The organism is Roseateles agri (assembly GCF_034043675.1).
In the GTDB taxonomy this organism is placed as follows: Bacteria; Pseudomonadota; Gammaproteobacteria; order Burkholderiales; family Burkholderiaceae_C; genus KK5.
Window position 1 is genome coordinate 507,229 of the sequence record NZ_JAXCLA010000002.1, and the last position, 57,671, is coordinate 564,899.

37 protein-coding genes (2 of these 37 only partly in view) are annotated in these 57,671 nt (G+C 68.7%); 12 read left to right on the top strand and 25 right to left on the bottom strand.

All coding sequences use genetic code 11. The features are described from left to right. On the bottom strand, positions 1–668 hold the 5' portion of the coding sequence (locus SNE35_RS06485; protein ID WP_320422046.1) for a type 1 glutamine amidotransferase domain-containing protein. Its footprint begins 13 nt before the window's first position; the window shows 668 of its 681 coding nt (coding positions 1–668); its start codon is at positions 666–668; the stop codon falls past the left edge of the window. 151 nt (positions 669–819) lie between these two features. Here SNE35_RS06485 and SNE35_RS06490 point away from each other — a divergent pair, with 151 nt between their 5' ends. After that, positions 820–1,731 carry a LysR family transcriptional regulator gene (locus SNE35_RS06490; protein ID WP_320422047.1) on the top strand — a complete coding sequence of 304 codons (912 nt, stop codon included), beginning with the start codon at positions 820–822 and terminating at the stop codon, positions 1,729–1,731. Positions 1,732–1,740: 9 nt separating this feature from the next. Here the strand turns inward: SNE35_RS06490 and SNE35_RS06495 are convergent, their stop codons facing one another. Then, positions 1,741–4,497: an alpha/beta hydrolase domain-containing protein gene (locus SNE35_RS06495; protein WP_320422048.1), complete on the bottom strand. Its 2,757-nt coding sequence runs from the start codon at positions 4,495–4,497 to the stop codon at positions 1,741–1,743. A 594-nt stretch (positions 4,498–5,091) separates the two neighbouring features. On the opposite strand from SNE35_RS06495, the gene SNE35_RS06500 reads away from it, so the two are divergent. After that, positions 5,092–8,466, top strand: a complete 3,375-nt coding sequence (locus SNE35_RS06500) for a response regulator (protein WP_320422049.1) — start codon at positions 5,092–5,094, stop codon at positions 8,464–8,466. Positions 8,467–8,486: 20 nt separating this feature from the next. After that, on the top strand, positions 8,487–9,242 hold the full coding sequence (locus SNE35_RS06505; RefSeq protein WP_320422050.1) for a substrate-binding periplasmic protein: 756 nt from the start codon (positions 8,487–8,489) through the stop codon (positions 9,240–9,242). 15 nt (positions 9,243–9,257) lie between these two features. Here SNE35_RS06505 and SNE35_RS06510 read toward each other — a convergent pair whose 3' ends face one another. From SNE35_RS06510 to SNE35_RS06535, 6 genes are read right to left on the bottom strand one after another with little or no spacing between them, the layout of a single operon-like run. Further along, positions 9,258–10,448 carry a CaiB/BaiF CoA transferase family protein gene (locus SNE35_RS06510; protein WP_431312721.1) on the bottom strand — a complete coding sequence of 397 codons (1,191 nt, stop codon included), beginning with the start codon at positions 10,446–10,448 and terminating at the stop codon, positions 9,258–9,260. A 5-nt stretch (positions 10,449–10,453) separates the two neighbouring features. After that, positions 10,454–12,295, bottom strand: coding sequence for a glycoside hydrolase family 127 protein (locus SNE35_RS06515; RefSeq protein WP_320422052.1), 1,842 nt, complete (start codon positions 12,293–12,295; stop codon positions 10,454–10,456). Then, positions 12,295–14,874: a ThuA domain-containing protein gene (locus SNE35_RS06520; RefSeq protein ID WP_320422053.1), complete on the bottom strand. Its 2,580-nt coding sequence runs from the start codon at positions 14,872–14,874 to the stop codon at positions 12,295–12,297. The genes SNE35_RS06515 and SNE35_RS06520 overlap by 1 nt, the downstream gene beginning before the upstream one ends. Further along, positions 14,871–17,039, bottom strand: a complete 2,169-nt coding sequence (locus tag SNE35_RS06525) for a formylglycine-generating enzyme family protein (RefSeq protein ID WP_320422054.1) — start codon at positions 17,037–17,039, stop codon at positions 14,871–14,873. Before SNE35_RS06525 ends, SNE35_RS06520 begins: the two co-directional genes overlap by 4 nt. Positions 17,040–17,093: 54 nt before the next feature. Then, positions 17,094–18,047, bottom strand: a complete 954-nt coding sequence (locus SNE35_RS06530; RefSeq protein WP_320422055.1) for a ribokinase — start codon at positions 18,045–18,047, stop codon at positions 17,094–17,096. A gap of 34 nt (positions 18,048–18,081) precedes the next feature. Further along, on the bottom strand, positions 18,082–20,241 hold the full coding sequence (locus tag SNE35_RS06535) for a TonB-dependent receptor (RefSeq protein WP_320422056.1): 2,160 nt from the start codon (positions 20,239–20,241) through the stop codon (positions 18,082–18,084). A gap of 237 nt (positions 20,242–20,478) precedes the next feature. Here SNE35_RS06535 and SNE35_RS06540 point away from each other — a divergent pair, with 237 nt between their 5' ends. Continuing rightward, positions 20,479–21,684 carry a GGDEF domain-containing protein gene (locus SNE35_RS06540; protein ID WP_320422057.1) on the top strand — a complete coding sequence of 402 codons (1,206 nt, stop codon included), beginning with the start codon at positions 20,479–20,481 and terminating at the stop codon, positions 21,682–21,684. 18 nt (positions 21,685–21,702) lie between these two features. On the opposite strand, the gene SNE35_RS06545 is transcribed toward SNE35_RS06540, so the two are convergent. Genes SNE35_RS06545 through SNE35_RS06565 form a run of 5 tightly spaced genes read right to left on the bottom strand, consistent with a single transcriptional unit; the run spans position 21,703 to position 28,009 of the window. Beyond that, entirely contained in the window at positions 21,703–22,605 is a 903-nt protein-coding gene (locus SNE35_RS06545) for an alpha/beta hydrolase (protein WP_320422058.1), read from the bottom strand. Beyond that, positions 22,592–23,482: a LysR family transcriptional regulator gene (locus SNE35_RS06550; protein WP_320422059.1), complete on the bottom strand. Its 891-nt coding sequence runs from the start codon at positions 23,480–23,482 to the stop codon at positions 22,592–22,594. Before SNE35_RS06550 ends, SNE35_RS06545 begins: the two co-directional genes overlap by 14 nt. Positions 23,483–23,504: 22 nt before the next feature. Continuing rightward, a complete protein-coding gene (locus tag SNE35_RS06555; protein WP_320422060.1) occupies positions 23,505–25,880 on the bottom strand; it encodes a sodium:solute symporter family protein in 2,376 nt (791 codons plus the stop codon). A 2-nt stretch (positions 25,881–25,882) separates the two neighbouring features. Then, on the bottom strand, positions 25,883–26,746 hold the full coding sequence (locus tag SNE35_RS06560) for an HpcH/HpaI aldolase/citrate lyase family protein (protein ID WP_320422061.1): 864 nt from the start codon (positions 26,744–26,746) through the stop codon (positions 25,883–25,885). 27 nt (positions 26,747–26,773) lie between these two features. Continuing rightward, positions 26,774–28,009, bottom strand: a complete 1,236-nt coding sequence (locus SNE35_RS06565; protein ID WP_320422062.1) for a GGDEF domain-containing protein — start codon at positions 28,007–28,009, stop codon at positions 26,774–26,776. 199 nt (positions 28,010–28,208) lie between these two features. On the opposite strand from SNE35_RS06565, the gene SNE35_RS06570 reads away from it, so the two are divergent. Together SNE35_RS06570 and SNE35_RS06575 are read left to right on the top strand one after the other, a co-directional pair. Continuing rightward, complete coding sequence (locus tag SNE35_RS06570; protein WP_320422063.1) at positions 28,209–29,150, top strand: hypothetical protein; 942 nt, start codon at positions 28,209–28,211, stop codon at positions 29,148–29,150. A 3-nt stretch (positions 29,151–29,153) separates the two neighbouring features. Further along, positions 29,154–29,936, top strand: a complete 783-nt coding sequence (locus tag SNE35_RS06575) for a D-alanyl-D-alanine carboxypeptidase family protein (RefSeq protein ID WP_320422064.1) — start codon at positions 29,154–29,156, stop codon at positions 29,934–29,936. On the opposite strand, the gene SNE35_RS06580 is transcribed toward SNE35_RS06575, so the two are convergent. The 3 genes from SNE35_RS06580 to dctP all read right to left on the bottom strand — a co-directional run bounded on the left by SNE35_RS06580 (position 29,933) and on the right by dctP (position 32,837). Further along, positions 29,933–31,258 carry a TRAP transporter large permease gene (locus tag SNE35_RS06580; protein WP_320422065.1) on the bottom strand — a complete coding sequence of 442 codons (1,326 nt, stop codon included), beginning with the start codon at positions 31,256–31,258 and terminating at the stop codon, positions 29,933–29,935. The genes SNE35_RS06575 and SNE35_RS06580 overlap by 4 nt on opposite strands. Next, the gene (locus SNE35_RS06585; protein WP_320422371.1) at positions 31,255–31,746 is read right to left on the bottom strand and encodes a TRAP transporter small permease; all 492 of its coding nucleotides are present in this window, start codon (positions 31,744–31,746) and stop codon (positions 31,255–31,257) included. The genes SNE35_RS06580 and SNE35_RS06585 overlap by 4 nt, the downstream gene beginning before the upstream one ends. Positions 31,747–31,814: 68 nt before the next feature. After that, a complete protein-coding gene (dctP, locus tag SNE35_RS06590; RefSeq protein ID WP_320422066.1) occupies positions 31,815–32,837 on the bottom strand; it encodes a TRAP transporter substrate-binding protein DctP in 1,023 nt (340 codons plus the stop codon). A 192-nt stretch (positions 32,838–33,029) separates the two neighbouring features. On the opposite strand from dctP, the gene dctA reads away from it, so the two are divergent. Continuing rightward, the gene (dctA, locus tag SNE35_RS06595; RefSeq protein WP_320422067.1) at positions 33,030–34,349 is read left to right on the top strand and encodes a C4-dicarboxylate transporter DctA; all 1,320 of its coding nucleotides are present in this window, start codon (positions 33,030–33,032) and stop codon (positions 34,347–34,349) included. Here dctA and SNE35_RS06600 read toward each other — a convergent pair. The 5 genes from SNE35_RS06600 to SNE35_RS06620 all read right to left on the bottom strand — a co-directional run bounded on the left by SNE35_RS06600 (position 34,342) and on the right by SNE35_RS06620 (position 43,932). Further along, positions 34,342–35,244: a transglutaminase family protein gene (locus SNE35_RS06600; protein WP_320422068.1), complete on the bottom strand. Its 903-nt coding sequence runs from the start codon at positions 35,242–35,244 to the stop codon at positions 34,342–34,344. The genes dctA and SNE35_RS06600 overlap by 8 nt on opposite strands. A gap of 135 nt (positions 35,245–35,379) precedes the next feature. Beyond that, the gene (locus tag SNE35_RS06605; RefSeq protein WP_320422069.1) at positions 35,380–38,037 is read right to left on the bottom strand and encodes a circularly permuted type 2 ATP-grasp protein; all 2,658 of its coding nucleotides are present in this window, start codon (positions 38,035–38,037) and stop codon (positions 35,380–35,382) included. Between the two features lie 49 nt (positions 38,038–38,086). Continuing rightward, positions 38,087–41,443, bottom strand: coding sequence for a transglutaminase family protein (locus SNE35_RS06610; RefSeq protein ID WP_320422070.1), 3,357 nt, complete (start codon positions 41,441–41,443; stop codon positions 38,087–38,089). Positions 41,444–41,456: 13 nt separating this feature from the next. Continuing rightward, positions 41,457–42,461, bottom strand: coding sequence for an alpha-E domain-containing protein (locus SNE35_RS06615; protein WP_320422071.1), 1,005 nt, complete (start codon positions 42,459–42,461; stop codon positions 41,457–41,459). A 22-nt stretch (positions 42,462–42,483) separates the two neighbouring features. Continuing rightward, complete coding sequence (locus SNE35_RS06620; protein ID WP_320422072.1) at positions 42,484–43,932, bottom strand: circularly permuted type 2 ATP-grasp protein; 1,449 nt, start codon at positions 43,930–43,932, stop codon at positions 42,484–42,486. A gap of 359 nt (positions 43,933–44,291) precedes the next feature. Here SNE35_RS06620 and SNE35_RS06625 point away from each other — a divergent pair, with 359 nt between their 5' ends. Further along, positions 44,292–46,643: a response regulator gene (locus SNE35_RS06625; protein ID WP_320422073.1), complete on the top strand. Its 2,352-nt coding sequence runs from the start codon at positions 44,292–44,294 to the stop codon at positions 46,641–46,643. A 1-nt stretch (position 46,644) separates the two neighbouring features. Here SNE35_RS06625 and SNE35_RS06630 read toward each other — a convergent pair whose 3' ends face one another. The 3 genes from SNE35_RS06630 to SNE35_RS06640 are packed head-to-tail and all read right to left on the bottom strand — an operon-like array spanning position 46,645 to position 49,343. Beyond that, on the bottom strand, positions 46,645–47,148 hold the full coding sequence (locus tag SNE35_RS06630; protein ID WP_320422074.1) for a GFA family protein: 504 nt from the start codon (positions 47,146–47,148) through the stop codon (positions 46,645–46,647). A 48-nt stretch (positions 47,149–47,196) separates the two neighbouring features. Continuing rightward, positions 47,197–48,102, bottom strand: coding sequence for a carbonic anhydrase (locus tag SNE35_RS06635; RefSeq protein WP_320422075.1), 906 nt, complete (start codon positions 48,100–48,102; stop codon positions 47,197–47,199). A 32-nt stretch (positions 48,103–48,134) separates the two neighbouring features. Next, positions 48,135–49,343, bottom strand: a complete 1,209-nt coding sequence (locus SNE35_RS06640) for a multidrug effflux MFS transporter (RefSeq protein ID WP_320422076.1) — start codon at positions 49,341–49,343, stop codon at positions 48,135–48,137. 192 nt (positions 49,344–49,535) lie between these two features. Between SNE35_RS06640 and SNE35_RS06645 the strand changes: the two genes are divergently transcribed. Next, entirely contained in the window at positions 49,536–50,519 is a 984-nt protein-coding gene (locus tag SNE35_RS06645; protein ID WP_320422077.1) for a Gfo/Idh/MocA family protein, read from the top strand. Here the strand turns inward: SNE35_RS06645 and SNE35_RS06650 are convergent. Further along, complete coding sequence (locus tag SNE35_RS06650; RefSeq protein ID WP_431312716.1) at positions 50,516–54,418, bottom strand: DUF3683 domain-containing protein; 3,903 nt, start codon at positions 54,416–54,418, stop codon at positions 50,516–50,518. The genes SNE35_RS06645 and SNE35_RS06650 overlap by 4 nt on opposite strands. Positions 54,419–54,650: 232 nt before the next feature. Between SNE35_RS06650 and ugpB the strand changes: the two genes are divergently transcribed. The 3 genes in view from ugpB to ugpE are tightly spaced (at most 5 nt apart) and all read left to right on the top strand, a layout consistent with a single transcriptional unit that may run on beyond the window. Next, positions 54,651–55,958 (top strand): sn-glycerol-3-phosphate ABC transporter substrate-binding protein UgpB, encoded by a 1,308-nt coding sequence (ugpB, locus tag SNE35_RS06655; protein WP_320422078.1) that lies wholly within the window; start codon positions 54,651–54,653, stop codon positions 55,956–55,958. Continuing rightward, entirely contained in the window at positions 55,955–56,845 is an 891-nt protein-coding gene (ugpA, locus tag SNE35_RS06660) for a sn-glycerol-3-phosphate ABC transporter permease UgpA (protein WP_320422079.1), read from the top strand. The genes ugpB and ugpA overlap by 4 nt, the downstream gene beginning before the upstream one ends. Positions 56,846–56,850: 5 nt before the next feature. Then, positions 56,851–57,671: the 5' portion of a sn-glycerol-3-phosphate ABC transporter permease UgpE gene (ugpE, locus tag SNE35_RS06665; protein ID WP_320422080.1), read on the top strand. It continues 31 nt past the right edge of the window; only the first 821 of its 852 coding nucleotides appear in the window; it begins with the start codon at positions 56,851–56,853; its stop codon lies off the right edge, out of view.

Consider the following 57,671-nt stretch of genomic DNA (forward strand, 5'->3'; position numbering starts at 1 on the left):
TCGTTCAGCGCGGCCACCACGGCTTCGGCCATCGGGCCGCCGGAGGCCGGGTTCTGGCCGGTGATCAGGCGGCCGTCGACGACCACCTTGGCCTGCCACACGTCGGTGGACGAATACTCGGCACCGGCGGCGCGCAGCGCGTCTTCCAGCAGGAAAGGCACGTCGGCCTTGGCGTAGCCCTCTTCCTCAGCGTTCGAGAAGGAGGTGAGCTTGCGGCCCTGGATCAGCGGCGTGCCGTCGTCGAGGTTCACGCCCAGCAGCGCGACCGGGCCATGGCAGACGGCCGAGACGATCTTGCCGCCGTTCCAGGCGCGCAGCACGGCGGCCTTGACGTCAGGGTCGGTCGCGATGTCCACCATCGGGCCGAGGCCGCCGGGGAAGAAGATCGCGTCGTAGTCCAGCACGTCCACCTCGGACAGCTTGCGGCTGTGGGCCATGCGGCGGATCGCGGCGCTCTTGCTGAAGGCCACTTGCGAGGGGTCGTTCGCGTCGTAGCCGTCGAAGGGCGGGTTGCCGCCCAGCGGCGAGGCGAACTCGACGGCGATGCCGGCTTCGTCGAACACCTCGTACGGGTGGGCGACCTCGGGATAGAAGTAGCCGGTGGCGCGGTGGTTCGGGCCGATCTCGGCGGCGTTTGTCAAAACAAACAGTACATGCTTGACGCTCATGATGAAATCTCCTTCGGGTTGGGTTGCGGTCCGCCTATCGAAGTTCACTGCGAATTGATCTGCGGTGAAGTGAACTTTAGGGAGCGGGACTCCATCCCGGTAGCCAGCGCGAGCTTGACGCATTGGCTCGTAGGATTTGACAATCGAGTGCATGGACATCAACGCCAGCATCCTCGACGACCTGCGTGCGATGGCGATCTTTGCCGCCGTCGTGCGGCAGGGCAGCTTCGCCGCCGCGGCCCGCTCGCTGGGGCTGACGCGCGCCGTCGTCAGCCATCACATCCGCGCGCTGGAGACCAAGCTGGGCGTGCCGCTGGCCCAGCGCAGCACGCGCAGCTTCAGCCTCACGCCGGCCGGCCAGGCCTTCCGCGTCCACTGCGAACGGCTGCTGGACGAGGCGGTGGACGGCATCCGCAGCATGGAGCTGATCCGCGCGGAGCCGCGCGGCGAGGTACGGCTGACCTGCTCGCACCACTTCGGCACCAAGCGCATCCTGCCGGCGCTGGTGGCCTTCCGGCGGCGCTACCCGGCCGTGCGGCTGCACGTGGCCATGTCGGATTCGAACGTGGACATCGTCCAGCACGGCGTGGAGCTGGCCGTGCGGGCCGGCCCGCTGGCCGATTCATCGCTGGTGGCGCGGCGCCTGCTGCTGGAGCCGACCTTGCTCTGCGCCGCGCCGGCCTACCTGCGCCAGCGCGGGGCGCCGGCCTCGGTGGACGAGCTGGCCGCGCACCGCTGGATCGTCTATCCGCCCAGCCAGAAGTCGGCCACGGTGCTGGCCCATGGCGCGAAGGTGGAGATCCCGGTGCAGGGCGACATCGTCACCGACAGCGCCGCCTCGCGCCTGGCCTTCGTGCTGGCCGGCGACGGCATCGCGCGGCTGCCGGCCTACGATGCGGCCTCGCTGATCGCCTCGGGCGAACTGGTGCGGGTGCTGCCGGAGGTGGAAACGGCGCCGCTGGAGATCTTCCTCGTGCACTCCAAGCGCATCGGCCCGAGCGCGCGGCTGCTGCGCGACTACCTGCTGGATGACGCGGCGAGCGAGGATCTCGCTGCCGCGTGATTCAGTTCGTCAATGCACCTGCGCGGCCATCGTGCAGACGAAGTTGCCGAGCGCCGTGTCCGAGGCGGTCGGCGTGAAACCCGTCGTCAACACGTTGGAAGCCGAGGCGCTGCTGACCAGCGAGGTCTTGGCCGACGCACGCAGGAAGCGCTGGTTCACGGCCTTGGTGGCCGCGGCCGTCACGGCGCAGACGAAGCCCGCGTGCGTGCCGTAGCGCTCCTCCAGCGAGGGCCGCGGATCGCTGTTGGCCACCCGCGTCGCCTTGGTCGCCGCGAACGGCCAGTAGGACCCCGAGAGCGTGCACTGCTGGCCCGCGTAGATGCCGGACTTCGTGATGTTCCAGCCCGAGTAGGTGCCCAGCGGCGCCTGCAGGTTGACCGACGGCACGCCCACCTGCTCGTTGCCGTCGGTGTTCACGCGCGGCACGAGCGTGGGCAGCACGGCCTTCACCGTCGGCGGCTGGATGCTCATGATGCCGGACTGGTTCGAGTAGTCGACGCCGGGCCCGAAGTCATAGGACATCGCCGGCCAGAGCTTGTCGCCGCCGTACGGGTAGCCCGGGATGTTCGGGAAGCCGACGCTGGCCTGCGTCGCCTCCACCAGTTGGCCCTGGCTCAGCTTCGGATAGACGCTGGGCGGCATCGCCGTGCCGTTCATGATGAAGTCGATGAAGTCGTCCTGCAGCGCGTTGTAGGTGTCCGAGGACGGGTTCGGGTTGGACGGGTAGATGCAGCTGCCCGACACGCTCGGGGCGGCGTTGTAGGTGAAGCCGCCGCCACCGCCGCCGTGGGTCACGCCCGGGCTGTAGTAGCGGTAGACGTTCGGGGGCAGCGGGATGTCTTCCTGGGCCGTGTAGCCGACCAGGTCGGGCGACATCTTCTCGGCGTACATCTCCAGCGAGCCGAAGGTCTCCATCACGGCCGGGCAGGTGTTGGTGGCGTTGCAGCGGGTGAGGATGCCCTTGGCCGGCAGGTTGCGCGCGCGGTCCGGGTAGTCCGCCCACCAGACCGGCGCTTCGTCACCCATCATGTAGAGGTTGGTGATCACGTCCGGCAGCGCGAAGCGCGTGTTCATGAACAGCATCCGGCCGTCGATCTGCGCCCAGGCGCCGTCCACGACCTTGTTGCCCGACTCGTCCTGGTTGAAGCCGTAGAAGATCGAGCCGCGGATGAAGGAGGCCGACTGCGAGGAGCCCACGCTGATGGCCTTGGTGATGCGGTTCGCCACCGGGTTGGCCGTACCGGTCGAATCGGCCGCACTGTGGCGGAAGAACGAGATCGCGTCCCGCGCCGCCGCGTAGCCCACGCCCAGCACCAGCGGGTTCACCGCGGTGAAGACCATCTCGTAGAGCAGGTTGGAATTGAAGCCGTTCCTCAGGCACACGCGGGTCGGGTCCGGCGTGCCGGGAAACGGCACGGTGCGGCAATCGGCCCAGGCCCAGTCGACACCCAGGGTCAGCGGCGTCTTCGGGCCGTCCACGCCGGTCGTCGTCTGCGAGGCCAGGCTCCACAGCGTGGACTGGGTCGGGTCCGTCATGCTGTTGGGCTTGTAGGGCACGGCGGTGTTGTAGATCACCATCTGCGCCGTCGAGCCGGTAGCGTTGGCGATGTGGCCGTAGACCTGGCCGGTGATCGCCGTGCCGTCCTTGTTGACGGCCACCGGCACCTGGATGACCTGGCTGCTGCCGGTGTACGGCGCGTTGAGGTTGGTGCAGGGATAGGCCGTCGTGCAGCTCGACAGCAGGTCGCCCTGCCAGCCGGACTCCAGGTAGACGGCACCGGCAACGATCGAACCCGCGCCCGGGATCGCGTTGCCGCCGCGGTTGGACACCTCGTAGAACATCAGGCCGCTGGCCTGCGTCACGTCGGTCGGCGCCGTGAGCTGAAACGTCGAGACATAGGGCACCTTGCCGTGCGCATTGAGCGGCGCCAGCTGGATGTCCTGGATGATCGCGTTGTGCACGTCGGCCGGGTCAAGCTCGCCGAAGATCCGCCCCTTGTAGGCGGTGTACGGGATCGGCGCCCCATTGACCGCGCTCGACGAATCGATCACGACCTGCGTCACCGCCGCCTGGCTCGCCGCGCCCCAGCCCAGCAGGGTACCGAACAGGGCGAGGAGCCTGAACTTCGGCCCACTTTTGCCTCGAAAGAAGAAAGCCAGCAGCACCAGCGCCACGACGAGCATGCTGCGCGACGAAGGCTCAGGCACGCTGGAGACCAGCGGCGCATCGCAGCCCGCCAAGGTGCTGCCCATGCAGGCCAGGTGGTTGCCCTGCGCGTCGGTCAGCTCCACGACGAAGGACTGCGGCAGGGTCGGGTCGGTGAAGCTCGGGTCGAAGCTGAAGGTTTGCGAGCTTCCCGCTGCGATGCCCTTGCCCGCGCTGCTGTCGGTCAGCGCATAGCAGAAGCCGGTGCCGAAGCTGTAGCCCGAGTTGCCCTGGCAGTTCAGGTCGTCGGTGCCGAAGAAGAAGGCCTCGGCGCTCCAGCCCGGGCGGTCCGTGCCGGCGTAGGCACCGAGCCCGGTGACCAGCAGCGCCGTCACCTCGAAGCTGCTGCTGTTGTTGGTGATCGTGAACTGCCCGTCGCCGCTGGCCGGAATGATCTCGCTGAGCGTGAACTGGGGCGACGGGTCGGCGGCGAAGGCCACCGGTGCCGCACAACACAAGCCCAGGCCCAGCGCGATGCCGGCCAGCCATGAACGAACGGGTCCTCGGGATGACTGCGGCGATGTCGTTGCGGCCGCACGCACTTTGAACGGAATTCCCACGTTGTCTCCTGTACTGTGTTGAAGGCCGTCGCGCCTGTTCAGAACCAGGACCAAGGCAGCCTTTGTTGTTCTCCCTGCCTGTCTTCTTGGAAAGTCGATACCGTGTCTCGCCGACCTCTCACGAGGCCGAGCGACACCGCTGGACGCCGGTGTGCGCGGAGCTTAGGAGCGGGCCCGAAGCAGCATCAATCAACGTGCCGCAACGATCATTTCAAGGCCCGTAACGATTGCGAAGATTCCGCCCGACTTCGATACGCCAATCGCCCAGAAGGCCGATGAACACGCCAACGCGGTCGATTTCGGCGTGCCCGGTCGAGTCGGAAGAACACGTCTTTGCGTGGCTTTGCAATGCTTTGCGAATTGGAGCGCCCACCACCACTGCTTCGCCGAGCAAAACCAGCGGTCGTTCGCCTCGGGATGTGGGCGGAGGCGGCCACGGAAGTAAAGGGGGAGCCCGCGAAGCGGGCGGGGGACATGGAGTGGACGCTTCCGCCCGCAGCCCGAGGCTCCGCCGAACCGACGCGAATGCAGCCTCGTCCGTACCTCGAAGCAGGTGGTGCAACGCCGTCCCACGGCCGTGACGGCGTTGACATAATGGCAACAACCTACCCCGGCCCGCCCGGCGCCGCTCCGCACATGGTTTCTCTGTCCGGCCAACTGTTGCGACGCGTGTTCACGTGGTACGCCGTGCTGGTACTGCTGGCCGCCGGGGTGCAGGCGACGCTGGAGTACCGCGCGGTGCGGGAGAGCATTACCCGGGACCTGGAGAACCTCCAGTATTCGTTCACGCCCGGGTTCCAGCAGGCGCTGTGGAACTTCGACGACCCGATGGCGCAGACCCTGACCAAGGGGCTGACGCGGTTCACGGTGGCCAGTGGTGTCTCGGTAACGCGGGTGGACGGCTCGCTGCTGATCCGCGAGGGCAAGGTCCCCACGCAGGACACGTCGACCTTGCCCTTCTGGAAGCGGCCGGAGGTCTTCGTCATCCCCCTGCGCGGGCTGGACAGGGACGAGCCCGATGCGCTGATCGGGCAGGTCACGGTCTACACGGCCTTCTCCGTGATCTCCGACCGCCTGAAGACCAGCCTGATCGCGATGGCCCTGAACGGCCTGCTGGTGGGCACGGGCCTGTGGGTGGCGGTCTACCTCGTCGTCAAGCGCCGGCTCACCCGGCCGCTGACGGGCCTGGCCGCCTCCATCGCCCGCCTCGACATGGACGGCGACGCCGACCACCACCGGCCCATCGACTACCCCGACCGGGACGAACTGGGCCTGCTGGTGAGCACATTCAACGAGGTCTGGGGCCGCCTGCTGCAATCCAAGGCCTCGCTCAACCAGGCCAACCAGACGCTGGAGGCCACGGTGGCCAGCCGCACCGCCGAGCTGCGCGCCACGGTGCAGGAATCGGGCGCACGCGCCGAGGCCCTGGCGAGACGGGAGCAGGAGCTGCGCCACATCCTCGAGAACAGCCCGATCGCGGTGCGCATCGTGGGCTGGGCGGACAAGAAGATGGTCTTCGCCAACGCGCGCTTCCACGACATGTTCCAGATGTCGGGCGACGACGGCTACGCCAACGACATCTACCGCCATGCCGCCGATTTCGACAGGATCTCGGTCGAGCTCGAAAGCGAGCAGCGCGCCAGCGCGCCGCGGATGCTGGAGCTGCGGGATGCCCACGGCCAGTCGATCTGGGCCATGGTGTCCGTGGTCCGGCTGACCTATGGCGGCAAGGAATGTTCGCTGGGCTGGTTCTACGACGTGACCGAACTGCGCGAGGCGCGCGAGGCTGCGGAGTCCGCGGCGCAGGCCAAGTCGGATTTCCTGGCCAATATGAGCCACGAGATCCGCACGCCGATGAACGGCATCCTGGGCCTGAGCCGCATGATGCTCAAGACCGAGCTGGACCTGCGCCAGCGCGATCACATGAAGAAGATCCGGGCCTCGGGCGACCACCTGCTGGGCATCATCAACGACATCCTGGATTTCTCGAAGATCGAGGCCGGCAAGCTGGACATCGAAGCGGTCGAGTTCTCGATCGACCAATTGCTGCAGGACATCGCCGACATGATGGCCGAGAAGGTCCAGGCCAAGGGCCTGCAGTTCGTCGTGGACGTGGACGCCAGCGTGCCCAAGGTGCTGGTCGGCGATCCGCTGCGTTTCCGGCAGATCCTGATCAACTACTGCAACAACGCGATCAAGTTCACCGAGCAGGGGCGCATCACCGTGGTCGTGCGCGGCGAGACGCAGACCAGCAGCCATGTCGCGATCCGCTGCACCGTGGTCGACACCGGCATCGGCATGAGCCAGGAGCAGCAGGGCCGCCTGTTCCAGAGCTTCTCGCAGGTGGACGCCTCGATCACCCGCAAGTACGGCGGCACGGGCCTGGGCCTGGCGATCGCCAAGCGCCTGGCGGGCCTGATGGGCGGCACGGTGGGCATCCAGTCCAGCCCCGACGTGGGCAGCCGCTTCTGGTTCACGGCCATGCTGGGCATTCCGGAACGCACGGCGCAGGCCGGCGAGCCGCCGCCCGACCGGCTGCTGCTGCTCGCGCCGCAGGCCCATGCGGAGATGCCGTTCTGGACGCGCAACCTGGGGCTGGCCTGGGAGTGGGCGCAGCGGCCGGACGATCACCTGGAGGACTACGCCGTGGTGGTCGTCGATCAGTCGCTCTGCGACGAATCGCTGCGGGCCAAGCTGCAGCGCCCGGCCGATGCCCATGACTGGCCGGCCGTGCTGGTGATGGGGCCGGATGGAGATGAAGTCCCCGAGCCCTTCGACGGCGCGCTGCAGGCGCCGGTGGACGCCAGCCGCTTCCATGACGAACTGATGCGCCTGCGCCATCGCTGGCAGCACGTGCCGGACGACGACACGGACACCGGCGACGACGTAGAGCAGGTCCGGGCCCTGGCGGGCGCCCGCGTCCTGCTCGTCGAAGACAACGAGATCAACCAGGAGGTGGCCTGCGAGATGCTGCGCAGCGCGGGCTTCGTCGTCGAGGTCGCCGATGACGGCCAGGCGGCACTGGACCGGCTGGACAGCGCCGAGTTCGACGTCGTGCTGATGGACATGCAGATGCCGGTGATGGATGGCATCTGCGCCACGGAGCTGATCCGCCGGCAGTCGCGGTTCGACAAGATGCCCATCGTGGCCATGACCGCCAATGCGCTGCAGCGCGACGTGGAGCGTTGCCTGGCGGCGGGCATGCAGGACTTCGTGACCAAGCCCATCGAGCCCCGGCGGCTGTGGACGGCGCTGAACACCTGGGTGCGCCCCGTTGAACGGACGGGGGAAGCGCCACCGGATGCCGCGCCGCGGCCGTCAAGCACGGCGACGCCCGCCGATGCGCCGGCCTTGCCCCAGCTGAACGGGCTGAACTGCACGGAGGGCCTGTCGCGGGTGTCGGGCAACCGAACGCTCTACCTGTCGTTGCTCAGGCGCTTCGTCAACACGCAGCGCAACCTGACGGCCGACATCGCCGATGCGCTCGCCCGCGGCGATATCGCCCTGGCGGAACGTCTCGCGCATTCCGCGCGGGGCGTCTGCGGCAATATCGGCGCCCGTGGCCTGGTGCCGCTCGCCCAGGCGGTGGAGAGGGCCGTCGTGGCCCCAACGGGCGCCGAGACGCTGGCGCCGATGCTGCGGGCGCTGGAGCAGCCGCTGGCGGCCTTGATCGCCGGCCTGGACCGTTTCTTCGACGCCGCGGCGCCCCAGCCGGCGGAACTCGCGCCCGCCCCGCAGGCGGACCAGGACCAGCTGGACCCGGTTATGGCCGAACTGACCCGCCTGTTCGAAGACGACAACCCCGAGGCACTGGGCTACCTGGAGGCGCACGCCGCGATGCTCGCGCCGGCCATGGGCCCGACCCTCGCCGCGCTGCGCGCCAGCGTGGCGGCCTTCGATTTCGCCGAAGCACAGCAGATCATGCGATCCTGGAACGATGTGCAGCCGGAAGCTGTGCAATATCGGTAGACCCCTTTGGAGGACACGCGATGCGCAAATGGCTTCTACCCCTGGGCATGCTGGGCGCGATGTCGGCCGCAATGCCGACCGCACACGCGGGCGTCGACATCGTCACCTTCCCGATCCCGATGCACGTGGAGAGCGAGACGAAGGGCCTGTTCATCGAGCTGACGCGCGAGATCGCCAAGGTCACGGACACCGACATCACGATCAAGGTCATGCCGCCGCCGCGCGCCGCGCACGACTACGCGGAAGGCAAGTTCGCCGGCATGTTCCCGGCGCTGGACGTCAATTTCTCGCCGGGCCAGCACATCACGCGGACGGCCGAATCGCTGGACTGCAAGGAGGACTTCGTCTTCACCCGCAAGGGGGCGCCCTTCCTGAAGTCAATCGGCGATCTCGCGGGCAAGCGCGTGGGCATCACGCGGGGCTATCCGTATGCGCGCGACGTCACCGACAACAAGAGCTACACGGTCGAGGCCGCGCTGTCCGACGAAGCCAATATCCGCAAGCTGATCGCCGGCCATCTGGACGCCTTCGTGCTGGACGAGAAGACCGGCTTGCAGGCCTTCGAGAAGCTGGGGCTGACGGCGCAGATGCAGTACGACCCCAAGCTGCCGGTCTCGCGGCAGGACGTGTACTACGCCTTCCAGAACACCGCGGAGGGCCAGCAACTGGCCACGCGCTTCTCACAGGGCCTGGCCAAGCTCAAGGCCGACGGCCGCTACCAGAAGATCACGCACGGCGTGACGATCGGCGCCGGCTGCCCGCACGGCGCGCGCTGAGTCGCCAGCGCAGGCTCAGCCGAGCGCGCCCGCGGCGCGCAGCGCCCGCTGCTCGGCCGCATCGCAGCCCAGCTCGGCCAGCACCTCAGCAGCATGCTGGCCCGGCGTGGGCGCGGCGAAGGGCGCGGGGCCCGGCGTGCGGGCGAACTTGATCGCGCGGGTGAGGCCGCGGTAGCTGCCCAGCACCGGGTGGGCCATCGTCGCGATCATGCCTTCGGCCTGGACCTGCGGATGGTCGAACATTTCCTCGATCCGCCGCGAGGCGGCACAAGGCACCTCGTCGCCGAACAGTGCTTCCCATTCGAGCGCGCTGCGCTGGCGCAGGGCCTCATGCAGGCGGGGCACCAGTTCCGCGGCGTGCTGGGCGCGCTTCTTGACCGTGTCGTAGCGCTCGTCGGCGGCCAGTTCGGGCAGGCCGATCTTCTCGCACAGCGAGGTCCAGAAGCGCGCGGTGTTGGCCGAGATGTAGAGGTGGCCCTGCTTCGTCGGATGGATGCCAGTGACGCCGCCGGAGCGCATGTCACGGCCAACGTCGAGCGGCTCGCCATCGGCCCAGACGAGCCGCGCGGACTGCATCGTCAGCGCGCTGCGCAGCAGCGACACGCCCACCGACTGGCCGAGGCCGCTCTTCTCGCGCTCGTACAGCGCCGAGGCCACGCCGCCGGCCAGCAGGGCCGCGGCGTAGTAGTCGACCACCGAACCGTAGAGGATCTCCGGCGCATGGCCCGGCTTGCCCTGGAAGGCGCACATGCCGGTCATCGTCTGCAGCACCTGGTCGTAGCCGGCCTTGTCCTTCATCGGGCCGGCTTCGCCGTAGCCGGTGACGGCGCAGTAGATCAGCCGCGGGTTGATCGCGCTGAGCGTGTCGAAGTCGATGCCCAGGCGCTTGGGCACGCTGGGGCGGAAGTTGTGCACCAGCACGTCAGCCTCGCGCACCAGGCGCATCAGCAGGGCCAGGCCTTCCGGCTTTTTCAGGTCCAGCACCAGGCCGCGCTTGCTGCGGTTCACGCCCAGGAAGGCACGGCTCTCGTTGACGAGGGTGGACGGGTAGTTGCGCAGGTTGTCGCCATCGGGCGACTCGATCTTCAGCACCTCGGCGCCCTGGTCGGCCAGCAAGGTGCAGCCGTAGGGGCCGGCGATGTAGGCGCTCAGGTCCAGCACGCGGATGCCGGCCAGCGGGCCTTCGTGGACAGCGGTCTTCTTCATCATGGTCATGACTTCGGAGCCTCTTCAGGGGCTAGTGAGAGCCAGGTCAACCGCCAGGCGCCGTCCTCTCGGCCTCCCGTGCGGTAGTACGGCGAAAACTTCAGCGGCGCGCGGTAGCCCAGGCGCATCTCGATCTCGGGGCCTTCGGCATCGGGTGCGGCGGGCAGTTCGCTGAGCCAGTCGGCAACCTCCGGAAGACGGATGGTCTCCTCGGTCTTGAAGCCGTCGATCAGCGGCGTCGCGTAGACCAGCGGGCCGCGCGTCAGCGCCAGCCAGGCGTGGTAGAGCACCTGCTGCGCGACCGGCGAGCCGTCCGGCGCGCGCGATTCCTGCGTGTTCTGGTGGACGCGCCGGTGCGTGCGGATCGCCATCGGCAGCTCCAGGCACAGCTCATCGCCCTTGCGCCAGCTGCGTTCGATCTGCGCATGCTCGCCCGGTTTCAGCTCGACGGCGCTCAGCTCGCCGTTCAGCTTCAGCCGCGCGCCCTCGGCCCACGAGGGCACGCGCAGTTGCAGCGCGAACTTGGCCCCGTCGCGTTCAACGTCCGCGATGCGCAGGCACACAAGGCCGGCGAACGGGTAGCGCGTGTGCTGCTCGATCTTCACGAGCCCCGCGCCGGGCAGCGTAGCCGCGACGCAGGACGGGCCGTACAGGTTCACCGCCAGCGCGCCGGCCGGCGTCACTGCGTACGCCAGCGGTGGCAGTTCCTCCAGCGCCATCGCGCCGCTGCTCTTGCAGCAGCGCCAGTAGGTCGTGTGGACTCGCTTGCCGTTGGCGAAGGAGTAGTAGCACCAGTCCTCGCCATTGGGCGCCAGCGCGCCCAGCAGGTCGTTGTAGGCGCTGCGTTCGATCTCCTCGGCGTACCGGGCCTCGCCGGTGATGGCCAGCAGCTCGCGGTTCAGTTGGATCCAGGCCAGGGTCGAGCAGGTCTCGATGTAGGCCTGCGGCTCGAAGCTGCCACGTGCGTTGAACACCTCGCGCGAACGGTTCGCCACGCCGCCGAACGGGCCGCCGCCGAGGCTCAGGTGATGCTCGCGGATATTGGCCCACAGGCCTTCGATCGCGCGCTTCAGCTCGGCACGGCCGGTGGCCTTGTGCAGCTTGGCCAGGCCCACCAGGTTCCAGGCCAGCTGGTAGGCCTTGCCGGTGGCGATCTCGGCCGCATCGGTGCCGGCCAGCGCCTTCGTCAGCAGCGCCAGCTCGGGGTGCGCATTGGCTTGCGCCAGGATGGCCTCGGCCAGCTCCAGGTAGCGCGGCTCGCCGGTGGCCAGGTACAGGTCGGCGGCCGGGTCCAGCAGCACCGTGGCCGACATGCCGTGGTGGTTGCCCATCGTCGTGATGTTCAGCCCGCCCTGCACCAGCGTGCGCCAGCACAGGTCGCCGATGCGCCTGGCGGCATCGAGGTAGCCCGGCTCGGGCATCGCGCGGTGCAGCTCCAGGAGGCCGAGCATCAGGTAGGCGTGGGTCCAGATGTCCCAGGTGCGCAGCGCGGGCTCGCCGTTCCAGCTCAGCGGCCTGGGCGGTTGCGGCACGGTGAAGCGGCGCTCCGGCGCATAGGTGCCGAGGTAGCCGTCGGCATCCTGGCGGCCGATCAGGTAGGCGGCCACGCGCCGCAGGTTCTCGCCGAGGATCAGGTCTTGCGTGCGCGCGAAGGCACGGGCGGCCGCGGACAGCCACTTGCCGGCGTGCTCGCCGTACCAGTCGCCCTCAAGGTTCTGCATCACGCGCGCCGGGTCGAAGATGGCGATGGCCGGGCTCTGCGGGCCGGTGATGAAGGTGGAGAGCCGCCCGCGGCGGTTGGCTTCGAGGGCGCGGCCGAGCAGGCCGCCGAGTTCGGTCTTGATCATCATGGGTGGAGGTAGCCGGCGACGGCCTCGATCTCGCGGGCGCTGAGGCCCGCAGCCTGCACCTGCATCGCACCGCGGCTCAGCGCCTCGACGATGCGCTCGCGGCCACGCGAGGCGATCCAGCTTTTCGACGGGATGCTGCCGGCTGGCGCGTCGTGGCAGGCGGCGCAACGCTGTTGGTAGACGGCGGCGCCGTCCACCGGGCGACCATCGTCGGCCGCGACGACGGCTGCGCTCGCTTTGGGCGTTATGGGCACGGCTGCGCGCGAACCGCCAAAACCGAAGGCTTGGATGCGGTCCGTGCCGACGATCACCTGGCCGCGCACGACGATCGGCTCGTTGTACTTGCCGCTGGCCGCCAGCTCTCCCGGCGCGCTGTGCCACAGCGGCTTCATCGTCATCGCGTCGACCGCATGCAGCACCGGCGCGGGTGCGTTCGGCCCGTTCAGCGGTGCCGAGCGGCGGGCGTTCTCGTCCAGCACCCAGGCGATCGCCTCGCTGCCGTCGGGCCGGCTGCTGACGATAGGCGAGCCGGGGTTCTGGAACACCAGGTCCATCGCGCGGGCGGCCGGCTTCAACTGCTTCGCCACGACGCTCAGCCGCACCAGCGAGGGCGCGACGCTGTCCGACGAACCAGCCGCCGCCTTGCTGGTACCGCTGGCCACGATCTGCAAGCTGCCGTCCGGCGCGCGGAAGGTGGCCGGCACCGAGCGGGCGCGCGCCAGGTCCAGTGCGGCGTCCACCTCGGAGTACGGGCCGAACACATTCAGCGGCCCGCGGCCGTCGTGCAGCGAGGCGTCGCTGGCCGCATCGCCGCTGCAGGCCGGGCGGCGATCCAGCCGGCCGGGCAGGTGCTCGCGATCCAGCAGGTAGACATTGCCCTGCTTGCCGCCGACGGTCAGCAAGCTCGAGCCGGGCAGCAGCGCGACACCGCCGGAGCCGAGGTCGATGTCGTTCTTGGCGGTGACGCAGTGGTTGAACGGCGTGTACGTGCCGAGCAGGTTCAGACCGCGGTCCAGCTTCAGCACCGATTGCGTCCAATCGTTCGGCTGGTCCTTGTAGCCATCGAAGCCGCTGCCGGTGACGGCGTAGACAGCACCGTCCGCATCGACCGCCGGCCCGCCCGCGCCCCAGATGCCGCCGCTGCCACGGTGTGGCATCGCCACGGCGGCGAAGGCGCTGTCCACGCGCGGCTCGCTCGTATCAACGGCGGCAAGCCAGCCGGTCTCGGTCTCGCCGAAGGCCACATACAGGCGCGTGCCGTCCGGGCTCAGGTTCAGCGCGCCGCGCTGCACGCGGAAGTCGAACTTGCGCGTCGGCGGCACCGGCGCGGGGCCAGCGTTGCGGTTGACCTCATTGAGCCGCTTCTCGTCCAGCCGCACCGGCCAGCCGGCCTGCACGGCGCCGCTGCCCAGGTCCAGCGCATAGGCCTGCCAGCGCTGCGTGGTCTCGCAGGCGGTGACGTAGAGGCGCCCGCGCGCGGCGTCGATCACCGGCGTGGAGAGGATGCCGGTCGGCACGCCGTCCAGCGGCGCGGGCTGCAGGCGGCAGGGGTCGGCCAGGTGCGTGCGCCACAGGATGCGGCCGGGTGCGATGTCGCCCTGCTTGCGCGCGTTGATCGCGTAGACGTCGCCATTGCTGGTGGCGGCGATCACCGTGGCGAAGCTCTGGCCGCGAAGCTCGCCGGCCGTCAGCTGCAGGTCTTCGAGGTACAGCGGCGAGGCGTAGAGCCGTGCGTCCTGGCCGTCGAAGGAAGCGAGCTGCGGCGACTGCCAGAGCTGGCCGAAGCTGGATGCGACGGCGGAAGGCGTCAACGCCGTCTCGTTGGCGAACCAGCCGCTGCGCTGGGCATCGTGGTGGAAGGTGGTGACGTCGGCGCGCGGCGGTACGTCGAGGCCGGCCGTCCAGGCGATGGCATTGATCAGCACCGGCCGCAGAGGCGCCAGCGAGGACAGGAAATGCGCGCCGGTGTAGCCGAAAGAGCGGCCGCCGTCGGGGCGTTGATAGGTCCACGCCACGGTGCGCTGTTCGGCCTCGTTCGACAGCACCGCCTTGCCATCGCGGTACTGCGGATGCAGCGCGGCGCTGAGCACCGGCATCGCACCGGGCGCGAGCTTCAAGGTCGGATAGAACTCGTCGAGCACTTCGATCGGCCGCAGGCTGCGCGTCAACGGCGAATCGCCGGCGGGCCGCAGTACGGTCATCTCGGTCGTGCGGTCGAACAGGCCGGGCCGCACGGCGCCGAGCCAGGGCTGCAATGCGTCGTCGCCGGTCGATGCCTGATGCAAGGCCACGACGCCGACGCCCCGCCGCATCGCGGCCTCGAACGCACGCCGCTTCGCCGCATCGTTCAACGGATGAGCCTCGGCCCCATCGAGGTAGAGCACCAGCGTCGATGCCGTGCCCAGGTCCACCGGCCAGCCCTGGCTGACGCGCACGTCCGCCTGCGGCAGCGCGTCCTTCAGCCAGCCAGCAATCTGCGCCGCGCCTGCCGCGTATTCATGCCGACCCGGACCTTCATGGCCGCTGCCGGCAATCAACAGGATGCTCGCGGCGGCCATAGCGGCGACAAGACTCACGCCTTGTCCACCACGCAGCGGAAGCCGATGCCCGCCGAGCGATCCTTGGCGGGTGCCATCAGCAGCAGCTTGCCGTGCTGGTCGTTGCGGTAGGCCTGCGGGAAGTACCAGTGCGAGGTCTGCGGCTGGTAGCTGCTGCCGCCGCGCAGGATGGCGGCGCGGGTGTGCTCGTCCTCGTACTCGTCGGTCCACTGCCAGACGCTGCCGACCAGGTCCTGCACGCCGAAGGGGCTGGCGCCGCGCGGATGGGTGCCGACGTCGGCCGGCGCACGCATCGTGCGGCTGCGGTTCGGCGCGGGCACGGCCTGCGTGTCCCAGGCGTTGCCCCAGGGGTAGAGGCGACCGTCGCTGCCCTGCGCGGCGTACTGCCATTCCCACTCGCGCGGCAGGCGCTTGCCGGCCCAGGCGGCGTAGGCGCGGGCATCCTCCAGGCTCACCCAGGTGACGGGCTTGTCGGCCCAGCCGGTCGGTGGCATGCCGGCGACCCAGTGGCGCAGGAAGTTGTGTGCGTCGCGCGGCGCGTAGCCGCTGGCGTCGATGAAGCGCTTGAACTCGGCGTTGGTGACCGGATGCACGTCGATGTGGAAGGCCGGGACCTGCAGGCGGCGGCGGTGGCCGCGGCGCGGGCTGCTTTCCCAGGGGTACTGCACGTCCACGCCGTCCCAGACGAAGCCTTCGATCTCGACACCACCGACGGCGAAGTCGAACTCCGCGGCCGGCACCGTCACCATGCCCAGCGGCGCGACGGGCTGCGGCTTGGTGTTCTCGATAGGAACCAGGCGCTGCGGAATCGCGCGCCAGACGTTCGACAGGCTCTGCAGCGGCGTCCTGGCCCAGCCGGCGGCGCGGGCCAGGTAGCCATCCAGCCCGGCGGGCGGCGTGCGCGTGGCCAGCACCGCGCCGTAGCCGCGCGGCTCCAGGGTGAAGTTCAGCATCGCCAGGCCGGCGATCACGCGCGGCTGCAGCTCGGTGCCGTTCCAGGCGTCGAAGTAACGCATTCCCTCGACGTGCTCGACGGCCAGTTGCTCGCCCTCGATCTCGGACTCGTGCCGGTTCACCAGCGTCCACAGCACCGTGCCGTCGTCACCGGGGAAGCTGCTGGCGAACACGCCGGCCTGCAGCGTCGGCGCATAGGGCCGCCAATCCATGCTGACCATCAGCGCGGGGAAGAAGCGCTGCAGCGCGGCGATGCGGCGCAGCGTCTCGGCATCGCGCGGGGTGAACTGGTTCCAGATGCCCCAGATGTTTTCCCAGGCGTTGTAGCCGACGCCGTTGAAGAAGATGTACTGCAGGTCGTTCGTGCGGTCGCGGCCCCAGCGGTTCTCGTAGTTGATCATGTGGCGCGGCTCCAGCCACTTCCACTTCGCGACCGAGGGGATCACGCTGTCGGGCACCTTCTTGCCCCAGCTCTGCACGTTCCAGATCAGTTGCTCTTCGGACGAGATCGTCGACTCGGGCTGCAGCACGACCGGGCAGCCCAGTGCGTCGCAGGCATCGAAGAAGGCGCGCGGCACGCCGTTGTAGGTGTCGCCATTGATGCCGTCGGCACCGACCGCCTTGACGATCTGCGCGATCGCGTCCCAGTCGCGCTGGCCCTGCGGCCGCGTGCCGTTGTCCCAGGGCTTGGTGGGCAGGAAGACCTTGACGCCGCGCTTGTGGAAGGCGTCCACCGCACTCTTGAGCCCGGCCAGGCCGCCGGGCAAGTCGTGGGCCAGGTCGGTCTGGTTGCGGTCGTCCACGCCGATGTTCGGGTAGACGTACCAGATCAGCACCGAGTCGACACCGCCGAAGCGGGCCTCGAGGTCGTCCAGATAGCGGTCGACCGTGTACTCGCCCTTCACCGGGTCGTAGAAGTAGCGGTCCTCCACCATCATCTGCACGTGGACGAAGTTGCGCTGCGCCCACTGCAGCTCGGGGCGGCGGTAGTTCACGTCGTCGTAGCCGATGCGGATCAGGTGCTCGCGGCGCCAGTCGAGCAGCTCGCGCACCCAGTCCTCCGCCGTGCCCTTGGCGTCCATCTTCCAGTGGCCGATGTCGGCGAAGGGCCAGCCGGGCGCCTTGCCGGGTGTGGGCAGGTAGCGGCCGGTGGTGACGTGCGAGAAGCGGAACTCGGTCTTCAGCGGGCCGCGTTCGTCGTCGCCGGGCGGGACGATATGGTCAGTCATGGCATGCAGGAAAGTCTTGCGGGGAGTGCTCATCGCCTATCCCCGGATCGCCGGTCAGGCCGAGGCCAGACCGCAGTAGATGGCCAGCTCGTTCAGCGCGGCCTGTTCAGCCGCGGGCTGCGTGGCGAGGAAAGCGTCGAGCTCGGCCGTCGTGGGGATGCTGCTCTGCGCGCCGAGCTTCGTGCAGGCCAGCGCGCCAGCGGCAGATGCGCGGCGCAGCGCTTCGGGCAAGTCCTGACCCCGCGCCAGCGCCGCGACCAGCACGCCGCAGAAGGTGTCGCCCGCCGCCGTGGTGTCCAGCGCCTCGACCGGGAAGGCCGGCTGCAGCCGGAAGCCGCCGCCGGTGGCCGCGCAGCAGCCGCGCGAGCCGAGCGTGACGACGACCGTCTTCACCTGCGTCAGCGCGGCCAGCGCCTCGGCCACGCTGCCGGTGATGCCGGTGACCTGCGCCAGCTCGCCCTCGTTGACGATCAGCACGTCCACCGCGTCCAGCAAGGCCTTCGGCAGCGACTGCGCCGGCGCGGCGTTCAGCACGACCTGGACGCCGGACTCGCGCGCCGCCTGCGCATACGCGGTGATCGACTCGACCGGCGTTTCCAGCTGCATCAGCAGATGGCTCACGCCGGTCAGGGACGGCAGATGCTCGGGCTTCAGCGCGTTGTTGGCGCCGGGTGCGACGGTGATCGCGTTCTCGGCCGAATCCGACAGGCAGACGAAGGCCACGCCGGTCGCCAGGCTCGCCGCGCGCACCACGTGCATGTGCACGCGGGCCTTGGCGAGCGAGGCTTCCAGCACCTGGGCCGCGGCATCGGCGCCCAGGCCCAGCAGCATCTGCGTGTCGGCGCCGCCGGCCCGCGCCGCGGCCACCGCCTGGTTCGCGCCCTTGCCACCGGGGAAGTTGGCGAAGTCGCGGCCCAGCACCGTCTCGCCGGGCGCGGGCACGTGGTGCGAGCGGACGACGAAGTCGAGGTTGGCGGAGCCAGCGATCAGGACGGACGAAGAAGGCATGGTGGCGTGAGGCGAGATGAGGATGCTCCGATTATCAGAACGTGAACGCCTGCGTCAGCGACACCACGCGGCCGCGGCCCGACCAGTAATTGCGGTAGCCGGCCAGCTGCGACCAGCTGAGGATGTAGAACTTGTTGGTCAGGTTCTCGATGCCCAGCGTCGTCTTGCCGTACTTGCCCCAGTCGTAGTTGCCCGACATGTTCCACAGCGTGTAGCCCTTGGTGTGCTCCTCGGCGCTGGTGCCGACGTTGAGGTCGCGGTCCAGCAGCTTGGTGAAGCCCAGGGTCACGTCGGCCTTGGGCATGAAGGTCCACGTCATGCTGCCGCCGATCTTGTCGGGGTTGGTGTCGTTGACGCCCATGCGCTTGTCCAGCGGGCCGCCGGCGACGAAGGTGGTCTTGCCGAGGATGCGCGAGTACAGGCCGGAGAGCTTCAGGTCACGCGTCGGCGAGTAGTCGCCGCTCAGCTCGAAGCCGCTGATCTGCACCGGCGCGCGGTTCATGATGAAGTCGTTGGTGACCGGGTCGATCGACAGCGACACGCCCAGGCTCGAGTACGACTGGTAGACCGAGGCGCCGAAGCTCGCATCGGTACCGCGCCAGTTCACGCCGACCTCCTTGTTGCGCACGATGATGGGCTGCAAGTCGAGGATGCCCGACACGCTCTGGCCGGGCTTGTTGATGTTGCGCAGCGGGATGCCGACGTTGGGCAGGGTGAAGCCCTTGCTCAGCGAGGCATAGGCGGACCAGTCGTGCGTCATGCGCCACACCGCGCCGATGTTCGGCAGGGTGGAGCCGTATTCGAGCTTGCCGCCCTCCACGGCCACGCGGTTGCGGTAGTAGGTGGTCGTGTAGTCGTCCACCTTCAGCGAGCCGTCTTCGCGGCGCACGCCGCCGGACAGGGTCAGCGGGCCGAGGTCCCAGGACAGCTGCACATACGGCGCCACGCTGTCGTAGATCATCGGCGGCACCCACAGGCGGTCGGTCAGCGCCAGGCGCTGCTGGGCGTTGTCCTGCGTCAGGTCGACACCGCCGCGGAACTCCAGGCCCTTGACGGAGAAGATGTCGGAGCGGCTCCACGAGGTACGCAGGCCCTTCTTCTTCGCCAGGATCTCGGACTGGTCCCACAGGGTGCCCAGCGGCGCGATCAGCGGATCCTGCTTGTCATCGGTATTCTCGGCCGGGTAGCGCATCGCCTGGCGGGCCCAGTAGGCGTCCAGCTGCAAGGTGCCGCCGGCCAGGTCGGTGTTCGTGTACGAGGCGTTGAACTGCTTGAAGTCGTTGAACTCGGCCTTGGAGCCCGGGATCGTGCCGAGCACCGAGGTGTTGGTGACCCCGGTCGTGCGGTCGCCGTCGACCAGGTGGTAGCGGTTGTTGCCGGTGACCTTGAAGTCGCTGATCGAGAACTGCAGGCGCTGGCTCTTGTCGGTGCCGAAGTCGAAGCCGAACTTGGCGAACAGGTTGTTGGACTTGCTGTCCATCAGCGAGCCGCTGGTGTTCAGGCCGATCGCGTTGCCGTGGCCGTCGTAGCTCATGCCGCGATCGATGTGCGAGCCGGCGATCAGCAGGTCGTAGTCCTCGGTCTTGCGGGCCCAGCTGCCGCCGACCTTGTAGCTGGTGCTGTCGTCGTGGCCTTCGGTGCTCAGTCGCGTGACGAGGGTGAATTCGTCGCCCATCTTGGTGGGCGTCTTGGAGATGTAGTTGATGATGCCGCCCGCCGCGCCGATGCCCTCGGCCGCCGACGGGCCGTTGATCACCTCGATGCGGCCGACGATGCCCATGTCGGTGAAGGTCGCGTTGCGCGTGCCTTCGCGCAGCGGCGAGCCCTGCGGCACGCCGTCGAACAGACGCAGCGGGATGCGGCCACGCAGCGTTTCGCCGGTGTTGCTCATCGCCTGCGACGATTCGGAATAGCCTGGCACGGTGCGGGCCAGCACGGCGGTGGCGTCCTCGGTCACGGCCAGCGTCTGCGCCAGCTCGGCCTTGCCGATCACCGTGATCGCGCCGGGGATCTTGTCAATGGACTTGGCCGTGCGCGTGCCGGTGACGATGGTGCGCTCCAGCTGGGTCGGCTGATCCGCCGATTCCGCCGCGCTGGCGGCTGCCGCCGGCGGCGGCGCAGCGTCCTGGGCATAGGCGGCCGACAGGGCCGTGGCAAGAAGGGTGAGCGTGGCGACCGGAACGACGTGTTTCATGGCTTGCTTGTCTCTGATGTGGTTATGGAGGACGGCACCGGCCAGAGCTAACCTAACGCCGATGTTGCGCGGCAGTCTCATCGAATCGGGAACAAACAGGAACGGCCTGTTTCTATGTTCAGAAGACAGTTTTTATGTCTTTTCAGAGAATTGACTTGGTTTCCGCGAGCCTCGGCAGTCCTACAGTAGCGACTCGATGCTCGAAAGATCCTTCGAGGCTTCCAGATCGAGATGTACATGACGACAGTTCCGGGCTTGGCACTGCTGCTGGATGGCCACGAAAGCCGCTATATGCGGCAACAGCGTCAAGGCTTTGCCTGGCTGCGTTTCGAGTCCGAGCTGGAGCGTGAATACAACAGCTTCAACGCACTCGGCTTTCGCGTCACCCGGCAGGCCGCGATGGTGCTGCTGATCCTGACCCTGCTGGCCTTCCTGGTCTTCGATCTCAGCATCGTTGATCGCGCGACAGACTTGGGCAGAAGCGTGCTCATCACGCGCGTGCTGATGATTGCCCTGGCCGTGTTCTGCTTCCTGCGCCTGCGAAAGACCTACGACGTCGAGGCCGGCGCCAGGTGGACGATGCTGGCCCAGGGCTCGACCAGCATTGGCACCTTGCTGATCATCCTGCTGTACGCGCAAGGGCACGCCGACTTCAAGTTGCCGCTCCTGCTGGACGGCATGACCCTGATCTTCATCACGGTGCTGTTTCCGCTGGGCTACAGCTTCTGGAACTCGGCCAGGATGCTCGCACTGGTGACGGCGCTCGGCTGGCTGCTGATCCCGAACCTGGTCGATGCAGAACAGCGCCACGACTTCTTCGTGCAGATGCCGTTTCAGCTCAGCGTGCTCACCGCCTTGATCGCCATGCGCTACTACCAGGAGCACGCGACGCGGGCGCAATTCCTGATGAACGGCTCGCTTCAGCACATGGCCTGCATGGATGGGCTGACCGGCCTGCACAACCGCCGGGCTTTCGAGCTGATGGTCCGCCAGTCCTTGTGCCAGGCCAATCGTGAGCACTGCTGGGCTGCGCTGCTGCTGGTCGATGTCGACCACTTCAAGAAGTACAACGACCACTACGGCCACCCGGCCGGTGATGAAACGCTGAAGGCCATAGCCCAGGCGCTCGCGCGGGTGCCGATGCGCCCGCTGGACCTGGCGGCACGGGTCGGTGGCGAAGAGTTCGCGCTGTTCTTCTACGACGTTGACCAGGAATTCGCCGAGAAGACGGCGGCGCGCATCTGCCGGGACGTCGAGCACCAGCTGTCGATTCCACACGCTCAATCGTCTGCGGCCGAGGTCGTCACCTTGAGCATCGGCATCGCCCTCACCCTCGCCGGTGAAGACCTTGATCCGCTCTATCGGTGCGCCGACGAAGCGCTCTATCAGGCCAAGACAGCAGGCCGCAACCGGGCCTGCCTCGCCAGCCGCGAGCCGGCATGAACACCTAGGCTGGCGATCTCACCAACCCAGCCGCTTCGCCGCCCACAGCAGCCCCTCGTGGAAGGCCGGCTCCCAGACCGGCCAGTCGTGCCCGCCGGCGAGGATGCGCAGCGCGGTCTCGCATTTCGGCGTGCGGCTGAGGCGGGCGAACAGCAGGTGGGCTTCCATGTCGATGTCGTTCATCGCCTCGGCCGGATCGGGGTTCTTGTACTCGGCATCGCCGGCGGCGATGAAGAGTCGCAGTGGGATGCCGCGCTCGACCAGGCCCGGCAGCAGCGCGGGATAGTTCAGCCGGCGGTAGATCTCGTCGACGAAGAGCTCCGTACCACGGCCGAAGCCGCCGAACTCGCGAGCGCTGGAGCCCTGCGGCGGCAGCGGCGTGTAGACCGCCGGGCTCAGCACCAGCGCCGCACCGAACAGCTCGGGCCAGGCCAGCGCGTAGCGCAGCGCGCCGTAGCCGCCCATCGAATAGCCGCCGACGATGCGGCCGGCCCGGTCGCCGCGCGTGCGCCAGCGCGCCTGCACCTGCGGCAGCAGGTCGTGGAGCAGCGCCGTCTCGATCGGCCGGCCTTCGGCATGCGCGGAGTCGACGTAATAGCCGCCGCGATGGCTCCAGGGCGCATCGGGCATCACGGCGACCAGCGGCGGGAGCGCGCCGGCGGCAATCAACTGGTCCAGCAGCGGCGCGATGCGGGTCCAGGCGGCCATGCGGTCGCCGCGGCCGTGGAGCAGCAGCAGCAGCGGGTAGCGGTACTCACCCTCGGCCGTGTGGCCGGCGGGCAGGTAGAGCTTGAAGTCGACCGGGCCGGCGGTGGAGTCCACGCGCTGGTCGAGCAGTTGGGATGGCGCCTGCGCAGCCCGCACGCCGGTGCTCAAGGCCGCAGCCAGGCCCAGCAGCGCGCGGCGGTCAATCGTCGTCATGCTGCGTGGCCGCCATTGCCGCCCTCGCCTGCTGGACGAAGGCCTGCACCAGCCGCAGGCGGATCGTCGAGCGCGACCAGACGATGCCGATGCGCCGCGGCTCGAAGGGCTGGGGCAGCGGGATGCGCGCCAGCTTCAGCCCCTCGGGCCAGGGCCGCGCCCAGTCGGGCACCAGCGAGACGCCGAGGCCCCGGTCCACCATCACCGCGATCGCGTTCAGCGCGTTCAGCTCGAAGCGCTCGTGCGGCACGATGCCCGCCGTGCGCAGGTACTGGTCGGCCTGGCGGCCGCCCCACTGGCTGCGGTCGTAGCGGATCAGCGGCTCGCTGGCGAGCAGCTCGTGCGGATCACGCTGCGCCATGCGCGCGGGCGCCAGCACCACCAGCGGCTCCTCGCGCAGTAGCTCCCAGTCGCAGGTCTTGGGCAGCGCATAGGGTGCCTGCAGCACGATGGCGGCATCCAGCTCGCCGCTGTCCACCGCGCGGTGCAGCTCGGGCGAGTAGCCGGGCTTGATGAAGACCTGGATGCGCGGGAACTTGTCGACCATGCGGGCCAGGATGTCCGGCAGCATGCCGGTCAGCGCGTTGGTGCCGGCGCCCAGGCGCAGCTCGCCGGCGGTGGCGTCGTCGTTGGCGACGGTGCGCAGGTCGGCCACGTCGCGCAGCAAGGTGCGGGCGCGTTCCAGGATGCGGGCACCGGCCTCGGTGACGTTGACGGTGCGGCCCACCCGCGCGATCAGCGGCGCGCCGATCTCGCGCTCCAAGGTGCGGATCTGCTGCGCCACCGCGGCCGGCGTGATGTTCAGCAGCCGCGCCGCGGCAGCCATGGAGCCTCGGTCGACGACGGCGACGAAGGTGTTCAGGAATTGGGTGTCCAAGGCGCTCCGCTGAAATTGGCAGTTAGCTGTCCTTGTAGATTGTCAGGCCCTTGAGCGATTGCTTCGGCGGCGGGAAGAACAGGCTCGCCACGTAGCCGATCACGATGCACAGCATGATCGAGATCGCCAGGTAGAAGTACGGGTGCACGAGCTTCATGCTCCACGCGATCGTCGTCAGCGTGATGCTGGAGGCCACACCAATGACGACGCCCGGCGTGTTGGCGCGGCGGGTGAACATGCCCAGGGTGTAGGCGCCCGCGAAGCCGCCGCCCAGCAGGCCGGCCAGCTCGATCGACACGTCGAACAGCGAGTGGATGTCGAAGCGGGTGAGCATCAGCGCGAAGCCCACGCCGATCAGGCCCGCCGCCACCGTCATCAGCTCGGCGAAGAAAACACTCTTCTTCTGGTCGCGGTTCTTGACCAGCTTCTCGTAGAAATCCACCGAGGCGAGCGTGGCGACGCTGTTGATGATGCTGGACAGCGTGGCCATCGCCGCCGCGAAGATGCCGGCGACGATCAGGCCGGTGACGCCCATCGGCAGCTCGGCGGCGATGAACATCGGGAAGGTGGCGTCGATGGAGAGCAGCGGGTTCATGCGCTCCGGGTTGGCGCGGTAGTAGACGAACAGCGCCGTGCCGATCGTGTAGAACACGAAGCCGCCGGGGATCATGATCGCGGCGAAGGCCCAGATCGAGCGGCCGGCGTCGCGGTCGCTCTTCGTCGACAGCGTGCGCTGCATCAACACCTGGTCCTTCGGGAAGGTCAGCACCACGTCGAACAGCACCAGGAACACGAAGCCCCAGACGGTGGCCTTGGTAAGGTCGAAGCTGAAGTCGAACAGCTTGGTCTTGTCGTACTGCGCGGCCACCTGCGTGAACTCGCCGAAGCCGCCCTTGAGCTGCCAGACGATGAAGCCGATCGCGAAGATCGCGCCGCCCATCTTGACGACCAGTTGCACCACGTCCGTCCACACCACTGCCTTCATGCCGCCGAGCGCCGTGTACGCGATCGTGAAGCCGCCCATCAGCAGGATGCTCCAGACCATGTCGATACCGGTGATCGTGGCGATGGCCAGCGAGGGCAGGTACAGGATCACGCTCATCCGGCTGCCCAGCTGCACGAGGATGCACAGCGCGCTGGACAGCATGCGGATCGCCGGGTGGAAGCGCGTCTCCAGGTACGAGAACACGCTCATCAGATCCAGCCGCCGCAGCAGCGGCACGATCCACACGGCCACGAACATCAGGCCCACGACGGCGACGAGGTTGTTCGTCAGGTACTGCCAGTTCGTCTCGAAAGCCTTGGCGGGAATGGCGATGTAGCTGATCGAGCTGGTGTTGGCCGCGTAGAGACTGACGCCCGCGGCCCAGAACGGGATTGAGCGGCCGCCGACGAAGAAGTCGGACGTGGAGTTGCGCTTCTCGCGCAGGTAGAAGTACAGGCCCATGCCCAGCATCGCGGTCAGGTAGACGACCAGCACGACCCAGTCCAGCCAGCGCAAGAGCTGCTTGCCGGCCTCGACGGCGGCGGTGCTGGCCTGGCCGTCCGCGCTCAGCCACAGGAAGCCCGCCTGCCAGGGCGCGGCGAGCTTGGCGTTGGCCGGCACCTGCGCGGGCAGAGTCGCCCAGGAACCGGTGATCGTCTGGAAGGTCATCAGCCGCGGCGCGGGTTCGCTTTGGATCAGGAACAGCTCGTGCGCCTGGCCCAGCGCGCGGCCGGAGTTGGCGATGACCGCGCCGGGCAGTTGGCCCCGCTCGGTCCAGCCCTTGTCGGCGGACCAGCGCAGCATGCGGCCGGCACCCTCACCGTCGACCGCCAGCCACAGCGCGCCGGTCTGCGCGACCAGCGCCTGCGGGCGGCCGGCACCCGGCCAGCCGGCGAGCGGCTTCCACGCCGCATCGCCCTCCGCCAGCGGACGCTGCAGCAGCGTCGGCGTGCCGTCGACCGCCAAGCCTGCGACGTAGAGCGCATCGCCCAGCTTGGCCATGCGCGCGTCGGTCAGCGGTTGCGGCAGCACGGCGAATTCGGCCGCATGCAGCGCGTCGCGCTCGATGGACAGACGCCGGATCTTCAGGTCGGCGCCCAACAGGAAGGCTTGTGGGCCTGCGCTGAGGCTCGCCGTTATGGCTCCCGCGGCGAAGGGCTGCGCCGTCCAGCGCTGCCCGGCCTCATCCAGCAGCCAGGCCTGCTTCTCGCCCAGTGCCAGCGGCCGGCCGTCGATGGCGACCAGCGCCTGCGCCGCCGCATCGGCGGGCAGCGCCGGCAAGCTGCCGCTGCACACGCTGGCCAGGCTCTCGCCACTCTTGGCCTGCGCCGGCAGCGGCAATGCCACCATCAGCACCATCGCCGCCAGGCAGCCCAGCAGGTGCCAGCGGAACGTCTTCAAGAACTCGCGCATCGTCATTTCTTCTTTTCGTCATGGATCGCCAGCAGCCGGCGCGCGCGCGCCAGGAAGGGCGCATCGATCATCTTGCCGTCGACGACGAAGGCGCCGCGGCCCTGTGCTGTGGCCTGCGCGGCCGCATCGACGATGCGGCGCGCCTGCGCCAACTTCTCTGCATCGGGCCGGAAGGCCTCGTTGCACACGGCGACCTGGCGCGGGTGGATGCAGCTCTTGCCGACGAAGCCCAGCGCGCGGGACATCTGCGCCTCGGCGCGCAGGCCCGCCTCGTCCTGCAGGTCGGGGAAGGCGCCGTCGCAGCAGGCCACACCCGCTTCCGCGGCGGCCATGGCCACGGCGAACATCGCGGCATGGACATTGGCCGGCGTGCGGCGGTCGATGCCGTGCGGCTCGAACAGGTCGCCCAGGCCCAGCTGCAGGCCCCACAGCTTCGGGTGCGCCGCGGCGATCTCGTGCGCGGCGCGGAGCGCGCGTGGCGTCTCGATGTTGGCGAGCAGGCGGATGTCGCTGCCTTCGCAGCGACCCAGCGTCTGCGCATGGGCCAGCACGGCGGCGGCGCGCTGCACGTCGGCCGCGGATTCGATCTTGGGCAGGTTCACCAGCGACAGCGAGGCACAGGCGACGGCCCGCAGGTCGGCCTCGAAGTGCGGGCTGCCGAGCGCGTTGACGCGGACGATCAGCTGCTTGCCGCTGCGCAGCGCCGCCTCGCTGGCCAGGAAGGCGCGCACGGCATCGCGTGCCTCGGCCTTGCGGTCGTCGGGCACGGCGTCTTCGAGATCGATCGAGATCGCGTCGGCATCGCTCGCCAGTGCCTTGGCGAACAGCTCGGGCCGGGCGCCGGGGACAAAGAGTTTGCTGCGCATGGCGGGGCAGTATCAACGCCCCTGGAATTAAGAAAAGTTGCCTGCGACAGTTTCAGAAGATGGTTTTTCTATCGTCCCTGCCGGGCGTGCAAGGGCATCGCTCGCTTCGTCGGCCAGCATCACGCGGTTGCGGCCGCCATGCTTGGCGCGGTACAGCGCGCCGTCGGCCAGCATGTAGAGGCGGGTGGCGGAGAGGCCGCTGTCCGAGGCGGCGACGACCACGCCGATCGACACGGTGACGCGAATCTGCCGCCCCTGCTCGTCGGCCAGGGCCATCTGCTCGATGGTCTGGCGCACCAGCTCGGCCAGGCGCAGCGCGCCGGGGCCGTCGGTGGCCGGCAGCACCAGGGCGAACTCCTCGCCGCCCATGCGGCCGAACACGTCGGAGGCGCGCAGCCGCGAACGCACGGCCTGGGCGAAGCCGCGCAGCACCATGTCGCCGGCCTGGTGGCCGAACTGGTCGTTGACGCACTTGAAATGGTCGATGTCCAGCAGGCAGAAGGACAGCGGCGAGCCCTCGCGCCGCCCGCGCTCCAGCGTGTGCGCGAGCAGCGTGTCGGTGGTGACGCGGTTCAGGCAGCCGGTCAGGCCATCGTGGGTTGCGAGTTCCTCCATGCGCAGGGCCACGCGCTCGAAGCAGGCCAGCACGAAGCCGAAGCCCGCGCCCATCAGGCACAGGAAGCTCAGCAGCAGCACCAGGCCCGGCCCGAGATCGCCCGCCATCAGCTCGGCGTACTGCTGCGGCCGCAGGCTGGCATCGAAGCCGCGTGCATACATCGCCAGGCAGGTGAGGCCCATCATCAGGCCCACGTTGCGCATCGCACCGGCCACATTGCCCCAGCCGCGGATCAGGGTCAGCAGGGTCGCCGGTGTCAGCATCAGCGCCAGCATGAACGAGACCACCGCGGTGCGCTGCTGGAACACCCAGTGCTGCATGCCCAGCAGCGCAATGCAGAACAGGCCGACCGTCGGCAGGTACCAGCGCGGCAGCGGGTGGTCCAGCACGTAGCGGAAGATCGCCTTCGTGTAGAGCGAGATGCTGAGGAAGAAGAGGCAGTTGCCCACCAGCGCGGACATCCACAGCGGCGTCCAGGGCCGCAGGAACAGCATGCCGAAGCCCGCCAGCATCGCGGCCGAGCCCTGCGCCCAGGTACGCAGTTCCGGCTGGCGCAGCGCCCCGCGCAGGGCGATCCACAGCTGCAGCGACAGCAGCAGGAAACCCGCGAACAGGGTGAGCAGCAGGGTCGGGATGTCGATCTTCACAGCAATGAAGCCTCCGCTGCCTGCGTATTCTGACGGCGCTGTCAGGAAAAAGCACCGCGTGGATAACCCGTTATCCGAGCGGTGATGCGGGAACGCCTCATTCCTCGCCCGCCCCCGGCGCTTCGTCACTTGTGCTGATGGCCGCTGGCGCCGAGCCTTGGATACTGCCGCGGCGCCTGTGCAGGCGAAGGAGTCCTCGATGGCAAAGTCCCTGACGAGCAGCGCGGATCAGCAGCGCGCCACCGGCATCATCGTGGCCCTGGGCCTGCTGGCCCTGGTCTTCGGCTTCTCGCTGATGCTGGCCCTGCAGGGCAGTGCGGCCCGCTCCAACCCGGTGTGGTTCATCGCGATGCTGGTCGTCTTCGGGGCCGCGCTGGCGCTGATCGCGCTGGTGTTCCGCTGGCTCGGGCTCTCGGCACCGCTGGAGGCCTTCGGGCTGCCGGCGGGCTCGATACGCACCTTGCTGGCCGTAGGCGTGATGGTGCTGTTCGCGGTGTTCGGGCTGCAGATGGTGGCGCCGGAGTCCTCCAGCCAGCGCGTGGGCGAAGCGCTGACGGATGCCGTGCTCATCGGCAAGCCGGAAGCGCGCGACGCGGAGATCGCCCGCTACAAGGATCTCGGCATCGTCGCGGTGCCGCAGGCGAACAACGGCGACAGCTGGACGCTGAAGCTCTACCGGATCGAGCACTACAAGCCGGCGGAGACGATCGACCTGCAGAAGCAGATCGTCACCGCGCTGGTGACCCTGGTGACTTCGGTGGTGAGCTTCTACTTCGGCAGCCGCAGCAGCGAGGCGCCACGCGACGGCAGCAGCCCGGTGCAATTGCCCGACTCGACCACCGCCGAGATCGACAAGGCCGACGCCGACCTGGCCGACGCGCACAAACGCCTCACCGCGCTGCACGGCGAGCAGGCGGCGCCAGGCAACGAGGCCGCGCTGGCCACGGCGGTGGCCCAGGCCGACGAAGCATTGGCAGCCGCCGACGAGCGGCGCACGAAGCTGGCCGCCGCCATCAAGGACCTCGGCAGCGGCAAGGGCAGCGCCGAAGACATCCAGACCCAGGTTACCGGGCTGGCCCAGGACCTGTCGGCCCTCGGCACGCTGCTGTCGCAGGCCGAAGCGCTTGTCGCGAAAGGTTGAGCCATGCCGACCCGCTACGAAGTGACCGCGACCGCGCTGAACCTGCGCGCCTCTCCCAGTGCGGCCGGCGACATCTTGACGGTGCTGCGCCGCGGCCAGCAATGCGTGGGCGCCGGCGACGCGCAGGACGGCTGGCTGCCGGTGTCGTACCAGCAGCTGAGCGGCTACCTGTCGGCGAACTACGTGCGCGTGGCGCCGGGCGCGGCGGCGCCCTCGCCCGCGCCCGTGCCGGCACCGACGGGTGGTGTGCCGCTGCCGGCCGATCCGCAGACGCGGCTCAGCGACCAGTCGCAGTTGCATCCGCAGTTCCGCCAGGCGCTCGGTGTGCTGCTGGACAAGCTGGCGGCGGAGAACCGGCCGTTCAAGGTCTTCGAGGCCTTCCGCACCCCGGAGCGCCAGCGCTGGCTCTACGAGCAGGGGCGCAGCCGCCCCGGCGGCATCGTCACCAACGCGAAGCCCTGGGAGTCCTTCCACCAGTACGGGCTGGCCGTGGACCTGGTGCTGTTCGTCAACGGGCAATGGACCTGGAGCAGCACCGGCGATCTCGGCGCGCACTGGAAGCGCCTGCCGGACCTCGCCAAGGAGGCGGGCCTGCGCACACTGACCTGGGAGGCACCGCACGTCGAACTACCGGTCGCGCTGCGCGATGCCGCCGGGCCCGCGCTGCTGGCCAGCGCCGATGCCGGTTGGGCCGACACCCTGGCCAGTGCCGCCGCGCGCTGGCGTGCGGCGGGCGGCAGCGGCGCGCCGGACCTGGCGCCGGCGCAACGGCCGACGACTGCTTAGCTGCCCATCACCGCATCAGGCAAGGCCGTCGCGATCGACGGCGCGATGCAGATCAGCAGCACCGCGACGAACATCAGCAGTACGAAGGGCAGCACGCCGCGGATGATCTGGCCCAGCGTGATGTCGGGCGCGATGTTCTTGATCACGAAGATGTTGAGGCCCACGGGCGGGTGGATCAGCCCGGCCTCCATCACGATCGTCATCAGGATGCCGAACCAGACCAGGTCGAAGCCGGCGGCCTTCAGCGGCGGTAGCACGATGGGCGCGGTCATCAGGATGATCGAGACCGGCGGCAGGAAGAAGCCCAGCATCACGATCATCAGCAGGATCGCCGCCAGCAGCACCCACTTGGACAGGTGCATGCCGACGATCCACTGCGCCGTGCTCTGGCTGATGTGCAGGTAGCTCATCACGTACGAGAACAGCAGCGACATGCCGATGATCATCATCAGCATCGTCGACTCCTTCAGGGTGGCGGCGAGGATGGGCGCCAGGTCGCGCGGCCGCCAGACCTTGTAGATCACCGCGATCAGCAGCAGCGCCAGCAGCGCGCCCAGGCCCGCCGTCTCGCTGGGCGTGGCGAAGCCGCCGTACAGCGCCACCATCACGCCGGTCAGCAGCAGCACGAAGGGGATCACGCGCGGCAGCATCTCGAATTTCTGGCGGCGCGTGAAGGTCTCGCGCTGCAGCAGCGGCGAGCCGGGTGAAGCAGCCGCGTACTCGCGCTTGTAGCGCCACATCGCATAGGCGGCGAACAGCGCGACCAGCAGCAAGCCCGGGAAGATGCCGGCCAGGAACAGCCGGCCCAGCGACTGCTCGGCCGCCACCGCGTACAGGATCATCGTGATCGACGGCGGCAGCAGGATGCCCAGGGTGCCGCCGGCCGCGATGATGCCCGCCGCGAAGCCCGGCGAGTAGCCGCGCCGGCGCATCTCCGGAATGCCGGCGCTGCCGATGGCCGAGCAGGTGGCGGGGCTGGAGCCGGCCATTGCCGCGAACAGCGCGCAGGCCAGCACATTGGCGATGCCCAGGCCCCCGGGCACGCGGCCCATCCAGGCGTGCAGCGCCGCGTACAGGTCCTGGCCGGCGCGCGATCGGCCGATGGCCGCGCCCTTCAGGATGAACAGCGGTATCGACAGCAAGGTGATGCTGGCCATCTCCTCGTAGACGTTCTGCGTCACCGTGTCGAGCGCGGAGGCCGGCATGAAGCCCAGCATGAAGACGACCGCGACGCTGCCCAGCGCGAAGGCGATCGGCGCACCGGAGAACATGAACAGCAGGGTGACCGCCAGGAACAGCAGCCCCAACATCAGAGGCGTCATCGGCGGCCGATCAGTCGATTGAAGGTCGCGGTCAGCTGCACCATCAGCTGCAGCGCCAGCAGCGACATGCCCGCGGCCATCAGCGAGTAGGGAATCCACAGCGGCGGCGCCCAGGTGGACGAGGTCGTCTGGCCCTCGGTCCAGGCCTCGTGGAACAGGGTCCAGGACTTCCAGGCGAAGAAGGCGCAGAACAGCAGGCACAGCAGGTCCACCGCCGTCAGCCGCAGCCGGTTGGCCAGCGGCGGCAGCACGCCCGCCAGCGCCTCGATGCCCACATGCCCGCGCAGCGCCTGCACGAAGGCGCTGCACATGAAGGTGGCACCGACGAGGCAGAACACCGCCGCCTCGTCCTGCCAGTCGGTCGAGGCCTGCAGCAGGTAGCGGGTGACGACGCTGGAGGTCAGCACGACGGCGGCCACCAGCAGCGCCACCATGCCGGCGAAGACCATCGCCTGGTTGACGCTGCGCAGTGCCCGCGCCAGCGGCATCAGCAGCTTCGGCGTGTCGGGATCGACCGGGCCCAGGATCCCGTCGACTGCGACTGCAGAGCTCCCGCTCATACGAGCTTCTGTGCCGCTTTCAGCAGCGCCGCGCAGGTCTCGTTACGTTCGCCGAAGTCCTTCCATGCGGTGTCGCGTGCGATCGCCTGCCACTTCTTCAGCGTGCTCAGGTCCATGTCATAGACCTTGGCGCCGGCCTTCTGGTACAGCTCGGCGACGAGCTTGTCGTCGGCCTTGGCGGCATCGCGGGCGAAGGTCTCGAGTTCGGCGCCGACCGCCATGACCACGTCCTGCTGCGCCTTCGTCAGCTTGCCGAACACCTCCTTGGAGATCATCAGCGGCTCCAGCATGAACCAGTAGGTCTTGTCGCGGCCCGTGGTCAGATGCTTGGCGAGTTCTTCCAGCTTGAACGAGATGAAGCTGGTCGACGAGGTCATCGCGGCCTCCATCGCGCCCGTCTGCATTGCCGCGTAGATCTCGTTGGACGGCAGGCTGATGACGGACGCGCCGGCCTGCTTCAGCATCATGTCCATCTCGCGGCTGCCGCCGCGCACCTTCAGGCCCTTGGCATCGTCCGGCGTCACCAGCGGCCGGCTCTTGCTGGCCACGCCGCCGGCCTGCCAGACCCAGCTGACGATGATCACGCCCTTGTCGTCCAGTACCTTGGTGAGCAGCTTGCCCACTTCGGCGGTCTTCCACTGGGCGCCTTGCTCGTAGCTGGGCACCAGGGCCGGCATCAGGCCGATATTGGTTTCACCGACTTCGCCGCCGGCATAGGACAGCGGCACCAGGCTCATGTCCAGCGCGCCCTTGCGCATGGCCGAGAACTGGGCGTTGGTCTTCATCAGCGAGGAGCCGGGGTAGACGGTGGCCTTCAGCGCGCCGCTGGTGCGCTTCTCGACCTCGGCGGCGAAGCGGCGGCACAGCCGGTCGCGGAAGTCGCCTTCGGTCAAGGTGCCGCCGGGGAACTGGTGCGAGATCTTCAGGCCCTCGCCCTGGGCGAACGCGCGCTGCTGCAGCGCCGGTGCAAGGCCGGCCAGGGCCAGGCCCTGGACGAAGTGGCGGCGATCGATGGTCATGATGCTTGTCTCCTGTCTTGCTCTGTCTGGGTGAGGATGCGGTGATCCCGTTCCGCCGCAATGTAGTGTGCCCACGTGAAATGACAACAGAGATTGCCCGTAGCGGGCAAGGACTGACCCTCGCCCCGGGCGGGCCCAGGGCCTGAATCTTGCATCGCCATTGCGCCGAAGTTCGGCGTTAGGAGACATGCCATGACCCGCTTCCTTTTTCGATCGCTGTTCGGCCGCGTGATGCTGGCGCTGGTGCTGGGCGTCGTGATCGGCCTGGCGGCACCCGGCTTCGGCCTGGCGCTGAAGCCGCTGGGCGACGGCTTCATCAAGCTGATCAAGATGATCATTCCGGTGCTGGTGTTCTGCGTCGTGGTGCACGGCATCGCCGGCGCCGGCGACCTGCGCCGCGTGGGACGGGTCGGCATCAAGGCGCTGGTGTACTTCGAGGTGGTGACCACGATCGCGCTGGCCCTGGGCCTGCTGCTGGCCTACCTGTTCCAGCCGGGCACCGGCATGAACGTCGATCCGGCCACGCTGGACGCCAAGGCGATGAGCGGCTACGCCGAGACGGCGGGCAAGCTTACCGGCGGCGGCACGGCGGAATTCCTGATGAAGCTGATCCCCACGACCGTCGTTTCCGCCTTCGCCGCCGGTGACGTGCTGCAGGTGCTGCTGTTCGCCGTGCTGTTCGGCTGCGCGCTGGCGATGATCGGCAAGCCGGCCGAGCTCGTCGGCCGCTTCATCGACGATCTCTCGCAGGTGCTGTTCAAGGTGATGGGCCTGATCATCAAGCTCGCGCCGCTGGGCGTGCTCGGCGCGATCGCGTTCACGGTCGCCAAGTACGGCATCGGATCGCTGAAGCAGCTCGGCCTGCTGGTCGCGCTGTTCTTCTTCGCGGTGGCCCTGTTCGTCTTCGTCGTGCTGGGGGCGATCATGCGCATGTCCGGCCTCTCGCTGATCAAGCTGCTGCGCTACCTGCGCGAGGAACTGGCCATCGTCTTCGCCACCACCTCCAGCGACAGCGTGCTGCCGCAGATCATGGCCAAGCTGCGCAACCTGGGTATCCGCGATTCGACGGTGGGCCTGGTGATCCCGACCGGCTACTCGTTCAACCTCGACGCCTTCTCGATCTACATCACGCTGGCCGCGGTGTTCATCGCGCAGGCCACCAACACGCCCGTCGCGATGGGCGACCTGCTGACGATCCTGGCGCTGGCGCTCGTGACCTCCAAGGGCGCGCACGGGGTGCCGGGCTCGGCCATCGTGGTGCTGGCCGCCACCTTGCAGGCGATCCCCGCCATCCCCGCCGTCGGCCTGGTGCTGGTGCTCTCGGTCGACTGGTTCATGGGCATCCCGCGCGCTCTGGGCAACCTGGTGGGCAACTGCGTCGCCACCGTGGCGATCGCCACCTGGGAGGGCGACATCGACCTCGAGCGTGCGCGGGCGGTACTCGACGGCGAGGTGCCCGAATCCGAGCCCGCGTCGCCTCCCGCGCAAGCCGCGGCCGTTGCCGCTAACTGAGCGGCTCGACGGTCACCGCCACCCGCGGTTCGGCCCGCCCGCCGCCGCGGATCACGCCGCGCAGCGGCGCGACGTCGGCATAGTCGCGGCCCCAGGCCAGGGTGACGTGATCGAGGCCGGCCTGGACGTTGTTGGTCGGGTCCAGCGCGATCCAGCCGTGATGCGGGCACCAGACGGCGACCCAGGCGTGCGAGGCGTCGGCGCCGATCAGGCGCGGCTTGCCTGGCGGCGGCTGGGTCAGCAGGTAGCCGGACACATAGCCGGCGGCCAGGCCCAGCGAGCGGCAGGCGCCGATCATCACGTGGGCGAAGTCCTGGCAGACGCCGCGCTTGAGCGCCAACGCCTCGGGCGCGCGGGTGTTGACGTGCGTGGCGGCCGGCTCGTACTTGAACTGCTTGTGGATCTGCCGCATCAGCGCCAGCGCGCCGGTGGCGACCGGGACGCCGGGCCGGAAGGCCTCGCGTGCGAACGCGGCCAGCGCGGCGTCGCGCGGCGCGAACAGCGAGGCCAGGGTGAACTCGACCGCCTCGCTGTGCACGGCGCCGGCGCGGTAGCGCAGCGCCTCGGCCACCTCCTCCCAGGGCGGGCTGGCAGCCTCGTCCGGCGGCGGCGCGGCGGTGATGCCGGCTTCGAAGACGCTGGACACGGTCAGCTTGTCGTGGACCTGCGCATGGCTGAACACCAGCCGCGCATTGCCCCAGGCGTCGAGGCTCAGGCGATCGCGCACTTCCATGCCACCGTCGGGGCTGGGCGTGATGGTCAGCCGCCAGTCGCGCACCACCTGGTTCGCCGTGTCGCGCGGGCTCAGGCAGGCGACGTGATGGGCCAGCTCGACCGGCTCGTCGTAGGCGTAGCTGGTCTCGTGGGTGACACGTAGCCAACGTCGATCATTCATGAGGGTGTCTTTCAGGGCCGAGCGCCGGGCCGCTCCCAAGCCGGCCCACGTGGCGATGTGCTTGCCGGTCGATCCGGCAAGCATCGCCGTCCCCTCGGGGGACCGGCCAGCGTACTCGCTGGACGAGGGGCTCCATCATTGCCACACCATCCGGTCGACCGAGCCGACGTGGTTGAACAGGCGGCGGCCGATCTGCACTGACAGGTCCATCGCACGCGCGCTGCAGTCGTTCAGCAGGCCACTGAGCCGTGAGTAACTGCCGTCTTCATCGGCGCGGCTGATGTCTTCCAGCGACCAGTACTCCGGCTGCGGGAAGCCGCGCGCCTGCTCCAGCGCCCAGTCATGGTCGTGGCGCGACAGCTTCAGGAAGCGCTCGCGCAGGGTGCGCGCGACCCAGGCCAGCGAGCGCGGGTTGTCGGTGTCGTGGACCAGCAGGTGCAGGAGCGGCGGCACTTCGCGGCGGCCCTGGAACTGGGCGCGGTAGGTGATGGTGGAATCGAACAGGCCCAGCAGCAGCGCGAAGCCTTCTTCCTTCAGGTGCAGCCTATGGGCGAATCCCTCGATCAGCGCGTTGGCGAAGAAGTCCAGGCGCTCCAGCTGGCGGCCGACGCTGAGCAGGCGCCAGCCGTCGTCGCGGGTCATGCGGTCGGTCTGGGCGCCGGTGATGGCGGCGAGCTGAGTGTCGACGCGGGCCAGCGCGCCGGTGACTTCCGACGAGGGCGCGCCGAAGTCGTAGCCCAGCAGCACCTGCATGCGCTCGGTGAAATCGTCGCCCACCTCGTGGATCAGCTTCCAGTGTTCGGACGAGAGCCGTTCGCGCAGCGACTGCGCGCAGTTCTGCAGCGCGCGCAGGTTCCAGGCCACGCTGCCAGACTCCAGGGTGTCGGCCAGCGAGCGCACCAGCGAGCGCTCGAACACCCGCAGCGACTGCTCGGCCGATGGCACGCTCTCGCCGACCAGGCCGTAGCGGCGCGCCATCGCGTCGAGCACGCGCAGCACCTCGGGCGGCGTGCTGCCGCGGGCGGCGCTGGTCAGCGCATCGAGCGTCAGCCGCGCCAGACGCACGCTGTTCTCGGCCCGCTCGGTGTAGCGGCCCAGCCAGAAGAGGTTCTCGGCCGAGCGGCTGGTGACCGTCCAGTGCACGTTCTTCAGGTCGGCGGCAGACAGCGGCTTGGCCAGCAGGCTGGTGCGGTCGACCTTGCCCTCGGTCAGCACCCAGGTGTCGATGCTGGCGCTGCCCTGCTGCATCGACAGCCAGGGATCGGGCGGATCGTCGCGGCCCCGACCGCCGACGGCGCCGCTGCGGTGCGTGGCGACGCGGGTCAGGCCGCCGGGCAGCACCGTCCAGCTGCCGCGGCCGTCAGCCACGGCGAACACGCGCACGACGGCCGGGCGCGGCTCCAGCGAGCCCTCGTTCCAGACCGGCGTCTCGCTCGGCTGGATGCGCGCCTGCAGCGTGTGCGCGGCCGGATCCTGCGCAACGCGCGCCAGCAGCGCCGCACGCGCCGCCGGCGCGAGGCTGGCGATCACGCTGGGCGCGAAACCGCGCGTGGTCTCGCTGCTCGGGAAGGTGGGGGCGACGACGAAATCGTCCAGCTCGTCGCGGTATTCGTTCCAGGCCGCGGCCTCGCCGCACCACCAGGCGTTGGTGTCCGGCAGCAGCAGTTCCTCGTCCAGCAGCTCCTTCGCGACGCCGGGCCAGAAGGCCGACAGGCCGGGGCTCTCCAGCCAGCCTGAACCGGGCGTGTTGGCGACGACGATCTGGCCGGCACGCATCGCCTGCACCAGGCCCGGCACGCCCAGCGCCGAATCGGAACGCAGCTCCAGCGGATCGAGGAAGTTGTCGTCGACGCGGCGCAGCAGCACGTGGACGCGCTCCAGCCCCTGCGTGGTCTTCAGGTAGACCTTGTCCTCGCGCACGGTCAGGTCGCCACCCTCGACCAGCGTGATGCCCAGGTAGCGGGCGAGGAAGGTGTGCTCGAAGTAGGTCTCGTTGCGCGGGCCCGGCGTCAGCAGCGCCACGCGCGAGCGCTCGCCCTCCGGCGAGAGCCGCGTGAGCCCCTGCAGCAGGGTCTGGAAGCTGCCGGCCAGGCGCTGCACGGCCATGCTCCGGAAGGCCTCGGGGAACTGCTCGGCGATGATCAGCCGGTTCTCCAGCACATAGCCCAGGCCCGAGGGCGCCTGCGTGCGCTGGCCGACGATCCACCAGAGCCCGTCCGCCCCGCGCGCCAGGTCGAAGGCGAGCACGTGCAGGTGCACGCCGCCCAGCGGCACCACGCCGTGCATCGGCCTCAGGTACTGCGGGTGGGCGAAAACCAGCGAGGCGGGCAGCAGGCCCTCGTCGAGCAGACGACGGGGGCCGTAGACGTCGGCCAGCGCCGCATTCAGCAGCTTGGCGCGCTGGATCACGCCGGCCTCGATGTGTTGCCACTCCTGCGCGCTGATGAGCATCGGCAGCAGTTCCAGCGGCCAGACGCGCGAGGACTGGCCGCCGCCCTCGTGGGCGTTGTCGTAGACGTTGTAGCTGGCGCCGTCCTCCTGGATGCGGCGCTGCGTGCGCTGGGCGCGCGGGCCCAGGTCCTGCCAGCCGTCGACGCCGGTGGCCGCGAAGAACTCCCGCCACAGCGGAGACAGCGGCGGGTGCCCGCCGCCCGCCTTGTTCAGCTGGCCGTGCAGCTCGCTGTAGTGGCCGTCCTTGCCGCGCAGCGTGGAGGCGGCCGCGAGCGCGGCGGCATCCGGTGATTCTTCGTCAGCGAGCAGGCTCGATTGCAGCGGCGCGGGAGGGGTGGTCATGACAGCTTGTGAAAATCAGCGCGCCATCATGCCCGGCCCCAGGCTCGTTTCACCGGCCGACGCGGCGCAAATCCAACGTAAATGGGAATTCAAGGCTCAGTTGGGGGGGCTGCGTGACCATCGTGCCCGGTGTGTGGCCCAGCTTGACGAAGCGGTTCAAGCGCCGCGCCTCGGCCTCGTAGGAGTTGACCGGCAAGGTGGCGTAGTTGCGGCCGCCCGGGTGGGCGACGAAATACTGGCAGCCGCCCAGCGAACGCTGGGTCCAGGTGTCCACCAGGTCGATCGTCAGCGGCACGTGCAGGCCGATCGTCGGGTGCAGCGCCGAGGGCGGGTGCCAGGCGCGGTAGCGCACGCCGGCCACGTACTCGCCGACGCGGCCGGTCGGCTGCAGCGGCAGGGTCACGCCGTTGACGGTGACGCGGTGGCGCGGATCGACCAGGCCGCTGACCTGGACCTCGATGCGCTCCAGCGACGAGTCCACGTAGCGCACCGTGCCGCCGGCCGTGCCCTCCTCGCCCATCACGTGCCAGGGCTCCAGCGCGTTGCGCAGGGTCAGGTGGACGCCGCGCGCCGTCAGCTCGCCGACCTTGGGGAAGCGGAACTCGAAGTGCGGCGCGAACCATGCGGCGTCGAAATCGTGGCCGGCGCGCTGCATGTCCTCGATCACGTCGTCGAAGTCCATCTTCACGAAGGTGGGCAGCAGGAAGCGGTCGTGCAGCTCGGTGCCCCAGCGCACCAGCGGCGCGCGGTAGGGCTCCTTCCAGAAGCGCGCCACCAGCGCGCGCAGCAGCAGCTGCTGGACGATGCTCATGCGCGCATGCGGCGGCATCTCGAAGGCGCGCAGCTCCAAGAGGCCCAGCCGGCCGGTGGCCGAGTCGGGCGAGTAGAGCTTGTCGATGCAGAACTCGCTGCGGTGCGTGTTGCCGGTCACGTCCACCAGCACGTTGCGCAGCGCGCGGTCGACCAGCCAGGGCGGCATGTCGCGGCCATGGACGGCACGGTTGCGGTAGATCTCCTGCAGCGCGATCTCCAGCTCGCGCAGCTGGTCGTTGCGCGCCTCGTCGACGCGCGGGGCCTGGCTGGTGGGGCCGATGAACATGCCCGAGAACAGGTAGCTGAGGCTCGGGTGGTTGTGCCAGTAGGCCAGCAGCGATGCCAGCAGCTCGGGCCGCCGCAGGAAGGGCGAATCGGCCGGCGTGGCGCCGCCCAGCACGAAGTGGTTGCCGCCGCCGGTACCGGTGTGGCGGCCGTCGATCAGGAACTTCTCGCTGCTCAGGCGCGACAGCCGCGCCGCCTCGTACAGGAACTCGGTGTTGGCAACCAGCTCGTCGAAGCCACGCGCCGGGTGGATGTTGACCTCGATGACACCCGGATCGGGCGTGACCTGCAGCAGCTTCAGGCGCGGGTCGCGCGGCGGCGGATAGCCTTCCAGCACGATCTTGACGCCCTGCTCCCGCGCCGTGGCCTCGACGGCCTCGAGCAGCAGCAGGTAGTCCTCAAGCTTCGCCAGCGGCGGCATGAAGACGTACATCACGCCGCTGGCCGTGCCCTGGCTTTCCGCCTTCGGACCGTTGGCGCGGCGCGGGTCGCGCACTTCCACGCACAGTGCGGTGCGGGTGACGCTCGGATCGCTCTTCTGGCGGGCGGGCACCGGCGTCTCGGACTCTGGCTCCCGCTTGAGCTGCGACTGGCTGCGAACCACCGTCGACAGCGCCTCGCGCGGCGCGAAGGGATCCTGCTCGATCATGTACGGGTAGTCGCCCTCGCGCACCCAGGGCAGCGCGTCGAGCGGCAGGCGGTAACCCATCGCGGAATCGCCGGGCAGCAGGTACAGGCGCTCGTCGCGCAGGTGCCAGGCACCGCTGACCCAGACCTTGCTGAACATCTCCGCGCCCTCGGCACGGCGCAGCGGCAGCACGTAGCCGACCACGGCCGACAGGCCCTGCTCGTAGACGCGGCGCAGCCGCGTGCGCTCCATCTCGTCGTCCAGCCGCGATTCGAACGGATCGACGTTGACCGGCAGCCGGCGCTCGCGCCACAGGTAGTAGAAGGTGTCTTCATAACCGGGCTTGACGAACTTGTCTTCGATGCCCAGGCGCGCGCCCAGCGCGGCGATGAAGCGGTGCGCGTCCTCGCTGGTGTAGCGGTGGCCTTCGCGCTCGTCGGCGAACAGGCTCGGGTCCTGCCAGCAGGGCTGGCCGTCCTCGCGCCAGTAGATCGACAGCGCCCAGCGCGGCAACTGCTCGCCCGGATACCACTTGCCCTGGCCGAAGTGCAGGAAGCCGCCGCGGCCGTATTCCTCGCGCAGCCGGTGGACGAGATCCTGCGCGCGCAGCCGCTTGGTGGGGCCCAGCGCCTCGGTGTTCCATTCGGCGCCGTCGCGGTCGTCGATGGAGACGAAAGTGGGCTCGCCGCCCATCGTCAGGCGCACGTCACCGTTCTGCAGCTCGCGGTCGACGCGGCGACCCAGTGCCACGACGTCGGCCCACTGCCCGTCGGTGTAGGGCTTGGTGACGCGCGGCGATTCGTAGATGCGCGTCACCGTCATCTCGTGGCCGAACTCGACCTCGGCCTTGTCCACCGCGCCGCTGATCGGCGCGGCGCTGGACGGCTGCGGCGTGCAGGCCAGCGGGATGTGGCCCTCGCCGGCCAGCAGGCCCGAGGTCGGGTCCAGGCCGATCCAGCCGGCGCCGGGCAGGTAGACCTCGCACCAGGCGTGCAGGTCGGTGAAGTCCACCTCGGTGCCGCTGGGGCCGTCGAGCGCCTTCTCGTCGGGCGCGAGCTGGATCAGGTAGCCGGAAGCGAAGCGCGCGGCCAGGCCCAGGTGGCGCATCAGCTGCACCAGCAGCCAGGAGGTGTCGCGGCAGGAGCCGGAGGCGTTCTCCAGCGTCTCCTCCGGCGTCTGCACGCCGGGCTCCATGCGGATCAGGTAGGAGATGTCCCGCTGCAGCCGCTGGTTCAGGCCGACCAGGAAGTCCACCGTGGCGACGGGCTTGCTCAGGTCCACGCCTTCGAGATAGGCGGCGAGCCTCGGCGTCAACTTGTCGGCGACGAGATAGGGCGCGAGCTCCTCCTTCTGGCTCGCCTCGTAGTCGAAGGGGAACTGCTGCGCGTGGTCTTCGAGGAAGAAGTCGAAGGGGTTGTAGACGGCCATCTCGGCCACCAGGTCGACGGTGACCTCGAACAGCCCGGTCTTCTCGGGGAAGACCAGCCGCGCCAGGTAGTTCGCGAACGGGTCCTGCTGCCAGTTGATGAAGTGCTCCGCCGGCTCCACGCGCAGCGAGTAGCTGAGGATGTTCGTGCGGCAGTGCGGCGCCGGGCGCAGGCGGACGATCTGCGGCGACAGGCCGACGAGCCGGTCGTAGCGGTAGCGGGTGACGTGCTTCAGCGCGACGTGGATGGACAAGGCGGGATCTCCCTCAGGCTTCGGTCACGGGAATGAGGAAATCGCTGCTGATCGAGCCGCCGAGCGCGTTGATGCGCTTCAGAAACTGGATCAGGTAAGCGTGCAGCCCTTCTTCTAATATTTCTTCGATACGGGCGTATTGCAGTTCCGCGCGCAGCCGTCCGCCCTGGCGCATCGTGTGGCCGCTCGGATCGTTGGCGACGCGCTCCAGCGCGTTCATCAGCCGGGCGACGCAGCTGTACAGCGAGCGTGGCATGTTCTTGCGCAGGATCAGCAGCTCGGCCACTTTCTCGGGCTGGATCACGTTGCTGTAGACCTTGCGGTAGACCTCGAAGGCCGACACCGAGCGCAGCACCGCGGACCAGTGGTAGAACTCGCGCGCCACGTCGCTGGGCTTCTCGGCCTGCTGGTCCTGCAGGGTCTGCCACTGCGAATCGACGACGTGGGCGTCCACGCCCTTGGGCACGGCGTGGAACTTCACGTCGAGCAGGCGGGCGGTGTTGTCGGCGCGCTCCAGGAAGGAGCCGATGCGCAGGAAGTCGAAGGCCTCGTCCTGCAGCATGGTCCCGGCCGTCACGCCGCGCAGCAGGTGGGCGCGGAACTTCACCCACTCGAACAGCGCGGACGGATCGCGCTTGAGCAGGTTGTCCTTCAGCAGGCGCTGGAATTCGAGCCAGGTGGTGTTGGCGGTCTCCCAGACCTCGGTCGTCAAGGTGCCGCGCACGGCGCGCGAGTTCTCGCGCGAGGCCCGCAGGCAACTGGTGATCGAGGACGGGTTGCTCTCGTCGCGGACGATGTAGTCGTAGACCTGGCGCGCATCCAGCGTGCCGTGGCGCGCCTCGTAGTCGCCCGACAGCTCGGAGATCGACAGCAGGCTGCGCAGGCCCTGCTCGGCCTGCTCGCGGCTCTGCGGCATCAGCGAGGTCTGGTAGTTGACGTCCAGCATGCGCGCGGTGTTCTCGGCCCGCTCCATGTAGCGGGAGAGCCAGAAGAGGTGATCGGCGGTTCTTGACAGCATGTTCGTGGTCTCCTCTTCTCGTTCAGGCTTCCAGGACCCAGGTGTCCTTGGTGCCGCCGCCCTGGCTGCTGTTGACGACCAGCGAGCCCTCCTTCAGCGCCACGCGGGTCAGGCCGCCGGGCACGGTGCGCACCGTCTCGCCCGACAAAACGAAGGGCCGCAGGTCGATGTGGCGCGGCGCGATGCCGGATTCGACGAAGGTCGGGCAGGTGGACAGGCTCAGCGTGGGCTGGGCGATGTAGTTGTCGGGCCGGGCGATCAGCACCTCGCGGAACTTCTCGATCTCGGCCTTGGTCGCCGCGGGGCCGACGAGCATGCCGTAGCCGCCCGCGCCGTGCACCTCCTTGACGACCAGCTCGCCGAGGTTCGCCAGCACGTACTTCAGCTGCTCCGGGTCGCGGCACATATGCGTCGGCACGTTGTTCAGGATCGGCTTCTCGCCGAGGTAGAACTCGATCATCTTCGGCACGAAGGGGTAGATGGACTTGTCGTCCGCGATGCCGGTGCCGATGGCGTTGGACAGGGTCACGTGGCCGGCCTTGTAGGCATCGACCAGGCCCGCGCAGCCCAGCTGCGAGTCCGAACGGAACACGGTGGGATCGAGGAAGTCGTCGTCCAGGCGTCGGTAGATCACGTCCACCCGCTTCGGGCCGCGCGTGGTGCGCATGTAGACGTAGCCGTTCTCGACGAACAGGTCCTGCCCCTCGACCAGCTCCACGCCCATCTGCTGCGCGAGGAAAGCGTGCTCGAAGTAGGCCGAGTTGTACATGCCGGGCGTCAGCACGACGACGGTGGGCTCGGTCGCACCGGAGGGCGCGACGCTGCGCAGCGTCTCCAGCAGCAGGTCGGGATAGTGGGCGACCGGCGCGATGCGGTGGCGCTCGAACAGGTCGGGGAACAGCCGCATCATCATCTTGCGGTCTTCCAGCATGTAGCTGACGCCGCTGGGCACGCGCAGGTTGTCCTCCAGCACGTAGTAGCTGCCCGAGCCGTCGGGGTTGGCGGCGCGCACGATGTCCACGCCGGCGATGTGCGAGTACAGGTCGCGCGGCACGCTCACGCCCATCATCTCGGGGCGGAACTGCGCGTTCTTCAGGATCTGCTCGGCGGGCACGACGCCGGCCTTCAGGATCTCCTGGTCGTGATAGACGTCGTGGATGAAGCGGTTCAGCGCGGTGACGCGCTGGCACAGGCCGGCTTCCATCTCGCGCCATTCGTGCGCCGGGATCACGCGCGGGATCAGGTCGAAGGGGATCAGGCGCTCGGTGCCCTCGCCGTCGTCCTTGTCGCCGTAGACGGCGAAGGTGATGCCGACGCGGCGGAAGATCATCTCCGCCTCTTCGCGCCGGGCCTGCATCGCCTCGAGCGGCTGCTCGGCCAGCCAGCGCTGGTAGTCCAGGTAGTGGTCACGGGTCCTGCCGGGATGCCCATCGGCGCCGGGGGCGTTCATCTCATCGAAGCTGGGTCGCATGTAAAGCCTCCTGATACCGTCTCTGCAATATACGCACCAGCCTCGGCGCGCCAACACGCCAGTTGTTTTTGCGGCCCAGGGTCGATCCCGATGGCCTGATCGTGAACTATTGCGCGGTCACGCACCAAGAATGTTGGCGCAGGCCGGATCGTGCACCAGCAAGGCGCGCATTCGCCTGATTTCGCCTCGACACTTGGCCGTCGAAGAATGGCAAACCGCCCAGGAAGCCCCGCCATCACGGGGTTCCACGCTTGTCACTTCAATCGTGGGGGGAGGTAGGATGCCTCCACAACAGCAGCTCTAGTCATGGACCACCTTCCCGAAACCGGGCGGCCCCCGGCCCGCCGCGTGAGGCCCCGTTGAGCGGCCGCAAGACCCCCAGCAGCTCGCTGTTCATCGCGATCGCCCTGGCCGGCAGCATCGGACTGCTGCTGCCGGCGTTGATGGTCGGTGGCTGGCTGACCGGGCTGCGCGAATCGCAGTCGGCCGCGGCCGAGCTGCGCCGCGATCTCGAAGCCAAGCTCGACGTGCTGGCCAGCAGCCTGCCCGAACTGCTCTGGAACCTGGACAACGTGGCGGCCACCGAGGTGGTGCTGGCGATCATGAAGTCGCCGGACGTCGTGCTGGTCAGCGTCAGCGACGCCTCCCAGGGCACGCCCTTCTTCGAGAAGGAACAGCCGGCGCGGCGCCTGGGCCATGCGATCAAGGGCGAGCGCGACATCTACCGCGGCACGACGCGCATCGGCCACATCCGCATCGAGATGGACGACCACCTGAGCACCGCCGCGCTGGCGCGCCAGCGCTGGCTCTATGGCGTGACCGTCGGCGGACAGCTGCTGGCCTCGCTGGCGCTGATCCTGTGGCTCTTGAACTCGCGGCTGATGCGGCCGCTGCGCGAGCTGGGCCACTTCGCCAACGACCTCGCCGAGGGCCGCTTCGACGCGCAGCTGGACGTGCGCCGCAAGGACGAGATCGGCCTGCTGGGCGGCCACCTGGAGCACATGCGGCACGCGCTGCAGCAGCAGTTCGGCGCGCAGCGCTCGCTGATCGAGCGGCTGCGCGGCATGGCGGAGACGGTACCCGGTGTCGTCTACCAGCTGCGGCTGACGGCCCAGGGCAAGTTCTCGTTCGCCTACGTCAGCGAGGCGGTGCGCGACTATTTCCGGCTCAGCGCGAACGCGCTCAGCGACGATGCCGAGCCCTGGTTCGAGCAGATCCATGCCGAGGACCGTGCCACGGTGCGCGAATCGCTGCTGGCTTCGGCGCGCAACCTGACCCCGTGGCAGCAGGAGTTCCGCGTCGCCAATCCCGACGGCAGCGAGCGCTGGCTCTACGGCAACGCGATCGCGCAGAAGGTCGACCCCGCGGCCGGCGGCGGCGTGCTGTGGCACGGCTTCCTGACCGACATCTCGCGCCAGCGCCGCGACGCGCTGGAGCTGGGCCGCTACCGGCACCACCTGGAAGAACTGGTCGAGGCCCGCACCGCGGAGCTGGCCGAGGCGATGAAGGCGGCCGAGGCGGCGAGCCTGGCCAAGAGCGCCTTCCTCGCCAACATGAGCCACGAGATCCGCACGCCGATGAACGCCATCATCGGCCTGACCTACCTGGTGCGCAGCGACACGCACGAGCCCGAGCAGCAGGAGCGGCTGCAGAAGGTGGCGAATGCAGCGGAGCATCTGCTGTCCGTGATCAACAACGTGCTCGACTTCTCGAAGATCGAGGCCGGCAAGCTGCAGCTTTCGCGCACCGAATTCACCGTGCGCGAGATGCTGGACAACATCGCCGGCATGCTGGCGCACCGCGCGGCCGAGAAGCAGCTGCCGGTGCAGATCCGCATCGATCCGCGGCTGGAAGCGCAGACCCTGATCGGCGATGCCCAGCGGATCTCGGAGATCCTGCTGAACTTCGCCGGCAATGCCGTCAAGTTCACCGACGAGGGCTTCGTGCGCCTGGGCGTGCACATCGAGGGCGACGATGATGGCGCGCGGCTGCGCCTGCGCTTCGAGGTCGAGGACAGCGGCATCGGCATCGCCGAGGAGGTGCAGGGCCGGCTGTTCCAGGACTTCGAGCAGGCCGACAGCTCGACGACGCGGCGCTATGGCGGCACCGGCCTGGGCCTGGCGATCTGCCGCCGCCTCGCGGACCTGATGCAGGGCCAGGTCGGGCTGAAGAGCGCGCTGGCCCAGGGCAGCACCTTCTGGCTGACCCTGAGCCTGGACAAGGCCGGCCCCACGCCGGTGGTGCTGACACCGCCACCCGCCAGCCTGCCGCTGCCGCGCAGCAATGCCGCGCGCGAACAGCTCGCGCAGTTCGCCGGCACCCGCATCCTGCTGGCCGAGGACAACGCGGTGAACCAGGAAGTGGCCGTGGCCCTGCTGGGCAGCGCAGGCATCGAGGTGGACGTGGCGAGCGACGGCCAGCAGGCCCTCAAGATGGCCAGCGAGAACGACTACGCGCTGATCCTGATGGATGTGCAGATGCCGGTGATGGATGGTCTGGATGCGACCCGCGCGATCCGCGGCAGCGCCTGGGGCCGCGACATCCCCATCCTTGCGATGACCGCCAACGCCTTCGCCGAAGAACGCCAGCGCTGCCTGGACGCGGGCATGAACGACCACGTCGCCAAGCCGGTGGTGGCCGAGCAGTTGTTCGACACCCTGCGGACCTGGCTGGTGCGCAGCGCCGAGCAGCGGGCGCTGAAGACGGTCTGAATCACTCGTCGCAGGGAGGCGACGTGAGGCCCTTGGTTTCGTGCCACTCGGCCAGCGACATCGACGGGTAGTGCGGGAAGCGCGGATCGCCGCGCCTGCCCTCCACGGCCACCCACGGCGCCTTCGAGTCGAGCAGGCAGTGGACGTTGCTCGGTGGCGCCGGCAACGGCGTGTCGATCGCGCCGGCATGCGGGTGGACGAGCTCGGGCCAGGTCGGGTCCCACAGCCACAGCGCCGTGCCGCAATGAGCGCAGAAGTAGCGCCGCGCGCTGCTGATGTGCGTGCCCTGGCCGCTGTCGTTCGGCAGCCGCGCGCGATAGATGCGCAGCGCACGCTTGCCGGTGACCTCCATCGTGCGGGTCTGCGCGCCCAGGTTGATCGCATAGCCGCCGGTGCCCGCGGTCTTGCGGCAGATCGAGCAGTAGCAGCGCGTGAAGGGTACCGGCTCGGCGGATTCGACGCTGAACCGCACCTTGCCGCAGTGGCAGGAACCTTGGAGCTTCATGGCGGCGCTCCGGCAGGCGGCGTGCCTGCGCGCTACTGGGCTACCGGACTACTGGCTTTCCTTGATCCAGCGGCCGGACGCGGGCTGGATCGGCCGCGCATTCATCGGGTGCAGTTTCGCGAAGATCGCGATCTGGTCCATCGTCAGCATCACCGGCTGGCGCATCACCATCCACAGCACGCCCTCGGTGCAGGGCGGCTCGGTCAGCGAGCCCATGTAGGTGTAGTAGCTTCGGTCCTCGGGCAGCAGTTGGCGCGGGTCCAGCGGGGTGCTCGCCGCCAGCGGCTGGTTCTGCTCCAGCGGCAGGTTGTTCCAGACCTGCTGGACCACCGGCTGCACGCGGTTGTCGAGGTCGCGGTCCAGCAGCACGGCGACGATGGCGATGCGTCCGTCCGCATCCTTGTGCACCAGGTGCACGACCATGTCGAACTGCCGGCCGGCCAGCCGTTCCTCGGCGGGCCGGTGGAAGTGGAACTGCTGCAGCTCGTAGCGCCGGCCCATCACCGTGATCGCATTGCCGGGAGCCACGTCCACCCGCACCGTGCGGCCATCGTCGACGACGGAGAAGGCGCTCGGCTGGTAGTCGAAGCGGATCTTCTCCAGATCGACCTTCAAGGTGTCCTTGATGTCGATCGGGCTCTGGCGCTTGCCGGTGGCGCACAGCGCGTTGTCCGGATTCAGCGCGGCCCAGTGCTCGGGGCCGCCCTCGCCTTCGTAGCCCCAGGGCGGCGGCTCGCGGCGCGGCGCCGGCTTCGTCGCGGCCTTGGGCGTCGCCGCCTCCTTGCCGCCACGGCCGACCAGCTTCACCTGCCCGGCCGGCTCCTTCGTCAGCTTCTCGGACAGGCGCTGGCGCAGCACGTCCATCGAGTCCTCGCCCGTCGCCGGCTCGGCAGCATGGAGGTTCGGCGTGAGGAGAACAGCCAGCAGCAGGCCGGCGCAAAGCAGAGGGCGCATGGGTTCCTTCTTCGGCGTTTCCGCGCCTGGCTTTAGTACGCGACAGCCTTCTTGACCCACACCCAGGACACCAGCCCGATCAGCATCAGCCCGGCCGAGGTCAGCGCCAGCGCGATCGTCGAGTGCATCACCAGCGGCACCAGCGCGCCGGCGACGAGGCCGTTGGCCAGGCTGCCGACGCAGGCCTGTAGCGACGAGGCCATGCCACGGCGGTCCGGCGCCTGGTCCAGCACCAGCAGTGTGACCACCGGCACCATCAGCGCCCAGCCGAAGGCGAAGCCGAAGATCAGCGGGAAGGCCCACCAGCCGCTCGGCGTCAGCAGCAGGTTCAGCGTGATGTTGACCACCGAGGTCACCGTCATGATCAGGAAGCCGTGGCGGATCTGGTGCCGCGGCTTGATCTTGCCGGCGAGGCGCCCGCTCATGAAGGCGCCGCCCATGATCCCGCCGATCGAGAACAGGAAGAAGATGAAGAAGTGCTCCGGCGGCATCTTCAGGTGGTCGCCGAGGAAGACCGGCGCGGCCAGCACGTACATGAAGAGGCCGTTGAACGGCACACCGCTGGCCAGCGCCAGCAGCATGAAGCGCGGGCTGCTGGAGAGCCGCCAGTACTCGCGCATCAGCGCACCGATGTGAAAGGGCTGCTTCAGCGTCGAGTGCAGGGTCTCCGGCAGCATCCGCCAGTTCAGCAGGAACAGCGCGGCGCCGACGAGGACGAGGAACCAGAAGATCGAGTGCCAGCCGACGTGCACGAACAGGAAGCCGCCGACCATCGGCGCGATCGCCGGCGCCACGCCGAAGAAGATCGTGATCTGCGACATCACGCGCTGCGCCTCCGAGGGCGCGAACATGTCGCGGATGATCGCCCGCGAGACGACGATGCCGGCGCCGGCCGACACGCCCTGCACCGTGCGCCAGAACACCAGCTGGCCGATCGTCGTGGACACCGCGCAGCCCAGCGAAGCGAGCGTGAACAGCGCCATGCCCCACAGCACCACCGGCCGGCGGCCGAAGCTGTCCGACAGCGCGCCGTGGAACAGATTCATGATCGCGAAGCCGAACAGGTAGCTCGACAGCGTCTGCTGCATCTGCACCGGCGTGGCGTCCAGCGCCTGCGCGATGCCGGTGAAGGCCGGCAGGAAGGTGTCGATCGAGAACGGCCCGACCATGCCCAGGCAGGCAAGCAGGACGGACAGCGCCCATCGTGGCGCGCGCCACAGGCGGCTGGCATCGGGGTTCATCCTCGGCGCCGCTCGGCCGTCCGGAGGCGCCGAGGCGCCCCCTCGGGGGGCAGCGAGCAAGGCGAGCGTGGGGGCTTCATGTATGCGGGGGTTCTTGTCGTTATGTGGCGCGGGGCGGGCCGCGACATCGGGCTCAAGCAGTTTAGCGGCGCTCTACACTTGAAACCTTCCACAAGGCGCAATCCGCACAAGATGGCTGAAACATTGAAAGTCGGCGTCATCGGCCTGGGCGTCGTCGGGCAGCGGATGCTCGGCCGGCTGGCCGCGCAGCAGCGGCTCGAAGCCGTGGCCGTCTGGGACACCGATCCTGCCGCCATCGCCCGCGCGCTGGCCGCCTATCCGGCGCTGCATGCCACGACGAGCGCCGAAGAACTGATCGCCCACCCGGGCCTGGACACCGTCTACATCGCCACGCCGCCGGGCCCGCACATGCCGCTGAGCGAACTCGCCTTCGACGCGGGGCTTGCCGTGTTCTGCGAAAAGCCGCTGACCGTGGACTTCGACGCCGCCCGGCATTGCATCGCCCGCATCGAGGCGGAAGGCCATCGCGCCGCCGTCAATTTCGCGCTGGCCGCGTCGCCGGGCCTGTCAGTGCTGCAGACCCGCTTCGGCATCGCCTCGCACCTGCCGTTGGGCGCGCTGCGCGAGGTGCAGATCGAGCTGGCCTTCGCCACCTGGCCGCGCCCGATGCAGGCGGCGGCAGGCCCCTGGCTCAACGAACGCCACTCGGGCGGCGGCTTTGCGCGCGAGGTGCTGTCGCACTTCATCTTCGTGCTGCAGCGCGTACTGGGGCCGGCGAAGGTCCAGGCGCATCGGGTCGCCTATCCGGATGACGGCATCACCGCCGAAACAGCCCTGCGCGCCGAGCTGCTGGCCGGCGGCGTGCCGGTGCGCATCGACGGCCGCATCGGCAACGACGAACGCGCCGACTACAACCGCATGCTCTGGCACGCCGACGGCGGCGAGATCGAGCTGACCCGCTGGTTCGGCCAGATCGAGCAACGCCTGCACGAGGGCACGCGGCTGGAGGATGACCCGGAGGCCGTGCGCAACGCCAGCCAGGTCGACCAGCTCAAGCAGTGGGAAGCGATGATCGAAGGCCGCTCGCACAGCCTGCCCGGCTTCGCCGAGGCGCTGGCCGTGCAGGAGACGATCGAGAGGCTTCTGCTCCCTTAGACGAGCACGCGCTCGATGCCGCCGGTATTCGCCTTCTTCACGTACTCCGGCAGCCAGTCCTCGCCGAGGATCTGGCGGGCCATTTCGACGACGATGTAGTCGGCCTCCAGCAGGCCGTTCTGCAGGTCGCCACCGTAGCGCGAGAGGCCTTGCAGGCAGCTCGGGCAGGAGGTGAGGATCTTCAGGTTCTCGCCGGCGGCGACCTTGCCGCTGTCGCGCAGCTCGGTCTCGACCTTGCGCAGTTCCTCTTCCTTGCGGAAGCGGATCTGCGTGGAGATGTCCGGCCGCGTCACGCCCAGCGTGCCGCTCTCGCCGCAGCAGCGATCGCTCTTGACCACGCCGTCGCCGACCAGCGCCTTCACCGTCTTCATCGGCTCCTGCAGCTTCATCGGTGTGTGGCAGGGGTCGTGGTACAGGTAGCTGGCGCCGGCGCCACTCGCGGCGCCGAGCGTGATGCCCTTCTCCAGCAGGTATTCGTGGATGTCGATGATGCGGCAGCCGGGGAAGATCTCTTCGAACTTGTAGCCCTGCAACTGGTCGTAGCAGGTGCCGCAGGAGACGACCACCGTCTTGATGTCCAGGTAGTTCAGCGTGTTGGCGACGCGGTGGAACAGCACCCGGTTGTCGGTGATGATCTTGTCGGCCTTGTCGAACTGGCCCGAGCCGCGTTGCGGGTAGCCGCAGCACAGGTAACCGGGCGGCAGCACGGTCTGCACGCCGGCGTGCCACAGCATCGCCTGTGTGGCCAGGCCTACCTGGCTGAACAGGCGCTCGGAGCCGCAGCCGGGGAAATAGAACACGGCCTCGGTCTCGGCCGTGGTGGCCTGCGGGTTGCGGATGATCGGGACGTAGTCCTTGTCCTCGATGTCCAGCAGCGCACGCGCCGTCTTCTTCGGCAGGTTGCCCGGCAGCTTCTTGTTGATGAAGTGGATCACCTGCTCCTTGATCGGCGCGGTGCCCACGCTGGCGCGCGGCGCCTCGGTCTGCTTGCGCGCCAGGCCCTTGAACAGGTCGTGCGCCATGCGCTGGGCCTTGAAGCCCACGTCCACCATCGCCGTGCGGGCGAGCTTGATCGTCTCGGGATTCGTCGCGTTGAGCATCAGCATCGCCGCGGCATTGCCGGGGCGGAAGCTCTTCTTGCCCATCTTGCGCAACAGGTTGCGCATGTTCATCGTGACGTCGCCGAAGTCGATCTTCACCGGACAGGGGCTGGCGCACTTGTGGCAGACGGTGCAGTGGTCCGCCACGTCCTCGAACTCCTCCCAGTGCTTGATCGACACGCCGCGGCGCGTCTGCTCCTCGTACAGGAAGGCCTCGACCAGCAGCGAAGTCGCGAGGATCTTGTTGCGCGGCGAATAGAGCAGGTTGGCGCGCGGCACATGGGTCGCGCAGACCGGCTTGCACTTGCCGCAGCGCAGGCAGTCCTTGATGGACTCGCTGATCGCGCCGATGTCGCTCTGCTGCATGATCAGCGACTCGTGGCCCATCAGGCCGAAGCTGGGCGTGTAGGCGTTGGTCAGGTCGGCATAGGGCGTCTCGGCACCGACGGTGCCGGGGCGCAGCAGCTTGCCCTTGTTGAAGCGGCCTTCCGGGTCGATGCGCTTCTTGTAGTCGGCGAAGCCGGACAGCTCGTCGTCGCTCAGGAACTCCAGCTTCGTGATGCCGATGCCGTGCTCGCCGGAGATCACGCCGTCCAGGCTGCGCGCCAGCGTCATGATGCGCGCCACGGCCTCGTGCGCCGTCTGCAGCATCTCGTAGTTGTCGGAGTTGACCGGGATGTTGGTGTGCACATTGCCGTCACCGGCGTGCATGTGCAGCGCCACCCAGACGCGGCCGCGCAGCACGTCCTTGTGGATGCGGCGGCACTCCTCGATCAACGGCTTGAAGGCATCGCCGGAGAACAGCTCCTGCAGCGGCTTGAGGATCTGCGTCTTCCACGAGGCGCGCAGGCTGTGATCCTGCAGCGCGGGGAAGTAGCGCTCGTCCAGGCCGTTCTTCCACTCCAGCCACTGCGCGCGCACCTCGGCCAGCAGCGCGAGCGCCTGCTGCACGCGGTCTTCCAGCAGCTCGGCGCTGGGGATCTCGTTGGCGTCGTCCGTCTTGCCCAGGGGCAGCTTGCCGCGCTGGAACAGCTCGCGCAGCGCGTCGACCAGCGCCAGCTTGTTGCGCAGGCTCAGCTCGATGTTGATCCGCTCGATGCCCAGCGTGTACTCGCCCATGCGCGGCAGCGGGATCACCACGTCCTCGTTCACCTTGAACGCATTGGTGTGCTTGGAGATGGCCGCGGTGCGCTTGCGGTCGAGCCAGAACTTCTTGCGCGCATCGGCGCTGATGGCGATGAAGCCCTCGCCGCTGCGGCCGTTGGCCAGGCGCACGACCTCGCTGGTGGCGCGGGCCACGGCGTCGGCGTCGTCGCCGACGATGTCGCCGATCAGCACCATCTTCGGCAGACCACCGCGCTTGCTCTTGGTCGAGTAGCCGACCGCTTTCAGGTAGCGGTCGTCCAGATGTTCGAGGCCAGCGAGGATCGCCCCGCCCGGCTTCTTCATCTCCTCGAACATGAAGTCCTTGATGTCGACGATCGAAGGCACGCAGTCCTTCGGGTTGCCGAAGAACTCCAGGCAGACGGTGCGCACATGCGCCGGCATGCGGTGAACGATCCAGCGGCAGGAGGTGATCAGGCCGTCGCAGCCCTCCTTCTGGATGCCCGGCAGGCCGGCGAGGAACTTGTCGGTGACGTCCTTGCCCAGGCCTTCCTTGCGGAACAGGCGGCCGGGGATGTCCAGGCGCTCGGTACGCTCCAGCGTCTTGCCGGTCGCGTCGAAATACTTCAGCTCGAAGCTAGCGGTCTCGACGTCGTGGATCTTGCCGAGGTTGTGGTTCAGCCGCGTGACTTCCAGCCACTTGGCGCCGGGCGTGACCATGCGCCAGGAGGCCAGGTTGTCCAGCGCCGTGCCCCACAGCACGGCCTTCTTGCCGCCGGCGTTCATCGCCACGTTGCCGCCCACGCAGGAGGCCTCGGCCGATGTGGGGTCCACCGCGAAGACATAACCGTGAAGTTCAGCGAGGTCCGCGACTCTCTGCGTGACCACGCCGGCCTCGCTGAAGACCGTCGGCACCGGCTTGTCCACGCCCGGCAGTGCGAGCAGCTCGACGCCCTTCAGCGCCTCCAGCTTCTCGGTGTTGATGACGGCGCTGTTCCACACCAGCGGCACGGCGCCGCCGGTGTAGCCGGTGCCGCCGCCGCGCGGAATGATCGTCAGGCCCAGCTCGATGCAGTCCTTGACGAGGTAGGCCATCTCGGCCTCGCTGTCGGGCGTCAGCACGACGAAGGGGTACTCGACGCGCCAGTCGGTCGCGTCCGTCACGTGGGACACGCGCGAGAGCCCGTCGAACTTGATGTTGTCCTTGGCCGTGTGGCGGCCCAGCACCTTGGCGGCGCGCTTGCGCAGGTCCCAGACGTCGCCGAAGAACTTGGCGAAGGCAGCCACCGCGGCGCGCGCGGCCGACAGCAACTCGCCGACCAGCGCGTCGCGCTGCGGGTCGCTCGCCGGATCGCGGCGGCGCTCGACCTCGGTCAAGCGGTGGTTCAGCGCCTCGATCAGCTGCGCGCGGCGCTTCGGGTTGTCCAGCAGGTCGTCCTGCAGGTAGGGATTCCGCTGCACCACCCAGATGTCGCCCAGCACCTCGTACAGCATCCGCGCCGAGCGGCCGGTGCGGCGTTCCTGGCGCAGCTGGCTCAGCAGTTCCCAAGCGTGGGCGCCGAGCAGGCGGATGACGATCTCGCGGTCCGAGAACGAGGTGTAGTTGTACGGAATCTCGCGCAGGCGGGGGGCGCCGTGGGCGGCGGAGTCGTCGTCAGAGCTAACGGCGGGCATCAGCGGATGCGGAGCATTCATGGCGGCCGGGCGCGCAAAGCGCCGGATGAACTACGGGATCGATGGGCGGCAGCGGGCTTGTGGCCCGGAAATCCGGCAAGGAATACCGTCCCCGGGATCAGGGAAAGGCCTGAGTACATGCCAGCCGGTCATCGTACCGCAGCGCAGCATCGGGGGTCCGGGCCTGCGGTAAGTCCCCACGGCGCAGTGCGGGCGGCCTCGTCCACAATCGCCCGAACAGAGGAGACACACCATGTTGAAGAAGGCCACCTTCGTTGCCCTGCTGCTGAGCCTGGGCGTTAGCACCAGCCATGCCCAGACCGAGATCCAGTGGTGGCACTCGATGGGCGGCGCGCTCGGCGACTGGGTCAACGACCTGGCGAAGGACTTCAACGCCAGCCAGCACGACTACAAGATCGTGCCGACCTTCAAGGGCAGCTACGACGAATCGATGGCCGCCGCCATCGCCGCCTTCCGCGCTGGCAATGCGCCGCACATCCTGCAGGTGTTCGAGGTCGGCACCGCCACGATGATGGCGAGCAAGGGCGCCGTCGTGCCGGTGACCGAGGTGATGAAGCTCGGCGGCGTCACCTTCGACGCCGGCGCCTACGTACCCGCCGTGGCCGGCTACTACACGGCCTCCAACGGGCAGATGCTGAGCTTCCCGTTCAACAGCTCGACGACGGTCTTCCACTACAACAAGGACGCCTTCAAGGCCGCCGGGCTCGACCCCAACAAGCCGCCCTCCACCTGGCCCGAGGTGGCGCTGGCCGCGGCCAAGCTGAAGGCCAGCGGCCACAAGTGCCCGTTCACCACTTCCTGGGTCAGCTGGACGCAGCTGGAGAGCTTCTCGGCCTGGCACAACGTGGAGTTCGCGACCAAGAACAACGGCTTCGGCGGCCTCGACACGCGGCTGGCCTTCAACACGCCGCTGCATGTTCGCCACATCGAGAACCTGGCCAACATGGCCAAGCAGGGCCTGTTCGTCTACAAGGGCCGCGGCAATGCGGCGGACGCAGCCTTTGTGTCCGGCGAGTGCGCGATGATGACCGGCTCCTCGGGCCTCTACGCCAACGTCAAGAAGAGCGCCAAGTTCGCCTTCGGCATCGCACCGCTGCCCTACTACCCCGACGTGGCCGGCGCCCCGCAGAACACCGTCATCGGCGGCGCGAGCCTGTGGGTGATGGCCGGCAAGAAGGCGCCCGAATACAAGGGCGTGGCCCAGTTCTTCGCCTACCTGTCGCAGCCGGAGGTGGCCTCCGAGAGCCACAAGCGCACCGGCTACCTGCCCGTCACCAAGGCCGCCTACGCGCTGACCGACAAGAGCGGCTTCTACAAGGACAACCCGGGCACCGATGTGGCCGTGACGCAGATGATCCGCAAGACCACCGACAAGTCCCGCGGCGTGCGCCTGGGCAACTTCGTGCAGGTGCGCACGATCATCGACGAGGAGTTCGAAGGCGTCTGGGCGGGCAAGAAGACGGCCAAGGAAGGCATCGACGCCGCGATCAAGCGGGGCAACGAGCAGCTGGAACGCTTCCAGAAGGCCAACAGCAAGTGAGCACGGAGAAGCGCGTCCAGCTGCGGGCCAGGGTCCTTCCCTGGCTGTTGCTGGCGCCACAGTTGGCCGTCATCGCCGTGTTCTTCTTCTGGCCGGCAGGCCAGGCGCTGCTGCAGTCGCTGCAGCAGCAGGACGCCTTCGGCACCTCGACCGAGTGGGTGGGCTTGGCCAACTTCCAGCAGCTGTTCGCCGACCCGTCCTACCTGGAGTCGTTCCGGATCACGGCCGTCTTCGCGCTGCTGGTGGCCGGGCTGGGCCTGGCGCTGGCACTGCTGCTGGCGGTGATGGCGGACCGCGTGGTGCGCGGCGCGGCGATCTACCGGACACTGCTGGTTTGGCCCTACGCGGTGGCGCCGGCGATCGCGGGCGTGCTGTGGCTGTTCATGTTCGCGCCGTCCATCGGCGTGCTCTCGTACGCGCTGGAGCAGTTGGGCGTGGCCTGGAACCCGCTGCTGGACAGCCGGGACGCGACGACGCTGATCGTGCTGGCCGCCGTGTGGAAGCAGCTCTCGTACAACTTCCTGTTCTTCCTGGCTGGCCTGCAGGCGATCCCGCGCTCGCTGATCGAGGCAGCCGCGATCGACGGCGCACGCCCCTGGCGGCGCTTCTGGACCATCGTGTTCCCGCTGCTGTCGCCGACCAGCTTCTTCCTGCTGGTGATCAACATCGTCTACGCCTTCTTCGACACCTTCGGCATCGTCGACGCGGCCACCCGCGGCGGGCCGGGCAAGGACACGGCCGTGCTGGTCTACAAGGTCTACTACGACGGCTTCAAGGCGATGGACCTGGGCGGTTCGGCGGCACAGTCGGTGGTGCTGATGGGCGTCGTGGTCGCGCTGACGGTGGTGCAGTTCCGCTACGTGGAGCGGCGGGTGCAATATGGTTGAAGCCCATGGTTGAACGGCGCCCTGCCCTCACGGTGCTCTCGCACCTGGTGCTGATCCTCGGCGTGCTGATCGTCGCCTTCCCTCTCTACATCGCCTTCGTCGCCTCATCGCACACCGCGCAGGAGGTGGTGCAGGCGCCGATGCCGCTGCTGCCGGGCCCGCACCTGCTGGACAACTACCGCGCCGCGCTGCTGGGCAACGACAGCGGCTCCGGCTCGCACGCGCCGGTGGCGCGGATGATGTGGGTGAGCCTGGTCAGCGCGCTGGCGATCGCGCTGGGCAAGATCGCGATCTCACTGCTAAGCGCCTTCGCGATCGTCTACTTCCGCTTCCCGTTCAAGCGCCTGGTGTTCTGGAGCATCTTCGTCACGCTGATGTTGCCGGTGGAGGTACGCATCGGGCCGACCTACCAGGTCGTCTCGGACCTCGGCCTGCTGAACAGCTACGCCGGCCTCAGCGTGCCGCTGATCGCCTCGGCCACCGCCACCTTTTTGTTCCGCCAGTTCTTCATGACGGTGCCGGACGAGCTGCTGGAGGCCGCGCGCATCGACGGCGCCTCGCCGATGCGCTTCTTCTTCGACATGCTGCTGCCGCTCTCGCGAACCTCGATCGCGGCGCTGTTCGTGATCCAGTTCATCTACGGCTGGAACCAGTACCTGTGGCCGCTGCTGGCGACGACGAACGAGGACATGTACCCCGTCGTCATCGGCATCAAGCGGATGATCGCCGGCGGCGAGGCCGCCAACGAGTGGAACATCATCATGGCCACCGCGCTGCTGGCGATGCTGCCGCCGGCGCTGGTCGTCGTCGGCATGCAGCGCTGGTT

Excerpts from the sequence above, each read along its gene's own strand:
- SNE35_RS06630 (WP_320422074.1), bottom strand. The coding sequence starts at position 47,148 with ATGAAGCTCCAAGGTTCCTGCCACTGCGGCAAGGTGCGGTTCAGCGTC.
- SNE35_RS06555 (WP_320422060.1), bottom strand. The coding sequence starts at position 25,880 with ATGCGCGAGTTCTTGAAGACGTTCCGCTGGCACCTGCTGGGCTGCCTG.
- SNE35_RS06620 (WP_320422072.1), bottom strand. The coding sequence starts at position 43,932 with ATGCGACCCAGCTTCGATGAGATGAACGCCCCCGGCGCCGATGGGCAT.
- SNE35_RS06645 (WP_320422077.1), top strand. The coding sequence starts at position 49,536 with ATGGCTGAAACATTGAAAGTCGGCGTCATCGGCCTGGGCGTCGTCGGG.
- SNE35_RS06535 (WP_320422056.1), bottom strand. The coding sequence starts at position 20,241 with ATGAAACACGTCGTTCCGGTCGCCACGCTCACCCTTCTTGCCACGGCC.
- SNE35_RS06515 (WP_320422052.1), bottom strand. The coding sequence starts at position 12,295 with ATGATCAAGACCGAACTCGGCGGCCTGCTCGGCCGCGCCCTCGAAGCC.
- SNE35_RS06570 (WP_320422063.1), top strand. The coding sequence starts at position 28,209 with ATGGCAAAGTCCCTGACGAGCAGCGCGGATCAGCAGCGCGCCACCGGC.
- SNE35_RS06600 (WP_320422068.1), bottom strand. The coding sequence starts at position 35,244 with ATGAATGATCGACGTTGGCTACGTGTCACCCACGAGACCAGCTACGCC.
- SNE35_RS06500 (WP_320422049.1), top strand. The coding sequence starts at position 5,092 with ATGGCAACAACCTACCCCGGCCCGCCCGGCGCCGCTCCGCACATGGTT.
- SNE35_RS06505 (WP_320422050.1), top strand. The coding sequence starts at position 8,487 with ATGCGCAAATGGCTTCTACCCCTGGGCATGCTGGGCGCGATGTCGGCC.
- SNE35_RS06530 (WP_320422055.1), bottom strand. The coding sequence starts at position 18,047 with ATGCCTTCTTCGTCCGTCCTGATCGCTGGCTCCGCCAACCTCGACTTC.
- SNE35_RS06615 (WP_320422071.1), bottom strand. The coding sequence starts at position 42,461 with ATGCTGTCAAGAACCGCCGATCACCTCTTCTGGCTCTCCCGCTACATG.
- SNE35_RS06640 (WP_320422076.1), bottom strand. The coding sequence starts at position 49,343 with ATGAACCCCGATGCCAGCCGCCTGTGGCGCGCGCCACGATGGGCGCTG.
- SNE35_RS06540 (WP_320422057.1), top strand. The coding sequence starts at position 20,479 with ATGACGACAGTTCCGGGCTTGGCACTGCTGCTGGATGGCCACGAAAGC.
- SNE35_RS06525 (WP_320422054.1), bottom strand. The coding sequence starts at position 17,039 with ATGACTGACCATATCGTCCCGCCCGGCGACGACGAACGCGGCCCGCTG.
- SNE35_RS06545 (WP_320422058.1), bottom strand. The coding sequence starts at position 22,605 with ATGACGACGATTGACCGCCGCGCGCTGCTGGGCCTGGCTGCGGCCTTG.
- SNE35_RS06490 (WP_320422047.1), top strand. The coding sequence starts at position 820 with ATGGACATCAACGCCAGCATCCTCGACGACCTGCGTGCGATGGCGATC.
- SNE35_RS06510 (WP_431312721.1), bottom strand. The coding sequence starts at position 10,448 with ATGAAGAAGACCGCTGTCCACGAAGGCCCGCTGGCCGGCATCCGCGTG.
- SNE35_RS06585 (WP_320422371.1), bottom strand. The coding sequence starts at position 31,746 with ATGCCGCTGGCGCGGGCACTGCGCAGCGTCAACCAGGCGATGGTCTTC.
- SNE35_RS06560 (WP_320422061.1), bottom strand. The coding sequence starts at position 26,746 with ATGCGCAGCAAACTCTTTGTCCCCGGCGCCCGGCCCGAGCTGTTCGCC.
- dctP (WP_320422066.1), bottom strand. The coding sequence starts at position 32,837 with ATGACCATCGATCGCCGCCACTTCGTCCAGGGCCTGGCCCTGGCCGGC.
- SNE35_RS06650 (WP_431312716.1), bottom strand. The coding sequence starts at position 54,418 with ATGAATGCTCCGCATCCGCTGATGCCCGCCGTTAGCTCTGACGACGAC.
- dctA (WP_320422067.1), top strand. The coding sequence starts at position 33,030 with ATGACCCGCTTCCTTTTTCGATCGCTGTTCGGCCGCGTGATGCTGGCG.
- ugpB (WP_320422078.1), top strand. The coding sequence starts at position 54,651 with ATGTTGAAGAAGGCCACCTTCGTTGCCCTGCTGCTGAGCCTGGGCGTT.
- SNE35_RS06635 (WP_320422075.1), bottom strand. The coding sequence starts at position 48,102 with ATGCGCCCTCTGCTTTGCGCCGGCCTGCTGCTGGCTGTTCTCCTCACG.
- SNE35_RS06580 (WP_320422065.1), bottom strand. The coding sequence starts at position 31,258 with ATGACGCCTCTGATGTTGGGGCTGCTGTTCCTGGCGGTCACCCTGCTG.
- SNE35_RS06605 (WP_320422069.1), bottom strand. The coding sequence starts at position 38,037 with ATGACCACCCCTCCCGCGCCGCTGCAATCGAGCCTGCTCGCTGACGAA.
- SNE35_RS06575 (WP_320422064.1), top strand. The coding sequence starts at position 29,154 with ATGCCGACCCGCTACGAAGTGACCGCGACCGCGCTGAACCTGCGCGCC.